The sequence below is a fragment of the Paenibacillus gorillae genome, assembly GCF_000513275.1.
In the GTDB taxonomy this organism is placed as follows: Bacteria; Bacillota; Bacilli; order Paenibacillales; family Paenibacillaceae; genus Pristimantibacillus; species Pristimantibacillus gorillae.
This window is the reverse complement of record NZ_CBVJ010000097.1, coordinates 1-57,671: the sequence shown is the minus strand read 5'-3', so window position 1 is coordinate 57,671 and position 57,671 is coordinate 1. Positions and strand designations below refer to the sequence as shown.

Here is a 57,671-nt window from a genome sequence, read left to right as displayed (position 1 = left end):
TGACGCTGTTTACCTTAGCAGGATCATTGTTGGTAGGGAGGTTGTTCGGATGACACGTCTTTATATTTTGATCGGGTTTATTCTCATGTTCGCCTTAATGCATAGCAGCGGCGACTTGAACAAATATATTAATATGAAATATGCCTATCTCTCTATTAGTGCAATTGTTTTGCTCGCTGTGCTCGCCATGGTGGAGTTCCTTCGTATCTATCAAAAGGAAGGAGCGGAAAAGGCGAGGGCTGAGGCTGCTGTCGCTGCCGCTGCTCATGCTAAGGAGCATGCTGACGGGGCAGGGGGCGGGCATAGCGAGGTCGGGGGAAGAACGCATGACCATGAGCATAGCACGGGTCACGTTCATGTGCATGATCATCATACACATGGTCATGGTGATGACGCACATAGCCTTGATTGTCATACACATAGCCAAGGTGATCACATTCATAGTCATGATCATCATGAACATAGCCATAATCATCATCACCATCACGCGGGGGAAGATAGTCATTTTGGCCATTCGCATGAGCCGACCTCCAAGTGGAAGCGGGCTCTCGGTTATTTTATACTGATTGTTCCTATTCTTACGGGTATTTTCCTTCCGGTGCAAACGCTCGATTCCAGCTTTGTGAAGGCGAAGGGGTTCTCTTTTCCAACCTTTGAGGAGGCGGAAAATAATCCCGGACAGCATCAGTTTCTCAAGCCGGATTCCAGTGTGTTTTACGGTAAGGAAGGGTATGAGAACCTGAAGAAGAAGGAGCTGTCCGAGTTTGCAGGCATGCGGCAGATTGAGCTGACTGACAGTAATTATTTGAAGGGTATGGAGGCGCTGTACAACAATCCGGGGCAGTTTATGGGGGCGTCGATTAGCTTTGATGGTTTTGCCTACAAGGGAGAGCAGGTTGACGGTAATCATTTCTTTGTATTTCGCTTCGGCTTCATTCATTGTGTGGCAGATTCCGGTGTGTTCGGCATGCTGGTCGATTTTCCGAAAAACACGGATTTGAAAGATAATGATTGGATTAACGTAACCGGGAAGCTTACTTGGGAGTTCTATCAGCCCTTTAAACAGACTATTCCAGTGCTGCAGGTGACGTCATGGAAGTCAATCGCTGCACCGAAAGATCCTTATGTTTACCGGTTATAATTATTTTTGAGCAATTGGGTTGCAATTCGTCGGCGTCTAGCCGATAGTAGAGTTATTACTATGAAGGAGTTGACTTACAAGTGCGTATTGGAGCGATTGAAGCAGGCGGGACGAAGTTCGTCTGCGGCATCGGCAATGAAGAAGGCGTAATTGAGGATCGCGTGAGCTTTCCGACGGAAAGTCCGGAGAGCACGATGGCAAATGTTATTGCATATTGCGAAGGCAAGGGAGTCGAGGCAATCGGGATTGGCACGTTTGGCCCGATTGATATTGATAAAGCAAGTCCAACTTACGGTCATGTGACGACGACACCAAAGCCGGGCTGGTCGGGCTTTGATTTTCTGGGAACGATGAAACGCAATTTCGATGTTCCTTTCGGCTGGGATACCGACGTGAATGCTGCAGCTTTTGGCGAAGCGACATGGGGTGCTGCTAAAGGGCTCGACAGCTGCGTTTATTATACGGTTGGGACAGGTGTTGGAGTAGGCGTATATAGTGAAGGTAAACTGGTTCACGGTCTTGTTCATCCAGAAGGCGGTCACGTGCTGACACGCCGCCATGCTGATGACGACTATGAAGGCTTCTGTCCTTATCATGGTGATTGCCTGGAAGGGATGGCGGCAGGGCCAGCACTGGAGAAGCGTTGGAAAGTGAAGGGCAGCGAGCTGGCTGTGGATCACCCGGCTTGGGCGCTGGAAGCATACTATCTTGGACAAGCAGTCAGCAACGTGATTCTGATGCTTTCCCCGAAAAAGGTAATTCTCGGCGGCGGCGTTATGCACCAGTTGCAGCTGTTCCCGATGATTCGCGAAGAAGTTCGCAAGCAGCTTAACGGCTATGTAAGCGCCAAAGAGATCGTCAGCGGTCTCGACAGCTTTATCGTGCCTCCGGGCCTTGGCGACAACGCGGGTCTTAGCGGCTCGCTTGCCCTTGGCTTGGCTGCACTTCAAGGCAAATAAGTAATGGAATAAGAGGCGGTGCAGGGACTAACCCTGCACTGCTTTTTTTGGATAGTGGGAAATGCTTCACACCGGCGGCGTTTGATAAGTGCGGGAGAGCAGGCAAGGATAGTGGATGTGGCTGGTTTTGAGCTTAAGACCCTCGCAGGGTCTTAGCGTGCTTGAATTGATTGAATTTTTAGGTGAATAAGACCTCGAGAGAGTCTTAAGGCAGCTGGACACTCCGTGAAAATGCTCTGGAGAGTATGATTTGAGACAGTTAAGACCTTTGAGGGGCTTAAGGTGAAAATGCGTCACTGAAATTAGATAGATAAGACCCTGCGAGGGTCTTATCAGCAGAAGTCACACGCCCTAAATAATCCGCAGCAAGACACAGCAATGAAAAAAAGACCCTGGAGGGTCTTTTTTTCGTTGCTGTGTCAACAAGACAGCGACAACAAGCATCTATATCAATCTAATATAGAATTATTTAATGTGCTATAGAATAGTATTATAATAGGAATTATAAGATTTAGATTGCTCCTGATAATCAGCCGTGCTAGAATAGTTCAAATTAATGGAAAAGCATAAGGAAACGGAGCTGAGGGTCAAATGAAATTCGCATTGTTCAGCATTATGATGAACGTTCCCAACGCAGTAAGCGGGGAGACACTGACTTCACAGCAAAAATTTCAAAATATATTAAAGCAAGCGGCATTGGCAGAGGAGGTTGGCTTTGAAGCATACGGGGTAGGAGAACGGCATGGTGAGCCGTTTTTATCCTCCTCGCCTCCTGTGGTACTGGCCGCAATAGCTGCACGCACCTCCAAAATTCGCTTGCTGACGACAGTAACGGTACTAAGTGTGCTCGACCCGGTAAGGGTCGCAGAAGATTATGCAACGCTGGACCATCTCTCCGAAGGAAGACTGGAGCTGATTATCGGAAAGGGAAATGATCCCCGCCATTATCCGCTCTTTGGTGTTAAGGAGGAGGAGCAGTGGGAATCGCTTGCCGAACGGTACGCCCTTCTCAAGCAGCTGTGGAATGAGGAGAACGTGACTTGGCAAGGGAAATATCGGCCAGCGCTGGATGGTGTAACGACTTATCCGAGGCCTTATCAGGCTTCCATTCCAGTATGGCACGGAAGCGCTTCGAGCACCAATTCCACCGAGCTGGCGGCAAAATATGGCGAGCCGCTGTTCTCATCGAATACGTTCCACCCGCAAGCAAAGTATAAAGCCCTAATTGATCATTATCGGGAACGCCTTGCTTATTACGGACATGATCCGAGTAAAGCCGTTGTCGGCTCAGGAGCAGGAAACCTTTATCTGGCTAACACACGTGAAGAGGCAATCAGCCGCTTCCGGCCATATTATGATGCATTTCAAGGGACGGGAGCGGCACTGCACAACAATTCGCCATTTACCGGCCTTGAAGACAGTATCGAGAACGGACCAACGCTGGTAGGCAGTCCGGATAGTGTTATCGAGAAAATATTGAATTATCATGAAGCGTTTGGCAATCAAGTGCTTAGCATTTCTGTTGACGGATTGACCGAAGCCGAGCAGCGTGAGCAAGTGCAGCGGTTTGCGGACGAGGTTGCTCCAGTGCTGAGGAAGGAAATTCCGAGCAGCGTATGGGAAAATAGTAAGCCGGCCGCATCCGCATCCGCATCCGTTGCGATAGGCGGAAATTAAGCTTCTAGCACTTGTTTCTCCGCTGTCACACTGTTAACTTCACTGCTGTTGGAGCGGGAACGAACGGATCGGCGGTATGCAATGGTCGTAATGATGACGGCGCCAGCAACGCCTACGGCGCCGATCCAGCTTACGGCATGAAGTGATCCTTGCTCAACGACGATGCCGCCGAGCCCAGCGCCAGCAGCCATACCTAGCTGCAGCACGGAGCTGTTTAAGCTAAGCATGATGCCGGTCGCACCTGGAGCCATGCTAATAAGGTTATACTGCTGTGTTGGACCCGAGGACCATGCTGAGAATGCCCAGAGCATCAGCACGGGGAACATAAGAGCTGCGGACTGGCCGGCGGCTGCAAGCAGCAATAGCGCAACAATATGCAGCGACATACCTCCAATAAGCGTCCTAGGGGCTCCCCAGCGATCTGTGCTAAAACCGCCCAGCTTAGAACCGATCAGGCTGGCGATGCCGAAGGCGAACAGGCCAATGCTGACCCCTTGCTCGCTCATCCCGGTAACCTCTAGAAGAAACGGTGAAATATACGTATAAGCGATGGAATAGCCGCCGATCCAGAAAAAGGTGACAATTAAGGCCGCCGTAATACGCGGCTCTTTAAATAGCTTCAGCTGGTTGCGGAGCGGTATCGGCTCCTCGCCCTTCATTTTCGGAATAAAGAAAGCGATAAGAAGCATGGAAAGCAGCCCCAGTACGCCAATTCCCCCGAAAATCATTTTCCAGTCATAGACCGATGCTATGACCCTTCCCAGAGGCACGCCTACAATGAGTGCGGCGCTAAAGCCCATTACGACTGTAGCGATCGCGCTGCCCTGCTTCTCAGGCGGAGCCAGTACTGAGACGACAGTCAATGAAGTTACGACAAATACGCCTGCGCTAAGCGCCAGAATAATTCGCGATAGGATAAGAAATTCAAATCCGGACAATACCGCAGCGATGCCATTGGCTACAGCGAATATAGCTAGCGAGTAGAGGAGAAGCTTCCTTCGTTCCATCCGGGAAGTGAAGGCAATTAGAAAAGGCGTACCGAATGCGTAAGCAATCGAGAATACGGTAATAAGTTGGCCTGCTGCCGATACGGATACTTGAAGATCTGCGGCAACCCGGTCCAGAATACCTGCGATAATAAACTCAGAGGTACCTACAAGAAAGCTGATGACAGCCAGCAAGTAAATTTTCCACACTTGCGACATAAATGAATTGCTCCTCTCTCCACTCCAACCTTATATTTTTATATTTCTAAATATATAGAAATAACAACGAAAAAAAATTACTCCAGCAAATAAGGGGCATATCTCCGCGCCAGCTCGCGGTTTATGCTGTAGTAGATGTAGGTGCCGTCTTTGCGCGTATTAAGGAGCCCGCATTCCGTCAACTGCTTCAAATGATGAGACAGGGTTGAGCCTGCCACCTTTTCGAGCTTGCTCCCGATATCCGAGCAGCACAAATTTTTCTCATCCATAAGCAGAAGAGCGATATTAATCCGGGTAGGTTCTCCTAGTGCTTTGTAAACTTTTACGGCTTGACGTACTTCCTCGCTAGCTGCTCCCATCGTTCCTCACCTTTTTTGCTGCGTCATTATTTCGATAACTGTGGAAATAAAGATAGCACACCTTTTCAGGATTGTAAATGGCATTTTTTCGATTTCTGGTTTCGGATAAATTTGGCTAATTATGAAACCAATATCTTTTTCCAGCGTCTAATCTTAAATATAAAAATGTTGAAAAACGGAAAGGAAGGGAAGATGCGGAAATATGGATTGGTTCTGTTATTGCTAGTCATAGCTGCTTCATGGGGCGGGAACCTTTGGTATTATAAAATGCAAAAGCTGGAGCAGCCGGTTTTTCTGCAGCACTATTATGAGACGTCGGCATCGTTGTTCCAGCATACAAGCCTATACTATGTGATGAATAAGGATGATCGCAGAGAAGTCGCATATTTTGAGCTGCCAAATGGGCAACTGTTACGGGTAGAGCATACACGAACACGCGATGAGCAAGGACGGCTGCAGTTGAAGGAAGCAATCGTCTCACCTGTCATTAAAGAGGAAATGGAGCAGCTGAAAGAGCCGCTAACGATTGATCAGTTGAAGGTGCACTATACAACTGGCAGAGAGAATGAAACGGTATCGATCGGCAAAATCATCGTGTATCCGGATCGCAGAGAGGAGCAGGCTTTGGAGCAGCAGTCGGTTCATGCCTCATCGGACGGGACCGGATCAGCCAGCTATACAACGACTCGAGATCTAACAATTGCAGCTGTCGATTATAGTTTTCCCGAAATGCTCCAGGGGATACTGGACGTAAAAGCGAATGGAATTGATGCTGCTGACACAGCTGCATTTCCGATTCAACTGAAAAAAGAGCAGGCTTTCATGTAACCTACACTTTTAGCCTGCCAAAAAAGGATGAAAGAAGATTCCAAGCTTTTATCGTCCGAATTAATTATTGGGACGAGAAGGGCGGCTCATTGGGAGATCAAATTTTTTATATGCAGCCACAGCTATATGGAAGCGACCTTCGTTCCTACGTGAAGTCGAGGGAAGGAGGCGACAGCCGTGAGTAGAGCCTTTTACCGGATGAGCTGGGGACTCTTGCTGACAATAGTGGATATTCGTCTCGGCTTTTTCGATATTTCACCTGATTTTATCGGCTATTGCATGATTTGGAGCGGTATTCAGTCGCTAGAGAACTACTATAGCGATTATCGCAAAGCGAAGCCATTTGCAATTATATTGGCAATTGCTTCGTTGAGTGAGCTGCTGCCATTCTGGTCAAGCAACGGTATTCAACTAACCACTAATGAAGTCGTATTTTCACTGCCCAGCTTATTTTATTCGGGGGCAGTCATGCTAGCGTTGCTGCTTATGCTGGACAGCTTCTTATCGAAACTTCATAAGCATGCTTTGCAAGAGGGTAATGTGGGGTTAGCCTACAGCGTTAGAGGCAGGAGACGTTTCTTTACATTCGTATCAGCCGCTGCCTTGATTGTCTTCCCCTTCGGCATGAACGCAACGAATGATGTGCTTCTAGCGATGATACCTCTCACGCTTGTTGGGATGCTAGCGTTAATTATCGTCTTTTTCACCTTAAGGAAGGCGGGAAAAACATTAGTCCCCGCTGGCAGCAGTAGTGATAATAATTTTGTGCTGGAGGGAGAGGTCGATTCCCGGGAGGAGAGCGAGGAATTCGTACCTGCGGATGAGTCCGATGATTCTTCGCTTGCCCCGCCGAATGAGGGGAACGAAAAAACGTAGCTTCGACCGGGTACAGTAATATGCAACGAGTATTGTAAAAGATGGAGCAGCCTCGCGAGGGGCTGCTTTTTTGCTGTGTGAGGATTTGCGGAGTCAACGCGGACTCCTATTGTTGAAATAATAATGGCTTCGCAAATAGCGAAGCTGATATGCACGCTGCCGAACTGGGCGGCCACAGCCGCAAGGGAAGCAGCTTCGCAAATAGCGAAGCCGAGATGTAAGAAAGTCGCTGAACTCGGCGAACTCGGCGCAGTCAGAGCCCGCGAGCGAAGCAGCTTCGCAAAATAGCGAAGCGAATTTCGCTGTGGATGTATCAGCAGTGGAAGATAGTGGCATTTGCGAACTAAAATTCGCTATCCGTGAACCTTGGTTCACGAATAGCGAATTTTAGTTCGTTGTACCTCTACGGCGTGATTAACTGGCAGCTTGCAGCGAAGAAAGGTTCGCTAAATTGCGAACCTGCTTCGCTCGAGTGAGCCTTTCGATACAGAGGTCAGGGACTATGGACTTTAACAGGATAGTCCGATTGTAACGAGTCGCTTTTTGTCGTAAATTGGGTATTTCAGCGCCAGCTTGGCCTTTACAATAACCTATCACTTCTGCCAAAAATATCGTGCTAAACTATTGGCGGAATCAAACTACGTCTATCGAAAATTAGGAGGCATGGGATGAGAGGTCTGGAGTTTTTTAAGAAGAAAGGTGTCAAGCTGGCGATCCTGTTATCACTCGTACTGTCGATTCAATCCGGATTAATCCGCAGCTATGAAACGGTACATGCAGAAGGGCCGGTCGACCCGGCGCCGTATATTGAAGCAAAAGTTGTGAATGGAAATGCAGGCAAAAAAGTGCTGTTCGACAATACGCACGCCCAAACAGCGGGTGCAGCGGACTGGGTGATTGACGGCGGCTTTTCCGACTTTGGACAAGCGCTTGCTGCAGACGGCTACTATGTCAAAGAGCTGCGCAAAGCTTCGCCTTTCAACTTGGATGACTTGAAGGATTATGACGTATTCGTTATCGCTGAACCCAATATACCGTTCAAGCAAAGCGAGCAGGCTGCCATGGAGCAATATGTGCAAGGCGGCGGCAGCATTTTCTTCATCGGCGATCATTATAACGCGGACCGTAACAAAAATCGCTGGGACGGCTCGGAAGCCATCAACGGCTACCGCCGCGGAGCTTGGACCGATCCGGCTAAAGGCATGAGCGCTGAGGAGAGAAACTCTGCAGCTATGCAGGGTGTAGTCAGCTCCGATTGGCTGAGCGACAACTTCGGCGTCCGCTTCCGTTATAACGCGCTGGGAGATATTAATGCGAACAACATCGTAGCACCTAACCAAGCTTTCGGCATTACACAGGGTGTGAACACCGTAGCGATGCACGCCGGATCGACGCTTGCAATCACTGATCCGACGAAAGCCAAAGGCATCGTATACCTCCCGCAAACGAATGCAGCTTGGGGCAGCGCGGTTGACCAAGGCGTCTACAATGGCGGCGGTGTTGCAGAAGGACCTTATGTGGCTGTAGCCAAAAAAGGGCGCAGGCAAGGCCGCTTTTATCGGTGACTCCTCGCCGGTTGAAGATGCAACTCCGAAATATTTGCGCGAAGAGACAGGCGCTAAGAAAACGACATACGACGGTTTTAAAGAACAAAACGACGGAGTTCTGCTCGTTAATGTGATTAACTGGCTCTCGAAGAAAGAGAGCTTTACAAGCTTGGAGCAAGTGGCTGGCTTGCAGCTCGATCAGCCGACAGCGCTGCTTTCGATGGAAACGCCGGCTTTGTCGACAGAGCCACAGGCAGAGCCATGGTCCGCGCCGGCAGCAGGCTACAAATGGTATGACAGTTCAACGTTCAAACCGGGCTCTTATGGCGGTCCGACAGCTAGTGCCCCGGCAGCTTACAGCTTCGTAAACCAGGCGCAGCTTCCGAATGCGCAAGACTTCCAGATTCGGGTTGTTGTAACGAATTTGGCTCCCAATACAACGGTATCAGGCTTTAGCGCAGGTATTTATTTGACCGGCGGTACGCAAGTCGCATTGTTCCAAAAGGATGACGGCACTTGGCCGACGGCATATGGCTACAGCTCAAATTTCAGCGTTACCGCGGATAGCAAGGGACGTGCTGTCAAGGACCTCACGGTACGGATTAAAGCGGGAACGGTCAGTAATACGGCCAGCCTGCGTCTCCGCTTGAACGGAACCAACTTGATCACCAATACAGTGTCTATCGCAAATGTACCAGCAGAACCGCTCCCCGTAGAAGAAGGCCCCATTCCGGCGAAAATTACAGTAGCGGAAGCACGGGGCAAAGCAGAAGGTAAGACGGTTACGGTTGAAGGCGTCGTAACGACAGAGCCGGGCGCATTTGGCGGCCAGGCGTTCTACCTGCAAGACGCTACGGGCGGCATTTATGTCTTCCAATTACAAAGCGGCTTCCACCAAGGTGACGTTGTGAAGGTTACCGCACCGCTCGCGTTGTACAATACTGAACTGGAGCTGGCTGATGTTGCTGCCATTGAGAAGACAGGAACAGCTTCGCTTCCAGCGGCAGCCCAAGTCGGCGCTATTACCGATGGCCTGCAAGGGCAGCTTATTCAACTCACCGATGTGAAAATCAGCAATATTATTACAGCAGCGCCTGCCGGTTCTTTTGAATTTGACGCTGTAAAAGGAAATGTGAGCAACCATGTTCGGGTTGATGTCCGTACAGGATTGACGCTTGCGAACTTCCCTTACGCAGAAGGCGATGTTGTTGATATTACCGGCGTAGCCGCTATTTTCAAAGGCGTATATCAGCTTAAACCTAGAGGCATCAGCGATTTCCATCATCAAGCGGATAACGCCGCTCCGGTGACGACAGCAACGTTGTCGGCTGAACCGGCTTCCGGAGCAAACGGCTGGCATAAGGAAGCAGTGACGGTCACATTGAAGGCAGTTGACGATCAAGCAGGCACTATTAAAACGTACTATACGATTGACGGAGGCAGTGCAGCGCTTTACAATGGTCCAATTGCAATCGGCACCGAAGGTGTTCACACACTTCGCTATTATTCGGTTGATGCGGCTGGCAATGAAGAATCGCCGCATGCTTTGGAAGTGAAGATTGATTTGACAGCACCAACTGCAGTGCTGACACAAAACGGCGGAGCAGTTAGCGATGTAACAGATACGGCTCAGCTGATTTTTGAATTAAAAGGAACAGACGCGCAATCCGGTATTGCTTCCGAGAGCTTGCTGCTTGATGGAAAAGCAATTGGTAGCGGCCAATCACTGAATGCAGCAACTTTGGGCACTGGCACCCATACACTAGCGTATACAGTGACGGATTTTGCCGGGCATTCTGCACAAGGCAATGCATCTTTCAGTATTACGGCTTCAGAAACGCCGAAGGCAACAGGAGCGCCTGCCAAGCCGGTCCTTTCCGACAATAACGGGCAAGCAAGCGGCCTTCGTGGCGGCAGCTATACAGTCACTATGAATGTATGGTGGGGCAACAACGGCTCGGAATTCAAGCTCTATGAGAATGGCGTGCTGATCAGCACGAAGCGCGTGACGGATAACTCCCCGGCAGCGCAAACCGTACAGGCAGACGTTTCCGGCAAAAAGAACGGTACCTACATCTATGTAGCGGAGCTGACTAACCGTTTTGGAACGACGACGAGCGCACCGCATGTTGTTCATGTAACGGATGCTGCACCGGGTAAAGCGGTATTGTCCCACAACAATTGGAGCGGCAGCGGAAGCTACAGCGTGACGATGAATCTGTGGTGGGGAACGAATGCAGCGGAATACCGTCTATACGAAAATGATAAACTGATCGATACGATAAGCCTGAAGGAAGCTACCCCGAATGCGCAAACAGCAGTAACGGCAATTGAAGGCAGAGCACCGGGCCGGTATGTGTACCGCTGCGAGTTAGTCAATGCGGCAGGCTCGACATTTAGCGAGACGATTACGGTACAAGTAAAATAGCAGCATGAAGCGAAAGGACCTCACAACCCGCTGAACAGCGGGGAGTGAGGTCCTTTTTCTAAATCCAATTACGGCCTATTACATTAACCGGCAAGAACGATGTTGAAATCTTTTTTCAAATACTTATGAATTCGCTTGAAGTCATCTGGCGTAAGCTCCTTCAGCCGCTTGTGGCCTGATTCACGGCCGATAATGATGCCGATCGTTTGAGCGGCCGTAGCGGTATTCGGCATAATTCTCGCGCTTCCGTAAGCCTGAATCGATGCACCTACATTTTTACCTGCTACAATGACATTCTCGTAAGCTTTGAGCTGGAATGAACGCATCGGCATGCCATAGCGGTCCGTTAAACCAAAGCCGATTCCTGTCGGTATCCGTTTAGTAGCCTGCAGATCCATTCCATATCCGCCAATGCTCACATTATCCCAAAACATTGTGTTCGTCTTTAGATCGTTTTGCTGAAGAATATGCTCTGTTTCAAAACGGTTATAATCTCTTACGTAGAGGTAGTCCGGAAAGCCGTCGAGCTCGGCTTTGGCAAAGCCGGGAATGTTCTGACGTAAAAATTTCAAAATATGCGGAGCCTCTGCCGTCCCTTTGGCAATAGCCGCTTTAACCGATTCCGGATTGGACGGGTCCACGTCAAAAATAAGCAGCGCATTCATAATGGCATAACCGTTCTTCTGATTGAGCGTATTCATTCCTCTTAGCACTAATTGCGAATCAGTAGTTTTGTACTGATTGATTAAATTTCCGAAGCCGGTCGCAATCATCCAGTCGACATAGGTGTTCGGACCGTACTTCTTCTGAACGTTCGTCAGCGGATAATCCTTCAGAATCGTCTTATGAAGCTTGGACCAGTCCACGTTTTTGAACTTGATCATCAACGTTGCGGACATATATTCTGGCGTAGAATCCTTCTTAGAGACAAGGCTTTCCATTCCCGGTATCCGCTTAAGATCAAGCAGGCCTGTAAGGGCGTTGAAATCTGTATTTTCGACCCAGTAGTTCGCTTGCACTTTACGCGTTACGCCGTCTTTCGTTTTGTAGGTTACTGATTTCAGAGACTTTTCTTTGCCTAATGGCACCGTTTCGATTGTCTGAATCTTAATGCCCTTCTCAATAGGAATTCCCCGGATTAAGTGATTGAAATATTGATTGAATTCATGTGATTTGCGAATGGTTCCCGACTTATAAGCGTCAAATAGATATTTAATTTCTCCCTGCACGATACTTTTGTTCTCCCGGTCATTAGGGATATCCAGAAACTGCATCTGTCCTTGAATGAGCTCGCCTCCAGTTTGAGTGCGAGGATCAAGAATAAGAACGCTTTTGCGTGCTTTGTGAACTTCTTTCGCCAATAGAACGCCTTGAATTTCGCTGCCGATGACGATTACGTCATAGTAGCTGCAATCTTTGCCGCAGGACGCTTCTGCTTGCAAATGCGGTTCGAATGAGCCTGGTGCAACGAGTTGAAAAATAATCGATAGCATGACGACAACCATAATGATACGAGCGGCTTTAGAACTTTTTAATCGATTAAACAAAGCTGTTTATCTCTCCCCTGGAACAATAATGGATGGAAATATAATATTTTCCATAAAGAAATATAACAACCTTGAGGTTAACATAGAATGGCGAATCTATCAAATCCAAATTTCAATAGAATAGGGAGGCCTTCTAGGAACTGAAACTGCAAGCTCAGCTCGAAGAAGGCGCATTATGGTAGGGGATAAACGAGGTTATTAGACTAGACTAGACGTTTGCGGATCAAGCCGGAGATCGCATCGATCGCGGTAATCATAACGATGATGCCGAGCAAAATAATGCCGACGCGGTCCCAATTGCGTGTGCTCAGCGCGAAGATCAGCGGGGTTCCGATGCCGCCGGCCCCGATAACGCCGAGAATGGTGGCGGAGCGCACATTAATCTCGAATCGGTACAGCGTATAGGACAGGAAGCCCGGCAGCACCTGCGGAATAACGGCGAACCATAGCAATTGGAGACGATTCGCTCCTGCTGCGGTCAGCGCTTCTAACGGGCCGCGGTCAATATTTTCAATTTCATCGGCAAACAGCTTGCCAAGCATCCCGACGGAATGAAGGCCAAGCGCCAGCACCCCGGCGAAGGAGCCTGGACCAACGGCTTTTATAAATAAAATAGCCATGACGATCTCAGGGAACGTGCGGATGATGCTCAGCAGCAGCTTGCCTGAACCCGATATCGCGCCGGAGCGGCTCATATTGGTTGCCGACCAGAAAGCGAACGGAATGCAGATTAGCGTAGACAGAAAAGTGCCGCCAATCGAAATGGCGAGCGTATCCAGCAAGCCGCGCAGCAAGTCCTCGCCGTCAGGCAAATAGACATAATCCCAGTCGGGGGAGAAAATGCCGCTAATAATCGCTTTTGTAATTTGAGCAGCCGTTTCTTTAAAGCCGGTGAACGGAATGCCGGCAAGCGCCCAAGCATAGACGGCTATAAGCGCAACAAGAATGAGCCAGCGATAGCGGTTTTTGCGCGGTTTGGGAACGAGGGTATCCCATGACTTGCCCGCTCGAACTGTAGGAATCGTCTTGTTTGTTGGATTCGAATTTGTCCTCATAGCAGCTTCTCCCGCAGCTTCGTGCTTGCAAAATCGATAATGAGCACGATAGCCAATGTGAAAATAATGATGGTGCTTGTTTTGTCGTATTCGAGGAAACCAAGCGTCACTTCATAATAATGTCCGATACCGCCGGCTCCGACGAGGCCGAGAATCGCTGCGGCACGGATATTAATCTCGAACGTGTACAGCGTGTAGGACATGAAATGAGCCTGAATTTGCGGAATCACGGCGAAAATAATCTTTTGCAGCCGGTTCGCTCCAACGGATGTCATCGCTTCAAGCGGCCCGTGATCGATCGTCTCCAGCGCTTCATATGTGAGCTTGGCAATAAGGCCGATGGAGAACACGGTCAGGGCGAAGATGCCGGGCACTGGCCCAAGGCCAAAGATCGCGACAAACAAAGCTGCAAGCAGCAGGTCAGGTATCGTTCTAATGAGATTCAGCAGCAGCCGGACCGGGTAGAAAATCCATGCGCTGCCTACCATATTGCTTGCGCACAGCAGCGCTATCGGCACAGCGAGAATCGCACCAGCCGTCGTTCCGATGAGCGCCATGCGGATCGTCTCCAGCATCGCATCTGTGATTTTTTCAAAGTAGCTCCACTTTGGCGGGAACATTTCCCGCAGCAAATCCATCATATTGGGCAATCCGCTGATCAGCTCGCCGAAGTTGGCCTCCGTCTGAATAAAGCTGCCCCACAGCAGAAGGATAAGCAGTGCTCCGGTCATATAAAGCTTCAGTCTTCCCGGCGGCTTAGGCCGTTTCAGTTCGGTGTTCGCTTTCATCCCTCAAGCTCCCCTAGCAGCTCGTCCCGCTTGATTGGACGACCGTAGATTTCGGCGAATTTCTCATCCGTAGCTTCTTCCACCGGCCCATCGAATACAACCTGGCCCGCGCGCAGCCCGATAATTCTCGTCGCATATTCCCGCGCAAGGTCGATAAAATGCAAATTGACGATCGTCGTGATGCCCAGCTCTTGATTGATGTTTTTCAAATCGTCCATGACCTGCTTCGTCGTGAGCGGGTCAAGTGAGGCAACGGGCTCGTCGGCTAGTATGATTTTGGCTTCTTGCGCGAGCACGCGGGCGATTGCGACCCTCTGCTGCTGGCCGCCGGACAGCTCGTCTGCACGGGCATACGCTTTTTCCACAATGTTCACGCGATCAAGCGCCTGGAAGGCAAGCTCGGTATCGCTTTTCGGAAACAAACCCAGCAGCGTCCGCCAAGTGGAACGGTAGCCGACCCGTCCGGCAAGCACATTCCGCAGAACGGAGGAGCGTTTGACCAGATTAAAGCTTTGGAAGATCATGCCGATATCGCGGCGGATAAAACGCAGCTTTTTCCCGGAGGCTTTCGTAATGGAAGCGCCATTAATTAGAATTTCTCCTTCGCTTATGTCATGCAGCCGGTTGATTGAGCGGAGGAGGGTTGATTTTCCGGCCCCCGACAAGCCGACAATGGCGATGAATTCCCCTTTATTAATCGTCAGATTAATATGGTTCAAGCCTTTGGTCGCATTGGGATAAACTTTGGATACGTTGCGGATTTCGATCATTTTCATAGGGGGATCCTTCCTTTTCGCTTCATAAAAAGTACAGCCAGCACGGGCTGCGCCCACACTGGCTAAATGCCTAGCTGATTATGCGATTGAATCCGTCATCGGTTGGCGTCTATAGCGTCCTTATAAATAACTGTCTACTCGGTTTTTACTTTTTCGCCGTATTCGCGGACGATGTTGAAGATGCTGTCATCGGATTTAACATAGCCTTCGTGCGAGTAGATTTCTTTGATGATGGCGTGGCCGTCCGGATCATTGCCGATATCGATGAAAGCTTGCTGCAGCTTAGCGATCCACTCTGCACTCATGTCGGAACGAACGGAAATTGTATCGTTAGGGATAGGCTCCGTGAACGTAAGTACGCGAGTATCTTCGAATACCTTCGGATAGTCTTTACTTACAACGTTGCGTGCATCTTGGAAAATCGCTGCCGCATCGACATCGCCGTTTAATACAGCGATAACACCTTGGTCATGCCCTTTAACCGTTACAGGTACAACGTCCTTCAGCGGATCAATGCCGTTCTCCAGCAATTTGCCTGCCGGCCATACGTAGCCTGCGGAAGAAGTAACGTTTTGGTAAGCGATCTTTTTGCCTTTCAGATCGGCAACGGTTTTAATTGGCGAATCTTTTTTAACGATAATCATCGATTTGTAGAAGTCGACCAGATCTTCCGTTGGAGCGCCAGTCTCGTCTTGTACGCCGAAACGCTGCGCTTGAAGGATAACTTCAGCTGCGCCTTTTTGCTTAGCCAATACATATGCGGATGGAGGAAGGAAGCCGACGTCGATTTTTTTCGAAGCCATTGCCTCGATAATCGTGTTGTAGTCGGTCGAGATGCTTACTTTGACGTCAATGCCAAGCTTGTCGCTGAGCAGCTTCTCAAGCGGCTTCGCTTTTGCTTCGAGCGTGTCGGCGTTTTGCGAAGGTACGAATTGTACCGTCAACGTTGTTGGCGCATAGCCTTCCGGTTTCGGAGCTTCAGTGGCCTCAGGTGTATTTGTCGCTCCGCCATTTGCAGCGTTGTTAGCCGGGGAATCGTTTTTTGCGCCGCAAGCGCTCAACAGGGACACGGATACTAACAGTGATAATACGACTGCCGTCATTTTTTTCAATTCCAAAACCCTCCAGAAATAGTTTGTTTTTTGGTTGCTTGTTCACTATAGGGAAAGTTTATTAGCTGTCCGTAAACGGTGGTATAAGTATTTGTAAATGTAGGGGACAGGCGTTAAAAAATAGGAGGCGTCCTGTTAAACTAACGTTGCGTCCCTGATGGACATTAAGCTGGAGTTGGGAGAGGGTGCGGAAAATGAATAGGACAATGACAGACAGCGGCTTGTATCGTTTTACGATTCTGGCGACGAGCGATGTACACGGACAGATCGTTCCTATAGATTATAGGACGGGTACACATAGAATGGCTTCGCTTGCAACTCTGGGTACTATGATTAGAAAAGAAAGGGAAGCTGCGCCGGAACTGCTGCTCATCGACAACGGCGATGCGCTGCAAGGAACGCCTCTGGCCCATTATGTGTCCAGGCTGAGTAGTGAGGCTCAGATTCATCCCATCGTTGCGGCGATGAATGAGCTTCAATATGATGCGGCGGTACTTGGCAATCATGAGTTTAATTTCGGAAGAGAGCTTCTGGATAAAGCGATTGGCCAATCAGCCTTTCCGTGGTTCTCCGCAGGCATCGCAGATCAGACAACAGGTGAACCGGCTTTCGGCAAACCTTATCTGATTAAAATGCTGAACGGCGGCTCCATTAAAGCCGCGCTGCTGGGCGTGACGACGCATTACATTCCGAACTGGGAAAACCCGGAGCATATATCCGGCCTTGTTTTTCATGATGCATTAGATTCGCTGCTGAGCTGGGCAACTCGCATTCGGGAAGAGGAGCAGCCTGATGTGATCATCGCTGCCTATCACGGCGGGTTGGAGCGGGATTTGGCGAGCGGCGAGCCGACTGAACGATTGACGGGAGAAAATCAAGGCTACGCGATGTGCCAGGCGGCGAAGGAAGCTGGAATTGACGTGCTCATTACCGGCCATCAGCATCGGCTTATTGCAACTGAAATAGCAGGAGTGACTGTCGTCCAGCCTGGTACGGGCGGGCAAGCGTTGGGGAAAGTAGAAATTGTTTTTGAGCTGGAGCATGGAAAATGGATCGTAAAGGAGAAGCAAAGTGAACTGCTGCTTCCGGATGAGCGGACGATTCCTGACGCCCGGGTAATGGAAGGGATGGAGAAGGCGGAGGCAGGTACGCAGATTTGGCTTGATCAGCCGCTTGGCTATGTGACTGGAGATATGTCAGTTGGCGATCCGCTGACGTGCCGGCTTGCGGATCATCCGTTTCTATCCTTTATTCATCGGGTGCAGTTGGAGGCTTCGGGCGCCCAGCTGTCGGTTGCGGCGCTGCTTAGCGAGCAGCCCTCAGGCTTTGGCGCAAACGTGACGATGCGGGAGGTGCTGGCGAACTTTATGTTCCCCAATACGCTGATTGTGCTGCGTCTGTCTGGACGCGATATCCGAGCGGCGCTTGAGCGGACCGCTGATTATTTCCGGCTCGCAGGGGATGGCAGCCCGATCGTGAACCCGGCCTATATAGAGCCGAAGCCCCAGCATTACAATTACGATATGTGGGCCGGGATTGCCTACGAGCTGGACATTAGGCGTCCCGTAGGGGAGCGGGTCGTCAAGCTGGAGTGTGGTGGAGAACCAGTTGCGGATGAGGACAGCTTCGGCGTTGTCATGAACAACTATCGGGCGAGCGGTGGCGGCGACTACGAAATGTTCCAGGGCAAACCTGTCGTGAAGGAAATTATGGCGGAATCGGCTGAGCTGGTTGCCGATTATTTCCGCCGATACGGCACGATAGCGGCTGAGTGCGATAACGGCTGGCGGGTTATCTATTAGTTAGATGCTTATTGTGATTCTGCAGTCTTTGTATGCAGAATCTTTTTTTTACTTACTAGCAATCATTCGCACGCAGCAGCTAGAGTCGCTTTCTTGCATGCATTTCTTGCATGGATTTCTTGCAGCAAGCGTCATTTATTACTAGGATAGAATGTAGAGTAGACCTTGGATTGCAGCTGCAGACTGTACACTGCATCAAGTATAGGGAGTGTGTTCGGATGGATAAACAAAGAACGGGTGTAGGTGCAACTGAAGCACATAGCTGGCTGCTGGCGGGCAGCTTCAAGAAATGGACGGGCAAAGAGCTGGTGCCATCGCTAGAGGGGGAAGGCAGCTTGTCCGAAGCGCTGTTTGAGGCGCCATTTGTCATATTGTCTCACGGAACGGAAGCCGATCCGGTATTGAATTATGGAAATGCGGCGGCGCTCCAGTTGTGGGAGATAACCTGGGAGGAGCTTACTTCAACCCCGTCCCGTCTGACGGCGGAACCGATGGAGCGGGCCGAGCGCGACCGTTTCTTCGAACAGGTGACGGCTAACGGATTCGTAGACAATTATACGGGCATCCGGATATCCCAGTCAGGCCGGAGATTTTACATCGTGAATGCGATCGTCTGGAATTTGATTGACGATGCGGGCGTGTACAGGGGACAGGCGGCTGCTTTTACTGAGTATAAGTATTTGGATTAAAATGAGTTCAGGTCAGGTCGGGTAGATGTGAGCCAATCTCCGGTACTATAAAAGTTAGAACTGCAAAATTTCCCTATACAGCTATTGCGACATTGGCGCTGCTTCGAAGGCAGACCTAAGCGTGAAGAAGCAAGGGGAAGCTACACCAACGGACGCAAGTTATGAGGAGAGCTTTACGGCTCCGTGAAATAGCAATCAGGTTCGCTGTGGCGGAGAAAACTCGGCTAATGGGGAAGTACAAGTAACTTGAAGTTAGTAGTGGGGACGAATTTTGGAGTCCTACGGGTACGAAGTCGAAAATAGCGAAGCTGGTTCGCAAAAGAGTGAACCGAATTTCGCTAGTTCTAAGGTACAGTGAGTGGAACTGCCCCGCAGCGAACCAAATTTCGCAATTGGAGAACCAAGGTTCACGAATAGTGAAGTTTGGTTCGTTGTAGCATAGCGCGTCCTGTTGATGGAGTTCTACAAGAAACCTGGGTTCGTTAAATAGCGAATCAGGTTCGCTGTGGCAGAGATGGCTCGGCGAGATGGGTACGTACAAGTAACTTGAAGTTAGTGGTGGGATGGGGTTGGAGATCTAGTGGTACGATTTCGAAAATATCGAGGCTGGCTCATTAAAGGGCAGTATGATAACAGGCAAGCTAGCGAAATGCCCCACAAAAACCAATTCCAAAAAGGGTTGAACACTTCTGAAAAGAGTGTTAGTATTAATCATACAATTCCGCTTGGAATAATTTAATTAAGAGTGTGGCCGGATAACCGGAGGTTTCTTCGCTGCAGAGCAGCACGAGGCCTTTTTCTGTTTTTTGCCGTCTATGAACACCACTAATAATCATGATTTTTACCGGACGGCCAGAGAGGGCGCATCATGCGACCTCTCCGGCTGTTTGCTATTGTAAAGCGCATCGGTTTAGCCGCTTCCAAAAGCGTGGCAGCCGCATACGCTTTAAGCGCAGCTGGATGGCGAACAATAAAAGCCAGCGCTGCGCCATAAAAGGAGGCAGAGCGAACATGGCAATTACATCCGAACAGTCGCAGCAACACCATGAACCGGAAAACGAAGCGTCTGCGTTCCCGGGAGCCGCATATGCGAAAGCGGTGCTTCAGCCCGCTTACGATAATGCGAAGCAGCATTTGCTAGAGCCGATGCTGGCTATTCATAAAGCGCATCTCATTATGCTGAGGGAGCAAGGGCTCATCAGAAAAGGGGATGCTGAGCTGACGGCAAAGGCGCTGCTCCAGTTAGATACAGATAAGCTGCGAACGGGTACGTACAGCGGAAAATTCGAAGATCTTTTTTTCGAGGTAGAGCACCTGCTGCTGGAATTGTCGGAGGAAGCATCAGGCAATCTCCATTTGGCACGGAGCCGCAACGATATGGGCATCGCAATATACCGAATCGTACTCCGGGAAAAGCTGGCATCCGCAATAACCGAAGCGCAAGCGCTCCATGAAGCGCTTCATAGCTTTGCGGTCCGGCATGCGGAGACGATCATGATTGCACATACGCACACGCAGCAGGCGCAGCCGACGACAGTTGGCCACTATATTGCGGCAGTGATAGATTCGCTCTCCCGTGATCTCCGCAGACTGAAGGCGGCATACGAGGGATGCAATCATAGCAGCCTGGGAGCTGCGGCGCTAACAACATCGGGATTCCCGATAAGTCGGGAGCGGGTCGCTGAACTGCTTGCCTTCGACGGACTGATCGAGAACAGCTACGATGCGGTCAGCGGTGCCGACTATGTTGGTGAAGCGGCAGCGGCTGTTCAACTGGCAGCTATTAATTTAGGACGCTTCGCTCAAGAGCTGCTGCTGTGGTGCATGCAGGAATTCGCCATTGCCCGCGTAGCGGCACCTTATGTGCAGATCAGCTCCATCATGCCGCAAAAACGAAATCCCGTGTCGATCGAGCACGTACGCTCGCTTTTGTCCAGCGCCGCTGGCGATGCGCAGACGGTACTCACGATGATTCATAACACGCCGTTTGGCGACATCGTGGATACGGAGGATGACTTGCAGCCCTATGCATGGCGCAGTCTTGGAACGCTTGAATCGGTGTACCGGCTGCTGAGTAAAGTGATCGCAACGCTGGAAATCAATGAAGAGGTGCTCCGCCAACGTGCGGCGAACAGCTTCGCCACTGTAACAGAGCTGGCGGATACGCTGGTCAGAGAGGAGGGGCTCAGCTTCCGTTCGTCCCATTCTATAGTTAGCAAGCTCGTCACTTCAGCTGTGAAGCGGGGAGCAGGCGTAGGTGATTTAAATCTTGTCAGCCTCAACGAAGCGGCCGCCGCCGCAGGCGAGCACAAGCCGCTTAAGCTTTCTGCCGAGTCGTTGCGTAAAGCGCTTGATCCGGAGAATTTTGTCCGGGTCCGTACTCTTCAGGGAGGGCCAGCGCCAAGTGAGCTGCGACGTGCGCTTGAAGCACAAAATTCACGGCAAACTGAGCTTAAGCGCTGGCTTGAGGACAATGATCAGAAGCGGAAAAAGTCACTCAAGCACTTGGACATTATTTTGAACGAATGGCTGGCTGAAGCAAGCAACCCCCAATAGGAGAGGAGGCTGCGCCATTGGTTCTATGGTAGTTCCGCTATATCAGGCAGGAGAGAAAGATACGAGCGAAGACCGGAAAAAGCTGCTATGGAATGAAACGCCAGCCGGAAGTGAAGCTTCAATTCAAACACTAATAAATGCGAAAGAACATAAAGTTGGCATCAACGACTTTTATACAGATGACTCCAACGTTTTCAAAACAGCTCGTGCAGCGATTAATGTCGGCGGCTCTTATCGGCTCGGTTCGCTTAAGGAGGCCGCCTATTGCATTGCGACGACAGGGCTAAAGTGAAGTGATGTATAGGGGAAAAAGAAAGCGGCATCCGGTTAGTGAGCAGATTACTTCTGCTTGGCCGGAGGCCGCTTTCCGCGTTTCAGATCCGCGATCGAATAACCGAAGTCCATTTGGAGATGCGGGTAATCGCGGAAGTTTTTCCAGTCCCCGCCCCAAGTGAAGCCTAGCTTTTTGGCAATTGCTACGACTTCCATCCAATCCGCCTTGCCGTTACCGTTGCCGTCGTATTCCATGTCCCAGACAACGCTGTTGTCCTCGACCGTCCTCAGCGCAAAATCGATAGCGAGTCCGTAATTATGATACGACTCCCCTCCCCGAACGTTTGTTACGATCGGTCCGCTCTTGCTGCGGCCTTGCTCATAAAGGCGATCCTGCTCCTCACTTGTCCGCATTCCGTCCGTAATAAGAATCGTAATGCCGATTTTTGCCGTCTGCGCGACAAGCTCATCCTTCTTGGCGGCGACAATAGGATGCAGCTTTGGAATTTCGCCGGCGGGAGCCGTTTCCGATTCCGGTATGGTGTCTGGATTGGACAGCAGCCGTTCAAGCACATCCATACCGCTAATGCTGCTCCATAGAAGCGCTGCGATCATAGCGAGGATGGCGGCGGTCATGAACCGGTTTCGTTTCGGTTTACGTCTCGCTAAAGGCTGGCCATGTCCGATAGCATGCTCATTTGGCGACCATTGATTTTGAGGTGTCATATTCTAGTAATCTCCTAAAGTTGTCTCTATCATACTAGGGCGTATCTGAAAACCGTTCAGTGGCATCTTTCACTGCCTTTCCGCCCCCTGCTTCGTTCCGTTTGCTTGACGTACCCCCGGGTACGCCTTCACAAACGTGCCTTGCTTGGAACGAAAATTCGGCAAAATTTGCTGCCCTCAGCGTTCTCAGACACACCCTAGTGTAGCATAGAAGTTTCCTCGTCACCCCCGACCTGAGTTGGGGGTGGCCAGTTGGGAGAGACAGAATGTGAGGCCGATTATTTCGGCAGGCTGCTGTCTTTGCTGCCTACACGGGCTTTAGCGGTGCGGGCATATTCGGATGGTGACATGCCCGTCGATTTCTTGAAATCGCGGGAGAAATAGTGAATGCTGCCATAGCCAAGCGCAGCCGCTATTTCCGTATAATTAAGCGTGTGCTCGCGGATCAGCGTTTTAGCTTCTTCGATTTTTAACAGCTTGAAATATTCAATGGCACCTGTTCCGGTCTGGGAGTGAAAGATTTCTTTCAGACGGCTTTTACCCAGATGCGTTTCCTTGCACAGCTGCTCCAGCGTCAATTGTCCGGAAAGCCTCGATTTCATGAAATCGATGATGCTCTGTACGGTGCGCTGCTCGGCTTTTTCCGTCTGAATCGATGAAGGCCGGCGCGTTGCCACCCGGTTCTGTTCCACGTTCCTATCATCATCCATGCCGCGTACCAGCCGGATAAGGAGCGCCTCCAAGTAGCCCTTCATCGCTTGCTCGCTGGCAAAAGGCGCATCGGGATTGCGGATTAGCTCATGAACGGAAGGATTATCGTAGGGAGGAAGGAAGGAATGAAAGCCCTCCTGCAGCAGCAGCGACAGCAAATTGCGCTCCGGCGTCCCAAGCGGCAGCAACAAGCTGGCAAAGCGGTCCATGAAAGCGGAGCGGCATTCGAAGGCCAGCACGATTAAGTTCGGCGGCTTATGCCCGTCGCCAACACGTACAGTATGAAACTCGCCGGGCTTGTGGAAAATGATCATCCCTTGCGTCAGCTCGCAAATCCGGTCATCCGCACGTACTTCAACCGCGCCTTTATCCACATAGAGCAGCTCCCAGAAATCATGCTGCTCCCCCTCGAACACATACCCTCTTGTATATTCAAAATAATGAAATGAAATCAGTTTGTTAACGGTGATTACTTCTTGCAGTGTCAGCCGGTTGAAATCCATCAAGAGACATCCTTTCCCCGGCATCTGCCGGTTATAAGATTACGCTTGCAAGTTTATCATACTTCCATCCCGCATTGTGCAAAACGTCCGGCTGATTGGCTAAAGTCGAAGAGCCCGCTGTCCCTCTATAATAGGCTTACAGTTGAACGAGGAGGGCTTGCAAATGGCGTTGAAAAAAGGAATTAATGCATGGTCGTTTCCTGCGGACCTTAGCGTACGGGAGAGCATCCTGCTGGCTGCAGATGCAGGATTTGACGGTATCGAGCTGTCGCTTAATGCGACCGGCGAGCTTAGTCTGGAAAGCACAGAGGAGCAGCTTCGTGAAATCCGCAGCATTGCGGATGATGAAGGCATAGCGCTGACGAGCCTCGCAAGCGGGCTTTTCTGGGATTATCCGTTGACGAGTACGAATGCCGAGACCCGGCAAAGAGCGAAGGATGCAGCGAAAAAGCAGCTTGAATCGGCAGCGATTCTTGGCGTGGATACAATTCTTATCGTGCCCGGCGCGGTTGGCGTTGACTTCATACCGGGGTCTGAGGTTGTGCCCTATGACCAAGCCTATGATAATGCCCTGGAAGGCTTCAAGTCGCTTGCTCCCCTTGCCGAAGCGGTCAAGGTTGCGATCGGGATTGAAAATGTGTGGAACAAATTTCTGCTATCCCCTCTTGAGATGCGGAGCTTTATAGATGCTGTAGATTCGGAATATGTCGGTTCGTATTTTGACGTAGGCAACGTGGTCTATGCGGGTTACCCAGAGCACTGGATTTCGATACTGAACAAGCGGATTAAAAAGGTGCATTTCAAAGACTACCGCAGACAAGCTGGCGGGCTGCACGGTTTCGTTGATCTGCTTGCCGGTGACGTCAATTTCCCGGAAGTAGTGAAGGCACTGGGCGATATTGGTTATGATGATTATGTCATTGCAGAGATGATTCCGCCATATACGCATCATACGAAGCAAATCATTTACAATACATCGGCGGCAATGGACGCCATTTTGGGAAGGACGGAACGCTAATGCTGCGAATCGGATTGATCGGACTAGGTTTTATGGGCAGATCGCACTTGGAAAATTATCTTCGCCTCGAACGGGAGGGCGCGCAAATTGAAGTCGTGGCGTTATGCGATATGGACGCAAGCAAGCTGGCTGGCGGCAGTGCGGGCGGCAATATCGATACTTCCTCTTCGAATGTAATCGACTTTAACCGGTTCAGCAAATATGCTTCGGTCAAGGACATGCTGGACAACGAACAGCTTGACGCCGTAGACATTACGCTGCCGACTTTCTTGCACCGGGAGGTAGCCGTTCAATGCTTGAACGCTGGCCTGCATGTATTGTGCGAGAAGCCGATGGCTATGAATGCCGAAGATTGCGATGCGATGATTGAGGCTGCCGAGTTTAACAGCAAGCAACTGATGATCGGCCATTGTTTGCGATTCTGGCCGGCATACGTTTATTTGAAGGAAGTTGTAACGAGCGGCGAGTTTGGCAAGGCAACAAGCGGCGTCTTTTACCGCGGCGGCGGCACGCCGACTTGGGGACCTTGGGTGCTGCAGAAGGAAAAGGGCGGCGGCGCTCTGCTCGACATGCATGTGCATGACACGGATGCCATCCACTGGTTGTTCGGCAAGCCGGAAGCCGTATCCTGCTGCGGCAAGAACACGATTGCCGGAAGCGGCTACGATATTGTATCGACCAACTATCGCTACGAGGACGGTAAGGTCGTTAATGCCTGCGTAGACTGGACGCTGAACGGGGATTTTGGCTTCGAAATGGGCTTCAGAGTTAATTTTGAAGGTGGCAACATTCAATTCAATGGTGATCGCGTCAAAGTGAATCCGAATGACGGCGAAGGCTTCGAGCCGCAGCTGTCGCCAGATCAAGGCTACTATTTTCAGCTGAAATATTTTGTTGAGACCCTCGCAAGCGGCGGTCAAATTGCGGAAGCAACTTCTATGAGTGCGAAAGGCAGCATTCAAATTATCGAAGCTGAGCGTGAATCGGCCGATAACCGCGGGGAATGGGTCGCTGTAAAATAAAGCAACGAACAGAACCTCTCCTGTACAGGGGAGGTTCTTCGGTATCTAATATTCAGCTTCCTATCAACTGAATTAGGCGCTATTTTCCAACTGTTGCGATATAATAGGAAAGGCTGTTGATATCGATCGTTAGAAGGGAGCTCGGACGATGCGTTATGTATGCAGGAAAGTAGAAGGGCCGATTGAATCGGTGAAATGGGATGGGCTGGAGGCTGTTTCCCTCGTTCAAGTAGTGAACGGTGAGGCAGCGAGACTGCAAACCTCCGTTAAGGTATGCTGGTCCGAGGACGCCCTCATGGTTCGTTTCGATTGCGAGGATGACCACCGTGTAGCGACGATGACAGAGCGGGACGCTCCGCTTTATCAGGAGGATGTCGTTGAAATTTTTCTGGACGCTGCCGGCGAAGGCCGCCAGTACCGGGAGTTTGTCATCAGTCCGCGCAACATCGTATATGATGCATCGATCGGCAATGACGGAGAAGGCAATATTGATATAAATGTCGGTTGGAACGCGGAGGGCCTGCGAACTTCGATTATTGAAGAGGAAGCTGGAGCCTGGGCTTGCGAGCTGTACATCCCGTTCATCAACTTCGACGCTGCGCCAGCTGCTGGTACCGAGTGGCGCTCCAACATGTACCGGATTGATGATGACAAGGAAGGCAACCGCCATTTTTGGTCATGGTCGCCGATAGGTTCGGTTCACTTTCATCTACCTAAGCATTTTGGCACGCTAGTTTTTGCGGAATAATAAAATAAGCTGATTTTTAAGTGAGTTTTAAGGTGAAAAGAACCTTCGGTTCCACGTTAATAGTGGTTTTGAAGGTTCTTTTTCCTATTATCGAATTTTCTCACCAAGGTTTACCCTTTGGGACAGCCCCATACTTTACGTATTGTTAGCGAAGCTCGTTCGCTTTTTAGCGAACTTAATTTCGCAAATGCCTCTCTCGTTGCTGGTCAATCTCCCATTAGCGAAAAGTTTTTCGCTGTCCGTGAACCTATGTTCACGAATAGCGAAATTTGCTTCGCAGTTTTCTGAGGAGTATCCAGGTACACCCTCCTACAGCGAAACTGACTTCGCTATTTTGCGAACCTGCTTCGCTCTAGCACTCGCATCAACGCGTGAATGTATGTGAGACAAGGATCAGTGCGGTCACCTGAACATCAGCATCAAGGTTCTATAGAACTTAGAACTAACGCTTTTTTTTGTGATTTCTTATAATGGGATCAACGGTACTAGGGCGTGTCTGAAAACCCGTTTAGTGGCACCTTTCACCGCCTTTTCGCCCCCTGCTTCGTTCCGTTTGCTTGACATACCCCCGGGTACGCCTTCACAAACGCGCCTTGCATGGAACGAAAATTCGGCTAAATTTGCTGCCCTCAGAGTTCTCAGACACACCCTAGAGATAGCCTTGGTTCGGGGGAATGTTATGCTTACTCATAAAATGGCAACCGCATACGTTACTGTAATGACGATTGTTTTGTTTTTTGCGTGGCAATATAACGGTCTGTGGACGGAGGAGTGGTGGGCGGCATCTGAGTTCATAGGATGGTCTATTGTCATTTCACTCTACGCGTTTCCCGCTGTTTTCCTATATGGCATTGTGGTTTCTGTATGCATTGAAATTACCCTGGCAAAGCTCACTATTCATATTGCGGTCAAATGGGCGGTTTCAGCGATTTTGCACCTGAGTTTCGGCTTCTTATGCTCGCTCCCTTTTCAATCTGTTTTTTTCGGTTTCATTGGAGCAGGGGCTGCCTTGTTTTTTATCATAGCGGAACAATTGGTTATTTGGTGTATTCGCAGGTTGAATCGTCGTACTCGCTTAACTCTGCTCGCTGTCCCATTGTTCTTATTTGTTTTTAGCTATGCTGTGCTGTTAATCGCCTCATCTCCAAAACCGTATATACCGCCCTTTTCTTCCGAAGAAGCTGTTCAATTCGCAACATCAGGCAGCGGTTCAACCATCGATAATTTTCCTAAGGAGACCGGTACTATAAAGCTTGAAATTCAGGGCTACACGGTGGAGCGGGAGACAGCTGTTACACGGGCGGGGGCGAAGGAGCAGTACCGGGTTGCATTCATTGAAAGATGGATGAAAGGGAGCGAAAGCGGTGAACACCGCATGTACTATACAGTTACTAGAGGTTCAATGGAGGCTGCTGGAAGTGACGGGCCGCGGCCGCCCTATCGTTAGGTTTATAGAATAGTGTAAGTTTAAGAACTAGTCCTTTTACCAATAACTAAGCAATGCCGCAGCTCTCGGCCTTTGTTACGATATAGAGATTGCAACTCTTCCAATCTAGCGGATCAGATCGATCAACCGGAAGGATAGAAGAGAAGGAGGATCTCGATGTCTCGGAAAATTGGGAAATGGGCTGTCGTGCTTTTTGCTCTCACTCTTGTTTTTCATATAATGGAACCGCGCTTGTCGGCGGCCGAACTGATGACAGCATTGACGGGGGAAAAGGATAAAAAGCCGTTCGACGATATTGCTGGAAGCTTTGCGGAGGCAGCTATCATTCGGCTCAATGAAAAGAAGATACTACAAGGCACAGCGGAGCGAACCTTTTCTCCTAAAAATCCGGTTACGCGCGCTGAATTTATAACGATTGCAGACCGGGTGTTAGGGCTGGAGAAGGTGCTAAGCCCTATTCAGCCGTTTTCGGATGTAGCAGCGAATGCTTGGTATACTGGATATATTCAAGCCGCGGTGCAGCTTGGTTTAGCCGATGGTACGGGACCGCGAACCTTTGAACCGTCAAAGCCGGTAACGAGACAAGAAGCGGCGGCGCTGCTCGTACGAGTATTTAAGCTGACTGCGGCTAGCCACGGAACGTCTCCTGCCTTTATTGATGCTAATCGCATTGCGGAATGGGCAAGAAGCGCCGTTACGATTGCGCAGGATGTTGGCTTAATGAAAGGCGACGATAACGGCAAGTTTCGCCCAGATGCGCCTCTTAGCCGGGAAGAGACAGCCGCGATCCTGTACCGCGCGCTGCAGAATAAGGAGTGGGCCGCCGACTTGACGGCTAAGCCGAAGGCGAAAATCCAGCTCGGCTGGCAGTATGCACAAACGACAGAACAATTCGAGCAGTCGGTGCTGCGTTCGAAGGCGGTCAATACGTTGTCGCCGCGTTGGTATTTCACCGATAAAGCGGGCAATCTAACGGATACTACAGACTCATCGCTTGTGACGTGGGCTTCCCGTAATGGAAAGGCAATCTGGGCAATGGTCGGCAATCGCTCTAACATGGAAGCGACCCATCAATTGTTATCTAACGCCACCACTAGAAATAAGCTGGCGACGAATCTTGCGAATGTTGTCCAGAAAAATAAACTTGCCGGGCTCAACGTCGATTTCGAAAATGTTGATCCTCAGGATCGGGTTAATTTTACCGCATTTATAACCTTATTAGGCAATAAGCTGCATGCAATCAACGCAGTTCTTTCTGTCAACGTATCCCCCGATTTAGGTACGGATTGGACGGAAGCTTTCGATTACAAGGCGCTTGGGATGCAGGCTGACTATATTGTAATGATGGGTTATGACGAGCATTGGGAAGGCGGCTCTGTGGCAGGCTCCGTTGCTTCTTTGCCTTATGTGGAGCAAGCCGTGACGGTACTGTTGAAGGCCGTTTCTCCGGAAAAAGTCATTCTTGCGCTGCCGTTCTATAACCGTGATTGGGCGATGAATAATAATGGAAGTGCCGCTTCATCGGCGGTGCTGTCGCTTGGTGAACAGAATACACTGGTATCCAAACGGTCCATTAAGCCGCTGTGGAACAGCTCCGTTGGCCAGTACACAGGCGGTTACCTTCTGCAAAACGTCCAGCATCGCATATGGCTGGAGGACGGACGCTCGCTTTCAGCCAAATATAAATGGGCAGTGGACGAGGAATTGGCAGGATTGGCTTACTGGTATGTCGGTGGAGAAACATCGGATATATGGAGTAGTTTGCGCAATGCCGACCGATTTTATGGGATGAGTCTAGGGTTAACTACTCCTTAGTTAATGACATTAGTTAATGGCATGAATTAGTCACGACAAGTCCATATACGGCAGCTGGTCCAGTGGCCTTTGCTGCGTTAGAACCACGAGACGTTTCAAAAACGGCTGTCGTGGTTCTTTTTTTGCCGCTCCAAATGTGACATGATAGAGCAAGGAGGTGATGGGGTGTACGCTGATATTAAAATTGCAGACGACCGGCCGGTATATATACAGGTCAAGGATTATATGAAGAGGCTTATCCGGAGAGGCGCTCTGCAAGGCGATCAGAAGCTCCCGTCTACCCGAGAATTAAGCGCATTAATGAAAATCAGCCGGAACACTGTTGTCACAGCTTACAATGAGCTGGAGGAAGAAGGCTATATATACGCCGTGCAAGGCAAGGGCAACTTTGTTGCTTCCGGGGCTGCGGGAAACGTCAGCGAGCTCACCTATGCTGAAGGAGAGTCTGGGCCCGGGGACGATGGCGGGCATATCGACTGGCGTCAGCGCTTAAGCCATTATGCCAGCGAGGCGGAGCGGCTTGATCTTATGAAGCGAGGCATTCGAGCGGAAAAGGGCTCGATTTCTTTTACAAGCATCGCGCCTGATGAGAAGCTGTTCGATCTTCACAATGTGAAGCGGGCGTTCATGGACCGGATGTCCATTGAAGGTGAAGTACTTCTCAATTACGGCTATGCCAAAGGCTATAAACCGCTGATCGATTTTTTGCTTCGTTATATGGAGAACAAGGGCGTTGATCTGACGGGCAAGGATATTTTGATCACGAACGGATTTACTGAAGGCTTTGATATTGTGTTATCTGCATTCGGTAAAAGCAGCGGCAGAGCGATTTGCGAGAATCCGACGCATAATACGGCGCTCAAAAATATGAAGCTGCACGGCTATGCCATCACCGGCGTCGATATGGAAGCAGACGGTATTGACCTGAGGAGACTTGAGACGGAGCTCGATTCCGGAGAATTCGACCTCGCTTACCTGGTTCCATCCTATCATAATCCAACGGGTATCGTCATGTCGCCGGAGAAACGAATGGAAGCGATGAGATTGCTGAGCAGCCGCGGAATTCCAATTATTGAAGATGGCTTTAATGAGGAGCTGCGTTATTCAGGCTCGCATGTCGCGCCATTGATCGCATCGGCAGGACGAAGCAATAACGTTATTTACTTAGGCAGCTATTCGAAAATTTTGTTCCCGGGCCTGCGCGTAGGCTGGGTACTGGCGGACAAAGAGCTGATCGGCTATCTGGAGAGCATCAAGCGGTCACGGACGATTCATACTTCAACGCTGGATCAGTCTTTGCTGTATCAGTATTTGCATAACGGCAATTTCGAAAAATATTTGAAGCGGGCCAAAGCGGAGTACAAACGGAAATATGAGCTCGCTATTGAAAGCTGCAAAACCTATCTTCCGCTGCGGAAGCTGTCGGGCGACGGAGGTCTTCATTTGTTCATCGAATTTGATGAAACGCTGCCGACGAGAGTATTGCTTGAAGCCTGCACGCGTAAGGGAGTCGTGTTCACGCCCGGCGATAACTTTTATGTGGAGGAAGGGCAAGGGCGGCATACGATGCGGCTCGGATTCTCACGGGTAGCAGATGAACAGATCGTACAGGGAATACGAATTATTGGAGATACCGCAAGAGAATTGATAGGCTAAGTTACAACCGCAATGGGAAAGGCAATCGGAATTCACATACATGGGGAGTGTGCGAGAATGAAAGTCGGAGTTATTATGGGCGGCGTATCGTCGGAGAGAGAAGTATCGCTGTTGACGGGTAAGGAAATGATCGCGAATTTGGATCGTAACAAATACGAGGTTGTACCGGTCGTACTCGACAGCAAGCGTGATCTGATCGAAAAATCGGCAGGCATCGACATCGCCCTGCTTGCGCTGCACGGCAAATACGGGGAGGACGGTACCGTTCAAGGTACGCTGGAATCGCTTGGTATTCCTTACACGGGCTGCGGCGTGCTTTCGAGCAGTGTGAGTATGGATAAGGACTTGTCCAAAAAATTGCTCCGTTTCGAGAACGTGCCAACAGGCAATTGGATCCAGGTGGAAAGTTTGGAGGAGCTGTCGGCGGTCGATGTAGAAGCCCGGTTGGGGCTTCCAGTCGTTGTGAAGCCGAATTCAGGCGGCTCCAGTATCGGGACGAAGCTGGTGAAGTCGAAGGAAGCGATCGCGGAAGCGGTGCAGGAAGCATTGGAGTGGGATCGCTCCGTTATGATCGAGCAGTTTATCGGCGGACAGGAAATTACTTGTGCCATATTGAATGGGAAGCTGCTGCCGATCGTGGCGATTAAGGCGAATGCCGAGTTTTTCGATTACACATCCAAATATGAGGACGGCGGCGCCGATGAGCAAATTATTGAGCTGCCGGCAGAGGTTCAAGCGCGTGTCGAGGCCGCAGCGCTGGCGTGTTACCGGGCATTGAAATGCAGCGTGTACGCCCGTATCGATATGATTATTACCGAGGAAGGCATGCCATTTGTTCTGGAGGCCAATACGCTTCCTGGACTTACAAAAAATAGCTTGCTGCCGAAAAGCGCGAGTGCGGCGGGCATTTCTTTTAGCGAGTTGCTGGACAGCATTATTGAATATTCATTGATTGAAAGAAAACGTGAAAATAAGGAGTAGAGTGATATGAGAACGGTAAGCGAGTACTTGTCGTCGGTTGTGAGGGAGATTCCGCCATCCGGCATTCGAAAGTTTTTCAATGCGGCGGAAGCGGGCCGCGACATTATTTCGCTGGGAGTAGGCGAGCCTGATTTCACGACGCCAAAAGTGGCTCGGGATGCGGCTGCGCGTGCACTCGACCGGGGTTATACGAAGTATACCGAAAATGCGGGGATGCTGGAGCTGCGGGAAGAAATCTCGGCATACTTGGACCGTGGTTTCGGTACCCGATATGACCCTGCCAGCGAGGTACTCGTTACTGTGGGTGGAAGCGAAGCGATCGATCTTGCGCTGCGGGTGCTTCTCTCTCCTGGCGATGAGCTGCTCGTTCCCGTTCCAAACTATATCGCGTATTCACCGATTACGAAGCTGAACGGCGGCGTAGCGGTGGAAGTAGAGACATTTGCTTCGGATGGCTTTAAGCTGACAGCAGAGGCATTGCGTAAGCAGTTGACACCGCGCTCGAAGCTGCTGCTGGTCAGCTACCCGAACAATCCAACCGGGGCTGTTATGACCTATGAAGATTGGCTGCCGATCGCCAAGCTGGTGGAGGAGCATGACCTGATCGTATTGTCCGATGAGATTTATGCGGAACTGACCTACGGGCGGACGCATGTCAGCTTCGCCTCCTTACCGGGGATGAAGGACAGAACGATCGTCATCAGCGGTTTCTCGAAGGCGTTCGCAATGACCGGCTGGCGTATGGGTTATGCTTGTGGTCATTCTGATCTGATCGGCGCGATGTGCCGCGTCCATCAATACACGCTGCTGAGCGCGCCAACGCTTGCGCAGATTGCGGCAATTGAATCGCTCCGGCATGGGCTGGGCGATAAGGACGAGATGATCATGTCCTACAACAACCGGCGCAAAATGTTCGTGCAGGGACTGCGGGATCTCGGCTTGTCCTGTCATGAGCCGGAGGGAGCCTTTTACGTATTCCCGTCGATTGCGTCGACGGGGCTAAGCTCGCAGGCGTTCGCCGAGCGTCTGCTGCAAGAGGGCCGCGTCGCGGCGGTGCCGGGCGACGTGTTTGGCCCGGGCGGCGAAGGCTTCATCCGCTGCTCGTACGCCGCTTCGGAAGCCAACCTGCTCGGCGCGCTTGAGCGCATGGACAACTGGCTGCGCACGTTGAACCGCGTCGGCGTATAGCCGGCGCGAAGGAGCCGCGGGGATTATGTCCCCGCGGCTTTTTTCGTTTTAGAGGCTGCGGCGGGCAGGGCCGCAAGCGGCTTTTTGACTCTGCGTAGCGGCTATTGTAGGCGGTTGCCGCAAGCTGCTTTTGCCCTGGGCAGGGGCTATTGTAGGCGGTTGCTGCAAGCTGCTTTTGCTCTGAGCAGGGGCTATAGTAGGCGGTTGCCGCAAGCTGCTTTTTGCTCTGAGCAGGGAATATTGTAGGCGGGTGCCACAAGCTGCTTTTGCTCTGAGCAGGGGCTATTGTAGCGGCTGCTTCGGCTTTTGCTCCGGGGCGCGGGGTTCCGAAGGCGCGCCTAGGCTATTAGTGAACCGTTTTCGCTAATAGCGAAAACAAGTAACAAGTTCGCTGCACGAGCGTGAACAGAACAAATCGGACTTGCAGCGAACCAGGTTCGCTAAATAACGAAGCTAACTTCGCTGCGCGGGGAGCAGAAGGAGATAGTCCGGCCTACAGCGAACTTAATTTCGCTATTCGTGAACCTAAGTTCATGAGTAGCGAAGCTAGGTTCGTTCCAGCCGAGAGAGTGCATGAAACAAGCTGAAATCACTAGAAACAGCGAAGTGAAGTTCGCAGAAAAGCGAATCAGGTTCGCTGCGAGGAGTTGGACTGGTGAACAACGGGTATGCCTAGGAAATTAACGAACCGTTTTCGCAAATAGAGAAAATAAGTTCGCTGTGCGGAGTTTGGATGAAGCGTGAAGGTGCAGCTCAAAAAATTAGCGAACCGTTTTCGCAAAATAGCGAAAATAGGTTCGCTGCGTAGGTGTGAAGGGCGAAAATTAACCCTGCAGCGAACCAGATTCGCTAAACAACGAAGCCAATTTCGCTGCACGGGAATCAGAAGGAGATAGTCCGGCCTACAGCGAACTTAATTTCGCTATTCGTGAACCTAGGTTCACGAATAGCGAAGCTAGGTTCGTTCCAGCGGAGAGAGTGCACGAACCAGGCTGAATTCACTAGAAACAGCGAAATCAAGTTCGCAAAATAGCGAATCAGGTTCGCTCGAGCTTGGAAACGGGAGTGGATGGCTAGGGAAATGGCAGGGATGCTGAATGATTGTTAAAGTGTGCAAATGTGCCGTAGTAGATCCACGAACAGCTAGTTCAAAGTAACCTAATCTTAGGCGTATTCACTATTCTCCAGCTAACCTAATAATATTCGAGTGTACACTCCTCAGCAGTGGGATCAGAGCGGGTTTATGCCGTGCGATAAGTGAAAGAGAGCTTGAAGTTAGTTGGGATCATAGTTAGTTGAACTTGGTCAGGGCGGGTTTATACCGTGCGATAAAGTGAAAGAGAGCTTGAAGTTAGTTGGGATCATAGTTAGTTGAACTTGGTCAGGGCGGGTTTATGCCGTGCGATAGAGTGAAAGAGAGCTTGAAGTTAGTTGGGATCATAGTAAGTTGAACTTGGGCAGGGCGGGTTTATGCCGTGCGATAAATGAAAGAGAGCTTGAAGTATGTTGGGATCATAGTTAGTTGAACTTGGGCAGGGCGGGTTTATGCCGTGCGATAAGTGAAAGAGAGCTTGAAGTTAGTTGGGATCATAGTTAGTTGAACTTGGTCGGAGCGAGTTTATGCCGCGCGTCTGTGTGAGGTTTTACTGACAGTGAATGGGTTGGCCGCTGCGTACTGTACTGTTGTCGCAAGCGATAGCGTGCAGCGGCGGTGTAGCGTTACATGAACGAGAGAAGTAATGGCTGCGTTACAGTTAGGTCGCGGCTCCCACAGGAGTACATTGGCGCTTGAATAGGTGAACGGCATCCGGTTACGTGCTATAATGATTCCAGCGTTATACAGAGTAGATCGTCTTCTGTCAGAAGGCGGTCTATTTTCACTTCATAGACCGCTCGAAGAAGGAGAACAACATGACTACAATTATTGCCAAACCGTTTAATGAAGAAATGCAAGCTCAGCTGGGGGAGCTGGATTCCGGCTATCATGCCGGGGAGCTGAGCCAGAAGGCGCAGGCAGAATTGCCGGAAGAAATCTACATCATCGAAGCCGAGGAAGAGATGGTCGGCTATGCTGTCATATGGGAATACGCAAATGAGAAGGCCCTAATCCACAAGGCAGAACGGGATTATTTCCATATCGATGAGAAGTATCTCGAAAGAGATTTCTATATCGATATCAAGAACGAAAGAAATTTCATTTTTATTGAAGCACTGGACGTGCTTAAGGACCATGAGGGCAAGGGCTATGCCGCTTTCTTCATCAATTGGCTGAAGGCGAAGTACCCGAACAAGAAAATGTACGTTTACTCGCTCGATAAATCACGCAACTTCTGGTTCAAGATGAATTTCGAGCCAGTGGGTGATACGGTGTGGATGTCCTTTAATTAAACGTCCGCACCAATCCTGCCCGTTCAGTCTCCCGACTTATGAAGCTGAGTGAGCTTCTGCATCTTATACTCCTTGGCGCTGATGCCGCATAGTTTGCTGAAGTAGGCGGAGAAATATTTGTAATCCTTGTAGCCTACGAGCTCTGCGATCTCATAGTATTTGAGATCGCTGTTCAGGATGAGCTCCTTCGCCTTGTCGATACGAATCCGGTTTAGCCATTCTTTAAAGGAATAACCGGTTTCGTGTTTGAAAATCCGGCTCAAATAGCCGGTTGACAGGTAGGCGGCTTTGGCGACATCAGCGAGCTTGAGATCCTCGTTATAATTCCGGTTGATATAATCCAGCGCGGCAGCAAAATGCACATTTTTGGACTCGCCTTCCTTCACAGGTTTGGCCAAGCTTAGCACCAGCTCGATAATTTCTTCAGGTGTCTCGGTCTCCGCAATAATATCGATCGTCTTATGAGACTCCGACTGCCGGTCCATAACCGCCTCCATTAGGACGGCGATACGATTGACCGACTCAAGGAAACGCGAACGCGAGACCGAATTCTCCTGCATGAATGTAAAATAGTTCAGAAGCGCCTGCTCCATTTGAGCAGGGTTTTTGGACAAAACGGCGGAGATGACCTTGCTCTCGCAAAACTGCGCTTGCCCAGGCTCGCTGCTGGTGAAAGTGTCATGTAGTGACACTTTCGTATATTCCCTCTCCGAATGCCAGAAGCAGCCGTCCAGCGCTTTGTCCAGCATCGCATAGCAATCGACGAAGCTATCAAGCGCATCGATCCGGTTCATCACAACCAGACTGTTGCCGAAAATATGCGGTTTAAGCCCCGGAAACGCCTTGTCCATTCGATCGCCCTGCAGTCCCTCAGGCCCGGCATTCAAGACAGCGACAAGCCTCGTTCGGTCGATAAAAAATACAAACGGCTGGAATTCCTCAAATGCCCGTATAAATAGGTTGTGAACGATCCAGTTGTCGTTCGTCTGGCAGCTGGCAACCAGCAGCGAGTAGGAGGGACCTGGCAGCGGAATGTCGAGCTTCTCGGCTCTCTTCCGAAACTTGTCCAGCGGAACCTCGCCCTTCAAAAATTTCGCGAACAAGTCGGATTTGATCAGCTGCTGGTTTTCATTGTAGATGGTTTGAATGAGCGCATTTTGCCCCTGCGCCTCATACTCCGCCAGGATGCTCTCCTTTACCCGCAGCGCGGACTCCAATATTTTACCCGAATCGGCATTTTTGAGTACGAAGGAGCTCACCTTGACCTCAATAGCACTAGTAAAGTTTTCTGTGTTGCCATAGGCAGACAGGATGATGACCTTGGTGCGCGGCAAATATTCATTTAATTTACGGGCCAGCTCGATTCCGTTCATAACCGGCATTTGAATATCTGTAAATACGATGTCTGGAGCCAATTGGATGGCCAGCTTCAAGCCATCCTCTCCGTTAGCCGCTTCTCCAACGATTTCCATGCCATGCTCTTCCCACGGAATCGTATGGCGGATTCCTTGACGGATAAAGGCTTCGTCGTCAACCAGCAAGATTTTGATCATGATGTCCCCGCCCCCTTATTCATCTTTGCCTCCGGCACCATCCGGCACCGGCAGTCCCTCCTCCAAGCCATCTGTATCCTTCCTTAGCTTCTGTGTAATTTGGAAGACGGTAATTCCGTCGCGCACATAGCAATCCAGATGAAAGCCATGACCGTTCTTCAGCGCAATACGTTCTCTAATATTCCGCAGTGCGAAGCCGCGAATGCCGCCGCCATCCTCATCCAGCAGCCGCTTAATCTCGGCGACGTCCGCAGGCGTTCCGTCATTCATAACCTCATAAATAAGCGTATCCTCGACCGGGTAAATCTTCACCTTCACCATTCCGCTCGTGCTGTCCTTCAAGCCGTGCACCAGCGCATTCTCAACAAGCGGCTGAAGCAGCAGGCGAAGCACATAGCAGGACATCAAATCTTCCGGGCAATTGATCTCAAACAAGAACTGATCGCCATAGCGAATGCGCTGAATATTGATATAGCTGCTGAGATGCTCCAGCTCTTCAGACAGCTGCACCATATCGCGGTTGTTGGGTGAAAGCGTCAGCCGCATCATTTTCGACATATTGGAAACCATCAGGCTCACGTTCCGGGTGTCACCCATCTCGGACATCCAATAAATCGTATCCAGCGTGTTATATAGAAAATGGGGATTAATCTGCGCCTGCAGAGCATGAAGCTGTGCTTGCTGCAAATTCAGACGGCTCATATATACCTCTTTATATAGAAAATCGAGCCGCTCCGCCATCCGATTGAAATTGTTGGCCAGCACAGATATTTCATCATTGCGCTTCACATCGATCCGTACGGAAAAATCCTCGTTCGTAATCGACTTCATCCGCTTGCCCAGCTTGACGAGCGGGGCCGTGATGATCTGGGAGAACGTGACGGATAATAGAAGCGCAAATATAAACACCAGCAGCGCCGTTAAGGACAGGCCTTTAATAAGGGTTTCCTTAATGATTGTGAGAATATTCGGCTTCACGACACTGTACAGAATAAACGGTGTTCGTTCTATTTTATAGGCCGAAATATAGTAGTGTCCGCTGATCTGAGTGGAGATGGCCTCCCTGTCCGACAGCTGCAGCAGATTGTCATAGGAGGTTTCTGGACCCAGATTGGAATAGCCTGCGTTTCCATTCGTATCGACGAGCGCTTTATTCTGTTCATCAACAATGAAGTAGGCGATATCATGATCAATCTGATCCGACAATATCGTCTCCACCAGCAGCTGTCTGCTCATCGCGATTTTGATATAGCCGATTTCTTCAGATAAATTGCTCGGATTTTTTAACAGCCGGGTGACGAAAATATGGTTAAAAGCGTCTTGCTGTGCATCCTCCAGCCCGGAGACGTCATGATATTCCCAATAAGGTCTCGATTTTAACGCTTGGGCAGCTTCGATTTCATCCTTGGTCAAATTAAGATTAATGCCGGCATTAATCGGAATCTGGTTACGGGATAGCAGCGATACCCCTCGTATGCCGTTGGAAAAGCCGTAAGGCATAGACATCAGAATGTTGTTGGCATTGCTGATGAGCTGAAAATGGTTGTCGCTCTCCTCCGGCATGCTTAAAAACGCTTTCAAATTTGTTTCCATAAGAGGATAGGTCGTCAGATCAAGCGCATCTGTAAAAAAACGCTCGACGTTTTTCCCGACCCCATGAATGTTGTTGGAGAAACGCAGTTGCAGATCGGTTTTTGTATTGTCATAGAAGATGCTGATGGCCACGGAATAGATCGTAATAATCGGGATGGCGACAAGAAAGATAAAAAACAGCATAATCTTTTTGCGCATGCTCACAGGCTCGCGACCTCCCTTGATGTTATGCAATCATTCTGTCATTGCGAGATGTGCGTGTCAAATAGGTTCCGCGAAATCGGCAAAGAGGACATTTTTTTCAGATAAAAAGCAAATTATAAGGATAAAAATCAAATCCCGGTTCGTCAGATAACCGTCAAATCGTCCAAAAAGGACAAATTAAAGGGATAACGAGGTAATGAAAGCGGATTCAAAAAGAGGGTGCTCAGCGTGTAATATTGATTTCAGAAAGGCAAATACATTTTTGGGGGGACAACATGAAGACGAACAAACGGCTTACCGTCATCTCATTATTATTGGTTTTGTCCATTATGCTTGCTGCTTGTGGAAGCGGTAACAATGGCCCGAAAGAAACGAACGGGTCGAGCGGCTCTAACGGTTCAGGCAAAAAGGTGGAATTAACGTTCTCGCATTACTATTTGGAAGAAGAGCGTCCTACAAGCGCTGAAATGGACAGCTACATGACGCTCGTAGAGAAATGGGAGAAGGATAATCCCAATGTGAAGCTGACGCAATCGGTCATGTCGCAAGCCGATTATTCGACGAAAATCCAAGCACAAGCGGCAGTGAACGAAATGCCGGATATCTTTTTCCTGAAAGGCTCATGGGTAGGCAACTTCGCAAGCAATGATCTGCTGATGCCAATCAACGATGAGCTGGACAAGTACGAGTTCAAAGACAAGTTCCGCAAGGGTGCGTTTGATGCAGCTACGCAGGACGGTCAAATCTACGGTCTGCCTAACCAGCTTTCCATAACTTCAATCGTCTATTACAACGCAAAGCTGTGGAAGGATATCGGCTACGACAGCTTCCCGGACAATTGGGATGACATTAATAAAGCAGCAGCCAAATTTAATGAAAAGGGCATTGCGGCGATCTCTCTTGGCAATAAGGATAAATGGCCGGCGGAATCGACGATTCTCTCCACGATGGGCGACCGTTTCACAGGTGCGGATTGGACAAACTCCATTATCAGCCGTGATGGCAAGGCGAAGTTCACGGATCCGGAGTTCGTCAATGCGCTGGATATGATGCAGAAGAGCACAGCAGCGAAAATTTTCAATCCCGATTTCAACGTCATCTCCAATGCACAAGCCGAAGAGTATTATGCGCAAGGCAAAGCGGCGGCTACGATCGATGGCCACTGGGCAATCAGCTACTTGCTTAATAATGCATCCGAAGATGTGCTGAAAGAGACGAAAGTAGCGATCCTTCCTCCGGTTGACGGTGGAAAAGGTGAGGCAAACACGATTTCCGGCGGAGCCGGCTGGTATGTAGCCATCAACAAAAACCTGACAGGTGAAAAGCGCGATGCCGCTATGGACTTCTTGTTCAAAACAGCAGGCTACGATTTCTCCAAAGTTTATATGGAGAAATACGGAATGGCAGGACCAAGCCTTGTTGATGGCGTGGATATGACCAAATTCCCGCAGCTTACGCAGGATTTCGCTAGTCTGACTAGCAAAGTAACGTTCACACCAATCTATGACATGCTAATGCCAGGCGGCATTATTGAAACAATGAATACAGGCTTGCAGGAAGTGCTCAACGGTACAAAAACCGGCAAAGCGCTGGCCGAGCAGCTTCAGTCCGCTCAGGATAAACTGTAGAAGCCTAAGGATTGGATAGCCGGCACCAACGGCGTGCCGGTTGTCCGATTACGTATTCGGATGGAGGAGGAACTATGAACCAAGCTATGCGTCCGTCCAGGAAGTCATTCGCTATGTACATGCTGCCAGGGTTTTTCTTATATACCTTTATCGTGTTCGTCCCGATTGTGCTTGCCTTCTATTACGGATTTTTCGATTGGTCGGGCGGAACCAAGATGACCTTTATCGGTTTCGACAACTTTACTGCGCTGCTGAAGGATAGTGTCTTCATCCAGTCCTTCTACAACAACATTTATTTGACGGCGCTTTGTGTCATCGGCCAGGTTGGTATCGCTTTTGTGCTTGCGCTGATGCTGCATTCAAAGCGGGTCAAGCTCAAGTCGCTGCACCGCACGATGTCTTATTTTCCATCCGTTCTGTCAGCAGTCGTTATCGGCTTTATCTGGACCATGCTCTATGACTATAACTACGGTCTTATTAATATCATTCTTAAGCAAATCGGCTGGGGACAATGGGCACAGCCTTGGCTGAACAATGAAAGTCTTTCGCTCACTTTGGTAGCGATTCCTTTGATCTGGCAGTATATCGGCTACTACATGATTATTATTCTGTCGGCGTTGTCCGCAGTCGATCAGCAGGTGCTGGAGATGGCCGAGATCGATGGTGCCAACAGCTGGAAGAAAGCCGTTCATATTACACTGCCACTGATTAAAAATACGCTGGCCGTATGCGTCACGCTTTCCATCGCAGGTACGATGAAGGTGTTCGATCACATTTATGTAATGACTGGCGGAGGCCCGGGCACGTCAAGCAACGTAATGGCGTTAAACGCCTATAAGACTTCTTTTCTCACTTATAAAATGGGGTATGGCAGCGCGATGTCGATCGGCGTCTTGATTTTAAGCTTAGTTGTAATCGTTGGAACACGCTGGATTATGGGAAGCTTCACGAAGGAAAGGGAGGTGCGCTAATGGCAAGAGCCTACGCAAGAGGGCGGTTTATGTCCGGACTGGCGCCTAACCTGATTTTGCTCCTATTTTCGATTTCATGCATTTTTCCTGCAGTATGGCTGTTCTACTCATCGCTGAAAGGCAAGTCCGAGTTTTACGCCAATCCGATTTCGCTGCCGCATAGTCCAAGCTTTGATCAGTATGTGGCGATTTTTACGAAAAGCAAAATTTTGCTCTGGATGTGGAATACGACACGGAATAGTGTGCTTTCACTGCTGATCATTCTCGTTCTTGGCTTTATCATCGGTTATTTTCTGTCGAGATTCCGGTTTAAAGGACGCAATGCGCTCTACAATTATTATCTCTTAGGCATGCTGGTTCCGATCCATGCGCTCATGGTTCCGATGTATGTGCAATTCACGCAAACCGGAATGAGCGACAAGTGGTTTACGCTTATATTGCCCTATGCAGCCTTTGGGTTGCCCATTGCAATTTTTCTGGTAGACAGCTATGTACGAAGCATTCCGATTGAGGTGGAGGAAGCCGCTTGCATCGACGGGTGCAGCTTCCACCGGACCTTGTTCAGCATCGTACTTCCGATATGCCGTCCCATTCTTTTCACCGTCGGTATTATTCAGTTTTTCGTCGTCTGGAATGAATTTACGTTCGCCCTTATTTTGAACAGCAAGGATACGCTCATGACCATTCCTGTCGGCATCACCTTGTTCAAAGGACAATTTGTGACGGACTATCCGAAAATGATGGCTTCGATGCTGATAGCGATTTTTCCCGCGATGATTTTGTATTTCGCATTTTCCAAACAGATTATTAAAGGCATGGTTGCCGGCTCAGTCAAAGGCTAAGTTAAGGTTAGGGTTAGGTTAGAGTTAGGACGGGATTTTATTCTAACAGAAGGAAGTGTATAGGGATGAAAATAGTTGGATTGAACGAAGCATGGCAGGTTCACGAGGCGCCTCTGCATTGGGGCAGAGAAAGCTTGGCAGCGGTAAAAGCGCTGAAGGAAGGCTGGTACGCGTGCACGCTTCCTTCCGATGTTCGTATTCCGCTGATTGAGAACGGAATCATTAAAGATCCGGTCCTATCCGATTATGCGCTGGAGAGCGAATGGATCGAGCAGCGTTCATGGTGGTATATGAAGGAATTTGACGGCTCCGGCCTCGATTTCGACAGCGATATTATCGAGCTGGTCATCGAAACGATAGATTCGCATAGCGATATCTTTGTCAACGATCAGCATGTAGGCAGCCATTATAACGTTCATTATCCGTTTGTACGCAATGTGAAGGATCAGCTGACACCAGGCAAAAATACGATTGCCGTTCGTGTAACGACCGGCTTGGAAAGCGTCTCCGAGAGCAACCTGTCGGAGCTAAACTGGGCGACTTGCCGGGAGTATGACAATGGCGGCAAGGACCGCGGCGACTATCGCCGTTCCTTCGTAAGACGGCCGCAATATACGGTGGGCTGGGATTGGGGCCCGCGCGTCGTAACCTGCGGATTGAACGGCAACGCCTATCTTCGCTCCGAGAAAAACATCGCTATTCGGGAAGCAAGCGTGGTCACCGTTGGCATTGCTCCGACTGCCAAGCTCAAGGCAACGGTCAACATCGAGAACCTTAATATTGTCGGCACTGCTAGCGGCGATTTACTCGTCGAGATTTCTTATGACGGCAGTGTTCTTGCTTCGAAAAAGCTGGACAACCTGCTGTTGACCTCCGGGATCAACTACTTTGATCTCGACTTTGAAATTGAGAACCCGCAGCTTTGGTGGCCGGCAGGCTATGGCGAGCATCCGCTGTACGATGTAAAGGTAGAGGCGGTATCCGGAGATGTTACGACGGAATTCCCTTCCTTCCAATTCGGCATCCGGACCATCGAGCTGGATACGACGGTACTGCAAGGCGAAGACCGGAACTTCCGGCTGGTCGTCAACGGGATGCCGATTTTCAGTAAGGGCGGCAACTGGATTCCGAATGACTTTATCTACTCGCGTGTTCCTGAGGAGAAATATGTAACGCTGATCCGCGAGGCTGTGGAAGCGAATTTCAACATGCTGCGCATTTGGGGCGGCGGGCTGTTCGAGCGGGACATTTTCTACCAGCTGTGCGACCAGAACGGGCTGCTGATCTGGCATGACTTCATGCTGGCATGCTCTACCTACCCGGATCACAGAAGAGAATTTATGGACGAGATGCATGACGAGATGGACTACCAGACCAAGCGTCTGCGCAACCATGCTTCAATCGCTTTGTTTTGCGGCACGAATGAAGTGCACTGGATTTTCAATAAAACGGACAACCCAAGATGGAATATCGAATTCAAGCACGAGAAGCAATATGGCTTGTATATCGCCAATGTGCTTGCTAAAAAAGTGCTTCATAACAACTGTCCGCATATTCCATACTGGAACAGCTCGCCGTATGGAGGAGCACTCCCGAATGCCGATACGGTTGGTGACGTTCACCGCTGGCATAATGCCTTTATGAGTCTCAATCTGGACGAGCGGATCGAGCCGATGGACTTCGATAACATGGATTCCAAATTCGTCAGCGAATACGGCTATGTCGGGCCTTGCAATCTGGAGAGCACAAAGGCGTATTTGGACGGCGGGGAAATCGATTTTGACAGCAGCGTATGGGAAATGCACTGCAACGTATTTGAGAAAGGTACGGTAGCGGAGGGGATTTGGAAAAGCTATCTCGACCGGTCGGACAAGCTGTCGGTTGACGATTATTTGCTCTATGGCGGTATGGTTCATTCCTTGATGCTCGAATACTCGCTAGAGGCAATGCGCTTTAAGCCGGACTGCTCCGGAGCGCTGTTCTGGATGTACAACGATGCTTGGGGCGAAGTGGGCTGGACGATCATTGACTACTACTTGCGCCGCAAAATTTCGTATTACGGCGTGAAGCGGGCGCTTGCCCACACCAAGCTGACGCTGCGTACCGTGGACGGTAAGGTCGTGCTGCAAGGAATCAATGATACCGCGGAGACTGTATCATTCCAAGCGGAATTCGGCTACATTTCCTTCGGCGGCGCTGTACGGGAGACCAAAACGGTGAACCTGACACTTGCGCCGCACAGCCGCAGCTATTTGCTTAGCGAAGTGCTGCCGGACCGGGATTATACGAAGGGTACGATTATGGTCATCCCTGCAACGGATGCGGTGGATACGGCATCGCTGCGGACTGGCGATATGAAGACGCTTCGGTTCGAGCGTTCGCCGATTGAGGTTGTTCGCGACGAGCAGACTGGCGCAGACCGCAGCGTTACCCTGCGCAGCACCGGGTATGCTCACGGTGTACACGTATCTGGCGGCTATGACTGCTCCGACCTGTACTTCGATCTGCTTCCGGGCGAGACAAAGACGATTACCGTGTATTCTGCCAGCAGCGAGAAGCTGGCGTTTACCTCGGTCAGATAGTGGATGGCAAGAAAGTAATAGAAGAAGAGGGAGGCAGTCTCCGTGAGAATAGAAGACTATCAGCATTTTAAACCGCTTATCTTAGATTACTATGATAAGGCACAGATCGCTTTGACCGAGCAGGAGAAACAGAACTTAGAGCTGGCTGATTTCGGGCTGAACGAATTTGCAGGGATCGGGCTTTCTCTCGTCACTTTCATTAATACAGAGCGCTGCTGCGCGAAGGAAATGGTGCTTTTGCCGGGACAAACCTGTCCCGAGCACCGGCATCCTGTCATCCCTGAGCTGGACTATCCGGGTAAAGAGGAGACCTTCCGCTGCCGGACTGGCATGGTATACTTGTACGTAGAAGGGGAGCCAGCCGCTGAGATTAGCGGCACGCTCCCGGAATCCGGCAAGGACTATTACTCGGTATTTCATCAAATCGTATTGAGAGAAGGGGAGCAGTACACCATTCAGCCCAATACGAAGCATTGGTTTCAAGGGGGGCCCGAGGGTGCTGTCGTGTCAGAGTTCAGCACAAAAAGTCTGGATGAGTATGACATCTTTACCGATCCCCGCATCGATCGGATTCCTCGTATCGAAGAATGATCATCTGAAAAATAGCGGATTATTGGAGGCGTTTGCGTTGATCAATCGAGCAGCATTTATGACGGGTCTTAACCAGCTTGAAATTCGCGAGGTTCCGGTACCGGAACCTAAGGCGTCGGAGGTGCTGGTCAAGCTTGATTATGTCGGGATTTGCGGGTCGGACGTGCATTACCTGGAGCATGGCAAAATCGGCGATTTCGTTGTGAACGGTGATTTCATACTCGGCCATGAGTGCGCAGGCATCATAGTCGCTGTCGGCTCCGATGTGAAGCAGCTGAAGGCTGGCGATCGCGTGGCGCTGGAGCCAGGGGCTACCTGCGGCAAATGCGAGTTTTGCATCAGCGGCCGCTATAATCTGTGCCCGGACGTAGAGTTTCTGGCAACGCCGCCCTACCACGGCTGCTTCGCCAATTACATTGCCTTCCCGGCTCATCTGGCATTCAAGCTCCCTGACAGCATCAGTAATAAGGAAGGCGCACTGATTGAGCCGCTATCGGTCGGCATGCATGCTGCCAAGCAGGGCAGCGTTACACTCGGCAGCTCGGTCGTCATCCTCGGCGCAGGCTGCATCGGACTGACGGCGCTGCTGGCGTCTAAAGCGTTTGGCGCGCTGGACATTACGGTAGTCGATGTCATTCAGAAGCGGCTGGACAAGGCGCTGGAGCTGGGAGCTACGAGAGTAATTAATGCGGCACAGGAGGATGTGCTGGAGCGAATCAGCGAGCTGACCAGCGGTGAAGGCGTGGACATCGTGATGGAGACGGCGGGGGCTGTTAGAACGACGCAGCAGACGCCGCATCTTGTGAAACGCGGAGGGACGATTGTGCTCGTCGGCATGCCGCCGCAGGACATTATCGAATTCAATTTCGCCAAGCTGCTGAGCAAGGAAGCGGAGATCAAGACGGTATTCCGCTACCGCAACATTTATCCGCAAGCGATTAAGGCGATAGCGGAAGGTGTTATTGATGTGTCCGGCATTGTCACCCATGAATATGCATTCGAGGATATTGCCGAGGCATTCGACGTCAACATCAACCGGAAAAACGAGGTTGTCAAAATCGTCGTCAAAATCGACTGAGTTCTAAAAAATAAAGGAGCGCTAACCCGGCCATAGGCCAGAGCTGGCGCTCCTTTATATTTATTTCAGCCGCCAGCCAAAAATCTTTACATGGACAAGCAGCTTCGTCATCCAGTGTATGGCGATATATAGAATGATGAGGACGATTACGAGCGGTCTGAACAGAAACCAGGCTAGTATCCAGCCTATGAGAAGCTGCCAAGGCTTGAGACGCTTCAGCAGCTTGGATGGACCAAGAATAATCTGGTACAGCTTGGAGTTTTTTTGCAGCGCCTCTAAATATTCATCACGTATTTGCTTCTGATCCGGCTGGAGCCGAATCGCGCTGCTAAGCAGCTCCAGCTGCTGGCTATGATCTCCGCGCTCCGAGGCAGCCCAAGCTAGATACACAAACACATACTCGGATTCGGCTTCAAGGCGCAAAGCCTGACCTTCCAGCTCCTTCGAAATGCGGTAATGCTGCAGCAAAGCTTCGATGTAGCTCATTAGCGCCAAATAAAGCGCGTTGTCCGCGTCCAGCTCCAGCGCTTGCAGCAGCTGCTCCTTTGCTTCCTGATACCGGCCTCTTTTGTTGGACATATTGGCTTGAAGATAGTAATAGAACGGCTCATAGGGATCGACGCGCATCGCATCCACAAGAGAGGAAGTAAGCTCCTTCCATTTCTCTTGATCATAGTAGACACCGCAGGTGATAAACCAAGCCAGATGGTTCTCAGGGTCCCGTCTCAGCGCTTCCCCGCACCAATGATGAGCTTCCGTATACTTTTCCAGTTTCCAGCAAACCTGAGCGAGCATGGCGTAGGCGTCCGCATCCTCCGGCTCCTCGCGAATGAGCGCCATCGCTTCCTCGGAGGCTTCCTTGTATCTTTGCCATTTGAGCAAATGTTCAATTCTTTCATAGCGTGTGGAATAAGAATCCAGTTGAATGGACATAGCGTTACCTCAATCCGTGGGTTTTCATATATTCCAGTACGTTCTGGTAGTCTTGATTCACGTCGCTGAAGGTCGCGTAGTTTTTAGCGGTGGCGAACCAGTCCAGCGTTGTTGCTTTGCGGCCCTTTGCCGCTTTTTTCAGATCATCCTGTGTAATGGGCTCGATGTTTCCGCTTTTGAGCATCCGCTCCAGTGCAAACTCCACGGAATCTCTGACGATCTGCTCCAGATCGGCACCGGAGAACATCCGCGTATCCTTTGCAATCCGCTCCAGCTCCACCTTGCCCATCGGTTTGCCCGCGAGCTTCAAGCCAAGAATCGTCTCGCGTTCCGCTTCTTCTGGAGGCGGTACGAAGATCAGATGGTTGAACCGTCCAGGTCTTCTGAGGGCCGAGTCGAGGTACCATGGCGTATTGGTGGCCGCGATGACGAATACTTGATCGTTGAAGCTCTGCAGGCCGTCCAGCTCCAGCAGCAGCTGATTCACGAGCATCCGCTCATGATGCTGCCGCATCTGATTGCGGCTCCCGCCAAGCGCGTCCAGCTCATCGATAAAGATGACGCATGGCTTGTTCTCGCGCGCTTTTTCAAACACATCATGCAAGTTATGCTCGCTTTCGCCGACATACATGGACAATATCGCTTGCAGCTCGATGTGCATGAAATTGGCGTTAATTTCGCCTGCGACGGCTCGTGCAAGAAACGTTTTGCCGCAGCCGGGAGGGCCGTACAGCAGCAGGCTGCCGCCAGCTTCCCGCCCATAAGCGGCGAACACCTCCGGCTGCTGAAGCGGCAGGATAAAGTTGAGGCGGATTTTTTTTCTTCACTTCTTCTAAGCCGCCGACATCGGCGAAGGTTTCTTTGGGCTTATCGGTCTCGACGAGCTTGTTATCGTCTTTGTCAAACCGGATAACCTTAAGCTTGTTGCGGCGATGCTGATCCAGATCGTTGCGGTCGGACACGGGGCACTTCCTTTCATCCCTATTCTATTGCTAAATTATATCAAATGAGGAAGCATTCGTCCTCACAGGTTTGTTATCTAGTTTGTTATATATTTTCGTTCGGCTTGAAGTCCTCCCAGACTATTTAGTATAACTGGTATAACGTAAGTAAGAACGGAGGCAGTCAAAATGGGCATACATATCGGATTGGCGGGCTGGGGTGATCAGGACCGGCTGTACGGCCCCGGAATAAAGGCGAAGGACAGGCTGCGGGAATATGCCAATCATTTTCCGCTCGTTGAGGTTGATAGTACGTTTTATGCAATCCAATCGAAAGAGCGTTTTGCCAAATGGACAGAGGAGACGCCGGAAACGCTTCATTTCATCGTAAAAGCTTACCAGGGCATGACCGGCCACCAGCGCGGCCCTGCGGCGAAAGACAATGATCCCGCCGCGATGTTTGGCGCGTTCCGTGAATCACTGGAGCCTGTGATCGAAGCGGGACGGCTGCAAGCTGCATTATTCCAATACCCGCCCTGGTTCGATTGTACGCGGGAAAATGTCCGGATATTGTGCGAGGCGCGGCTGCGGATGGCAGGTATTCCATGCGCCTTGGAGTTTCGGCATCAAAGCTGGTTTGCGCCGGAATACCGGGAGAAGACACTTGCTTTCATGGAGGCGGAGGAATGGTACCATAGCGTCTGCGACGAGCCGCAGGCAGGAGTTGGCTCCGTACCGACGGTGCTTCGGGCAACGCATCCGGAGGTGACCGTCGTTCGTTTTCACGGACGCCATACCGCCGGATGGAATCAGAGCAGCGCGCCGAACTGGCGGGATGTCCGCTACTTGTACCGCTACAGCAGCGAGGAGCTGCGGGAGTGGGCAGACATGCTGAGACAGCTTGAAGAGCAAAGCAAGCAGGTATGTGTCATCTTCAACAACAATTCCGGTGGAGATGCGGCGGACAATGCCAAGGAAATGATGGCGATGCTCGGCTTGCTTCGTCCTGACGGCCGTGATCCGCAAGAGCCGAAGGAAGAGCCAAAGCCGCCTGAATATGAGCAGTTGGATTTGTTTTGACGATAACACGGTGATTTAGTGTATCCATCTGGAAGGGAATGAGCGTCCAATCCAGAATAAAAGTTAGATAGGTTACTGTGTTTATAGAAAGCAAGGAGGCGAATAATGCCGGATTCGAAAATCATTATGGACGGAGCAAGCGGATCGCTCTGGGAGCCGATGTGGCAGCTTCATACGGGGCTGGCTCCGGTCGAACAGCAGCTGCTGCAGTCCAGTTGGGTAAGGAGGCTGCATCTGATCCATCATTGCGGTCCAATGTATTTGAATTCTCAATTGAATTACAGCCGCTTGCAGCACACGCTGGGCGTTTTTGCAACGATCGCCTATTTCCATCCCGAGGATGCCGAACTGAGAGCCGCTGCGCTGCTGCATGATATCGGTCATGTGCCGTTTAGTCATACGCTGGAGAGGATCGAAGGGATTGATCATCACGCGATTACGCTGGACCGGATTCAATCGGCGGAAATCACGGGCATATTGGCTGCTCACGGTCTGGATCAAGTTCGCTTGCTTAATTTAATAACAGGAGAGACGGCAAGCTTGCTCCGAAATCGGAACCATACGCTTCAATTGGACCATTTGGATTCTTGGGTGAGAAGCGCTTATTTCAGCGGCCGGCTGCCGGTAATGCCGCGTGCATTATTGTCCCGTTTGGAAGAGGATGACGGTTATTTGTACGGTGATATTGAGACCGTTAAGCTCGTTCAGCGCCTTATTGTGGAGGAAGCAGGCATTCACGCCTCAGTAGCGGATATTGGGCCGAGTGCTTTGGTTTTGCATTTGGTGCAAATATTAATCGACCATGGACAATTGTCGCAAACCGAGCTAAGCGGGATGACGGATGACATGATTGAGCAACTGCTACGCAATAGCGAATGGACAAAAACTGATTTTTCCCGATTCATTAACCGGCCATGGGAATTGAAGGTGAGCCGCAGTGAGAGTGGCACGCTTAGCTCCGAAAGCTATGAATGGACAGTCAAAAAGCTGTATTTGTCGATGCCGCTGACTAAGGATAGTGCGAAGGATAGCTTTTACGCAGAAACAGAGGAAGCCTATCGGCTGCTGCAACCGCTGATCGGCACCTATTGGGCATATTGGTCCGATGAATACTAATGCTAACTCGTTAATTTCATGTAAAGCTAGAGAAAAGGGCCTCGGGTACGATAAAATGGGGTGGAGTGCAATTGAAAAGTGCAGGGAGTGTTAGGAATGGTGTTGAAATGGGACGGGCATACACATACCCGTTATTGCTATCACGGCAGCGATGCTGCCGAAGAGCAGTATTTGGACAGGGCAATTGAACTTGGTTTCGAGCGTTATACGATAAGCGAGCATCCGCCGCTCCCGGCGGGTTTAATAGAAGATGCGGCACTGTTCCGCGAACTGGCTATGCCGACTGAGGAATTGCCGCTTTATATGGAATATGCCAAGCAAATGAAGCAGCAATATGAAGGACGCATCGAGGTTACCGTCGGTCTGGAGCTGGATTATTTGCCGGGCCAGCTTGATTTTACGCAGCGGATTGTCGATCAGTGGGGACGTGATTTGGAGGACGTCGTCTATTCCGTTCACTACTTGCCGGGTATCGGCGGTACGCGCTGCATCGATTTTACAGCAGACTATTCCAGAGAGTATTTGCTCGGTTATTACGGCACGATGGAAAAGCTTGTGGACGCCTATTACGATCATGTCGAGGCGGCGATCGCTTTCGCGGCGGGGCTTCCGATGCGCAAGCGGATCGGCCATATTAATCTGATCGAGAAGTTTGCCAAAGCGCTTCCTCCGATTGAAGAAGCTCAAATTCGGGCAAGGCTTGAGGGCATTCTTCCGCTGCTCGCCAAATCAAACGTAGGCATTGACGTCAATACTGCCGGACTGCGGGTGGAAACCTGCGGCAAGCCCTACGTGCCGGAATGGTTCATTGCGGATTGTCTAAAGCAAGGCGTTGAGTGCGTCTATGGTTCGGATTCTCATAAACCGGAGCATGTTGGCACAGGCTGGGACTGGTTTGCAGCGCAGATGCAAGGATAAGCGCAGCGTAAGTGGATAGCAGCAGGGGAAGATGGAACGATTGACGGGAGAGGAAGGAGCCGATACGCTGATTTAGCGTTTCAGGCTTCTTTTCTTCATGACCTTACAAATACCCCTCTGTAACGAATTGAGGAGACCTCATATTTGGGTTCGTTATATAGTCATGAATATGAGAATATCTCATCGAATAAGAAAAAATATGTTGGTCAAATCGTATCTGTGTACTACTACCGACACCAATACTTTCGGGGGATTTATGATGAAGACGCAACTACAACAAATCACAAATGCTAACAAAGAACAATTTGTAAACCTATTTAATTATTATCTCTATGAGCTTTCAGCTTACTCACAGGAGGAGATTGGAACAGAAGGTACATTCGAAATGGAAGATATCTCGCCATATTACAAGGATGACCGACTGCATCCTTACTTCATCAAGGTTAATGAAAAAATCGTCGGGTTTATCCTAGTTACTTCCCCTCCGTATGTTGCAGAAGATGTGGACTATTCAGTGCAGGAGCTATTTGTATTACCCAAATATAGAGGCACGAATATTGCCAAAGATGCTGTCATGCAAATTTTTAAACTTTTTTCGGGTCGATACGATGTGGGTATGTTCAAATCGAATGCAAAAGCAGTTAAGTTCTGGACAAAGCTGATATCATCACTTGATCTTCCTGTTGTTGTAGAAGAAGGCTTTACTAAGATTCAAGGAAATGTAATGCCGACGTTAGGTATGAAATTTACGGTATCCTGCTAGGTAGTTAACTATAAGTAAAATCGAGTAAGGGACAGTATTTTTGCAGTCAATAACAAACGGGAAACGATATTTTAATGAACCGCCTTTTTACCAAGGCGGTTTTCTTATGGTTAGATATCAGCATTAGAATGAAACATAGTTTTTCTATGCAGAAACATTAAGTCGATATTATCCGTTATAAAATCAGGGATTTTTAACCAGAATGGATAGGAGCATCTGTTGAAATTAAAGAATGGCGTAGTGAAGTTGTAGCTGCTGTGAGCAGAAAGGGAAGAGGGTCGTAGAATGAGAAATCAGATGTTGAAAAGGATCATTTGTGCAGCCGCTATTATGCTTTTACTTGCAGGCTGTGGACGCACGGCCGCCCAGCGGACGATGATCGATTCGAGCGGAACAGCGAAAGAGACGCTGGAGGCAGCGGCTCAAACGGCGGATAGCCCCATGCTGCAGCACCTGACGCTGGAGAGCAGAGCGCTGGGCAAAGCGATGAAGGTAAATGTATATTTGCCGGAAGATTACGCGGACGGCGCAGGCGGTCCTTACCCGGTTCTGTATGCGCTTCATGGCAAAAACGGCAATGAGAACAGCTTTTTCTCTGGCGGCTTGAACATTGGTGAACGTGCCGCTAAGCTAGTCAACGAAGGAAAGATCGCTCCATTCATTATCGTATCTCCACAGCTCGACAACAGCTATGGCGTCAACTCTTCCGAAAAGCTGGACAAGCGGCATGAATATGAGCTTGGCAGATACGAGGATTATTTGCTAAAGGATCTCATTCCGGCAATTGACGCGAACTATAATACGGCGGCTAACCGTGAAGGCCGCTATATCGGAGGCATTTCAATGGGCGGCTATGCAGCGCTGCATCTGGCTTTTACACATCCGGATATGTTCAGCAAGGTCGGCGGTCATAGTGCGGCTGTATGGAAAGAAACGCCGGATTACCTGGCTTGGCTATACCAGGGCGGTCAGCCTCAAGAAGAAGTGGACCCGGTAATGCTCGTCGGCAAAGGGGCGGCCAGCAGCCTGGCGATTTACCTCGATCATGGCGATAAGGAGCATGAGACGATAGCCGAAGGCAATCAGGCATTGATGAATGCGCTGGATCAAGCAGGCGTGGGCTACGAGTACCATTCAAGCCCGGGTGGACATAACGACAAATACTGGGCCGCACATATGGACGAGTATTTGCAGTTTTACGGGAATAAGGGCGGGGGGAGCAAGAAGTAGCGGGAGTGGTTCTGGAATAGAAGAGAGGATTACAGGAAGTTGTCAATGGCAGGCAACAGTTCGATGTGAAAGTGAACGGACAGAATTGATATAGATAGTGAGGGCGGCTCTATTAGGTAGGCTTGCCGTTCGGAATGGGAACTGTCGGGCAGACGGTTCCTTTTTTGCATTGTGCTGGACTTGCCGTACAGCTGCCGTTCCGGTAGAGAATGGGCCTGCTTATGATATAGAAGGACGTGCTAGGAAAGGAGCGCTGTGATCGATGCAAGTAAGAAGCGGAGGCAACGCGCAAGGTATTGATGTTTCACGATATCAAGGAACGATAGATTGGAAAAAAACAGCGGCAGACGGCATTTCCTTTGCATTCGCAAAGGCGAGTGAAGGACAATCCTACCGGGACGCTTATTTTGCAGCTAACGTGTCGGGAGCCCGGGCGGCCGGCGTGTTGATCGGAGCCTATCATTTTCTCAATGCGGTTTCAACGGATGCAGCGAAGAAGGAAGCAGCAAACTTCGCGAATGCCATAGCGACGGTAGGCGGGATAGGACAGCTCGATCTTCCTCCCGTAATGGATTACGAGAACAATCCGAACAACCTGAGCAAAAGCGCGATCAACGCGGTTGCTAAAGCCTTTTTGACAGAGCTGGAGCGGCTTGTCGGGGTGAAACCGATTATCTATACCGGAAACAGTTTTGCTGCAAATTTTGACGCCTCGCTTGGAAGCTATGAGCTGTGGATTGCCAGGTACAGCACGCAGCCGCCTTCGAACGTTACGGCGTGGAGCAAATGGACTTTTTGGCAGTATAGCGACGGATCTGCAGGAGGGAGCAGGCCAGGCGGCGGTCGCAAGGTAGCCGGTATCGGCGGACCGGTGGATCTCAACGAATACGCCGGAACAGTTGATGAGCTTCGGGCCAAATATATCAATCAGGAGGATGAGCCGATGACAGAAGCGGAAAAACAAGCTTTTAATGAGCTGCAGACGAAAGTAGCCAACTTGGAAAAGTATGTGAACATATCGGGCAATCAGACGCCGCCCGCGTGGACGAAGCCTGCGCTAGACGCTGCGATGGCAGCTGGAGTAATTACCTCAACGAGTGACAAAGGGCAGCCGGAGTTTGTATCGATTCAGATGCTGTACAATGCAGGGCTGTTGAACAGCGAGCTGATTGCCTTTTTCAAGGCTTTTAACGCGAAGACAAGGGCAGCAATTGAGCAGCTTGAGAAAAAGGGCGGGAAGTAGTCGCTGCTGACTAAGCCAGCCGATGAATTTTCCATGATCGTAATGTAAAAGTACAGGTTGAAGCGGCTCTGCCCGCCCAATATCAACGTCAAGATGCAAAAGTGCATTTGAATTATCGCCGAAATGGGCTGATTTTGGCTAATCAAACTGCACTTTTTTATTTTGAATGGATAAAAGCAACAGGGTCACTGCCTTCTGATAAATTGGTATTTGCCTGCTCCAGAACATGCTGATAACATGATATGGAGTGTCCTAGTTGGGCCGTGAGTTCCAACGTTTTCTCATGTTGTTAGCTGAGCTTGTGGCTGATAAAGTTCTGTTCTTTATAAATATGTAGATGGGGTGTACATAGATGGCGGGTAAAAAATCGTTGGTTGATCTACCGAAAATTCCGGGAGAATTGCAGTCTTTGGAATTAGAGCTTGAGGTTATGGAGCAGGATTCTGAATTTGTTGATCGCATCGTTCAAGATTGTGAACTGTATGGAGAAGCACCTTATAAGGCTTGCTTTGACCGGATGAAGTTTACGAATGTGACGATGCGGGGAGCGCGGATGCGCAAATCGGAATTTACCGATGTTATTTTTGAACGCTGTGATTTGTCGAATGCAGATTTTCAGGATGCGATCTTTCACCGGGTTGTGTTCAAGGATTGCAAGCTGATCGGAATGGATTTAAGCAGCGGCATGCTTCGCAATGCCAGCTTTATTGATTGTCATGCCGAATATGCCGTTTTTCGCATGATTAATGCCAAGCGAGTCAGGCTGCATGGCGGCACGTTCGCATACGGAGATTTCTTTAACTCCAATTTGACCGAATTTTATTTGGAGGAGACCAGGCTGGATCAGGCACAGTTCTCACAGACGAAGCTCTCCGGCATCGATTTGAGCAGCTGCGAGTTTGATAGCCTGGGCGCAACGCTGCCTGAGCTGCGCGGATGCATCATTTCACCGCTTCAGGCTGCTGCATTTGCTGGGCAGCTTGGCATGGTTGTGAAACGCTGAGAAGGGCGGCTGCCTCGGAGCGCCGTTCCCCCTTTTTCTATGATTCTATCCTTTGGCGAGTACCAATCTATCAATTCCGCATAGCATAGAAGTAGAATACATCACGCTATGGGAGGCGACCGGATGGGTTCGAAAGCAAAGGGCAATTTAGTTAGGGAAAATCAGGTTTATTCAAATCGGGTAGTACGCTCGGAGTTTGACCGGCATTGGGTGACCCGAATCGCCAATTCGGGCTATGTCATTTACACAGCTAAAGCGAACGGGGCAAAGGTTGTTGTACTGCTGACGAACGGGCAGAGCAAGCTCATTGCTTTTCCGAAAGGCGGGCAAGTTTTTGTTGGAGGCGGGGGGACGAGTCATTACAGCAAGCCTCATTTTGTGAAAAACGTATAGCACGCGCGTAAAATTGCCGGCATCAGGGAACCAATAGTAGGGAATCGACTACAATTGGGGGAAGTTGGCGAACTTGGCAATGGAGCAAAACAATTGCGATTTTTCACCGCTTAAACAGCAGATCAAGCAGGAGCTGCTGTTAATGAAACAATCATTCATCGATTTATTCCATCGATTGGATGAGGAGAACAATGATTGCATGCTGAATGAATTCGAGCAAATTAAGAACAAGGTCGTGGAGCTGGAATCGCTTGCCGCAGCCTATTACTTGAGATGCTTTTTGTCCAACTATACAAACAAATTCGTGGAGCTGTCGACGACAGTTCGTCATTTGTCCCAGCGGCGTCACGGAGCGCTGCTTGTCGTGCAGCGGCGAGATCCGGTGCTTCCCCTTATTACAAAAGGGGTTCATCTGAATGCCGAGCTCACACCATCGTTGCTTGAGACGATTTTTGTACCGGGCGGGCCCCTGCATGACGGAGCGGTATATGTAAGCGAAGATCGGATTGTATCGGCAGGCAATGTATTGCCTCTGGCAGTTGTGGAGACGGGCGAGCGTAAGCTGGGCACGCGTCATCGGGCGGCGATGGGGCTAACAGAGCGAAGCGATGCCCTTGTACTGGTCGTATCGGAGGAGACGGGGCAATCGTCATTCAGCGTGGAGGGCAAGCTGTATCCGTTCGCTGCGTATTAGGCAGGCAATAAGACAGGTCGGCAGGTTCGGCGAAAGCCGGTGCTTGCCGGCCTTTTTATGTTGTCCGATAGGGGGAGGGAGTTAGGTGTATGTCACAGCTCGTTTGCTGAATTCGCACATCAACTGAACGCGTAACGGAAATGCCGCCAAACTAACTAATGACCTTACGGGTGAGGCGCTCCACTTCGCAATTTGTTAACGTGGAACGAAGCAGGTTCGCAAATTCCCAGTGAACGAAGCAGGTTCGCAGATTAGCGAACCTAATTGCGCTGTCCAGGTTCTGCGCTGTGCGTCCTCCTGCTGGAGCGAACCAAATTTCGTTACTCGTGAACTGAGGTTCACGGATAGCGAAAATTGGTTCGCTGTGGCTCGTGCCCCGCCAGTTTCGGCGTGAAAGAGCGAAATTAGGTTCGCTCTTTAGCGAATCAGCTTCGTTGGAGTGTGTTCACTGGCTAGCTGATGCAAGTTGTGCCCTTTGTTCTATTAGTTTTTTA

46 protein-coding genes and 2 pseudogenes (1 of these 48 running past the window's edge) are annotated in these 57,671 nt (G+C 50.2%); 35 read left to right on the top strand and 13 right to left on the bottom strand.

Going from position 1 to position 57,671, the window contains the following annotated elements:
* The 4 genes from TY10_RS17950 to TY10_RS17935 form a co-directional block, all read left to right on the top strand.
* On the top strand, positions 1-53 hold the end of the coding sequence (locus tag TY10_RS17950) for a permease (protein WP_042166362.1). The gene continues 880 nt to the left of window position 1, outside the view; the window shows 53 of its 933 coding nt (coding positions 881-933); its start codon lies off the left edge, out of view; its stop codon occupies positions 51-53.
* A complete protein-coding gene (locus TY10_RS17945; protein WP_042166359.1) occupies positions 50-1,141 on the top strand; it encodes a TIGR03943 family putative permease subunit in 1,092 nt (363 codons plus the stop codon). The genes TY10_RS17950 and TY10_RS17945 overlap by 4 nt, the downstream gene beginning before the upstream one ends.
* Before the next feature lie 80 nt (positions 1,142-1,221).
* The gene (locus TY10_RS17940; protein ID WP_042166357.1) at positions 1,222-2,100 is read left to right on the top strand and encodes an ROK family protein; all 879 of its coding nucleotides are present in this window, start codon (positions 1,222-1,224) and stop codon (positions 2,098-2,100) included.
* Positions 2,101-2,691: 591 nt separating this feature from the next.
* On the top strand, positions 2,692-3,777 hold the full coding sequence (locus TY10_RS17935) for an LLM class flavin-dependent oxidoreductase (protein WP_042166355.1): 1,086 nt from the start codon (positions 2,692-2,694) through the stop codon (positions 3,775-3,777).
* On the opposite strand, the gene TY10_RS17930 is transcribed toward TY10_RS17935, so the two are convergent.
* Positions 3,774-4,982 (bottom strand): MFS transporter, encoded by a 1,209-nt coding sequence (locus tag TY10_RS17930; RefSeq protein ID WP_042166354.1) that lies wholly within the window; start codon positions 4,980-4,982, stop codon positions 3,774-3,776. The two genes, TY10_RS17935 and TY10_RS17930, sit on opposite strands and share 4 nt — an antisense overlap.
* A 77-nt stretch (positions 4,983-5,059) precedes the next feature.
* Positions 5,060-5,341 carry an ArsR/SmtB family transcription factor gene (locus tag TY10_RS17925; RefSeq protein WP_042166351.1) on the bottom strand — a complete coding sequence of 94 codons (282 nt, stop codon included), beginning with the start codon at positions 5,339-5,341 and terminating at the stop codon, positions 5,060-5,062.
* A 192-nt stretch (positions 5,342-5,533) separates the two neighbouring features.
* Here TY10_RS17925 and TY10_RS17920 point away from each other — a divergent pair, with 192 nt between their 5' ends.
* The 3 genes and pseudogenes from TY10_RS17920 (at position 5,534) to TY10_RS17910 (ending at position 11,020) form a co-directional block, all read left to right on the top strand.
* Positions 5,534-6,169, top strand: coding sequence for a hypothetical protein (locus tag TY10_RS17920; protein ID WP_042166349.1), 636 nt, complete (start codon positions 5,534-5,536; stop codon positions 6,167-6,169).
* Positions 6,170-6,346: 177 nt separating this feature from the next.
* On the top strand, positions 6,347-7,045 hold the full coding sequence (locus TY10_RS29005) for a hypothetical protein (protein ID WP_155985936.1): 699 nt from the start codon (positions 6,347-6,349) through the stop codon (positions 7,043-7,045).
* A gap of 668 nt (positions 7,046-7,713) precedes the next feature.
* A pseudogene (locus tag TY10_RS17910) lies at positions 7,714-11,020 on the top strand (OmpL47-type beta-barrel domain-containing protein).
* A gap of 83 nt (positions 11,021-11,103) precedes the next feature.
* Here the strand turns inward: TY10_RS17910 and TY10_RS17905 are convergent.
* The 5 genes from TY10_RS17905 to TY10_RS17885 form a co-directional block, all read right to left on the bottom strand.
* Positions 11,104-12,567: an FAD-dependent oxidoreductase gene (locus TY10_RS17905; protein WP_238327760.1), complete on the bottom strand. Its 1,464-nt coding sequence runs from the start codon at positions 12,565-12,567 to the stop codon at positions 11,104-11,106.
* Between the two features lie 203 nt (positions 12,568-12,770).
* Positions 12,771-13,622, bottom strand: a complete 852-nt coding sequence (phnE, locus tag TY10_RS17900; RefSeq protein ID WP_081735349.1) for a phosphonate ABC transporter, permease protein PhnE — start codon at positions 13,620-13,622, stop codon at positions 12,771-12,773.
* Positions 13,619-14,410 (bottom strand): phosphonate ABC transporter, permease protein PhnE, encoded by a 792-nt coding sequence (gene phnE, locus TY10_RS17895; protein ID WP_042166347.1) that lies wholly within the window; start codon positions 14,408-14,410, stop codon positions 13,619-13,621. The genes phnE (TY10_RS17900) and phnE (TY10_RS17895) overlap by 4 nt, the downstream gene beginning before the upstream one ends.
* Positions 14,407-15,180 (bottom strand): phosphonate ABC transporter ATP-binding protein, encoded by a 774-nt coding sequence (gene phnC, locus TY10_RS17890; protein ID WP_042166446.1) that lies wholly within the window; start codon positions 15,178-15,180, stop codon positions 14,407-14,409. Before phnC ends, phnE (TY10_RS17895) begins: the two co-directional genes overlap by 4 nt.
* 140 nt (positions 15,181-15,320) lie before the next feature.
* The gene (locus TY10_RS17885) at positions 15,321-16,298 is read right to left on the bottom strand and encodes a phosphate/phosphite/phosphonate ABC transporter substrate-binding protein (protein ID WP_420329418.1); all 978 of its coding nucleotides are present in this window, start codon (positions 16,296-16,298) and stop codon (positions 15,321-15,323) included.
* 194 nt (positions 16,299-16,492) lie between these two features.
* Between TY10_RS17885 and TY10_RS17880 the strand changes: the two genes are divergently transcribed.
* The 4 genes from TY10_RS17880 (at position 16,493) to TY10_RS17865 (ending at position 21,637) form a co-directional block, all read left to right on the top strand.
* A complete protein-coding gene (locus tag TY10_RS17880; RefSeq protein ID WP_042166344.1) occupies positions 16,493-18,100 on the top strand; it encodes a bifunctional metallophosphatase/5'-nucleotidase in 1,608 nt (535 codons plus the stop codon).
* 218 nt (positions 18,101-18,318) lie between these two features.
* Positions 18,319-18,789, top strand: a complete 471-nt coding sequence (locus tag TY10_RS17875; protein ID WP_042166342.1) for an MEKHLA domain-containing protein — start codon at positions 18,319-18,321, stop codon at positions 18,787-18,789.
* A 1,011-nt stretch (positions 18,790-19,800) separates the two neighbouring features.
* A complete protein-coding gene (argH, locus tag TY10_RS17870; RefSeq protein WP_042166340.1) occupies positions 19,801-21,345 on the top strand; it encodes an argininosuccinate lyase in 1,545 nt (514 codons plus the stop codon).
* Between the two features lie 25 nt (positions 21,346-21,370).
* A complete protein-coding gene (locus TY10_RS17865; protein WP_042166337.1) occupies positions 21,371-21,637 on the top strand; it encodes a hypothetical protein in 267 nt (88 codons plus the stop codon).
* Between the two features lie 47 nt (positions 21,638-21,684).
* Here TY10_RS17865 and TY10_RS32115 read toward each other — a convergent pair whose 3' ends face one another.
* Positions 21,685-22,344, bottom strand: coding sequence for a M15 family metallopeptidase (locus tag TY10_RS32115; protein ID WP_272945308.1), 660 nt, complete (start codon positions 22,342-22,344; stop codon positions 21,685-21,687).
* A gap of 278 nt (positions 22,345-22,622) precedes the next feature.
* Entirely contained in the window at positions 22,623-23,558 is a 936-nt protein-coding gene (locus TY10_RS17855) for a helix-turn-helix domain-containing protein (RefSeq protein WP_042166335.1), read from the bottom strand.
* A gap of 169 nt (positions 23,559-23,727) precedes the next feature.
* Here TY10_RS17855 and TY10_RS17850 point away from each other — a divergent pair, with 169 nt between their 5' ends.
* The 9 genes from TY10_RS17850 to TY10_RS17810 all read left to right on the top strand — a co-directional run bounded on the left by TY10_RS17850 (position 23,728) and on the right by TY10_RS17810 (position 35,821).
* The gene (locus TY10_RS17850; protein ID WP_042166439.1) at positions 23,728-24,576 is read left to right on the top strand and encodes a sugar phosphate isomerase/epimerase family protein; all 849 of its coding nucleotides are present in this window, start codon (positions 23,728-23,730) and stop codon (positions 24,574-24,576) included.
* A complete protein-coding gene (locus TY10_RS17845; RefSeq protein WP_042166333.1) occupies positions 24,576-25,598 on the top strand; it encodes a Gfo/Idh/MocA family protein in 1,023 nt (340 codons plus the stop codon). Before TY10_RS17850 ends, TY10_RS17845 begins: the two co-directional genes overlap by 1 nt.
* Positions 25,599-25,746: 148 nt before the next feature.
* Positions 25,747-26,346, top strand: a complete 600-nt coding sequence (locus TY10_RS17840; protein WP_042166331.1) for a carbohydrate-binding family 9-like protein — start codon at positions 25,747-25,749, stop codon at positions 26,344-26,346.
* A gap of 718 nt (positions 26,347-27,064) precedes the next feature.
* On the top strand, positions 27,065-27,793 hold the full coding sequence (locus TY10_RS17835; RefSeq protein ID WP_155985934.1) for a hypothetical protein: 729 nt from the start codon (positions 27,065-27,067) through the stop codon (positions 27,791-27,793).
* Between the two features lie 156 nt (positions 27,794-27,949).
* Positions 27,950-29,608: an S-layer homology domain-containing protein gene (locus tag TY10_RS17830; RefSeq protein WP_238327759.1), complete on the top strand. Its 1,659-nt coding sequence runs from the start codon at positions 27,950-27,952 to the stop codon at positions 29,606-29,608.
* A gap of 165 nt (positions 29,609-29,773) precedes the next feature.
* Positions 29,774-31,264 (top strand): MocR-like pyridoxine biosynthesis transcription factor PdxR, encoded by a 1,491-nt coding sequence (gene pdxR, locus TY10_RS17825; protein ID WP_042166326.1) that lies wholly within the window; start codon positions 29,774-29,776, stop codon positions 31,262-31,264.
* 57 nt (positions 31,265-31,321) lie between these two features.
* Positions 31,322-32,245, top strand: a complete 924-nt coding sequence (locus TY10_RS31070; RefSeq protein WP_042166323.1) for a D-alanine--D-alanine ligase — start codon at positions 31,322-31,324, stop codon at positions 32,243-32,245.
* Between the two features lie 6 nt (positions 32,246-32,251).
* Positions 32,252-33,433: an aminotransferase class I/II-fold pyridoxal phosphate-dependent enzyme gene (locus tag TY10_RS31065; RefSeq protein WP_042166321.1), complete on the top strand. Its 1,182-nt coding sequence runs from the start codon at positions 32,252-32,254 to the stop codon at positions 33,431-33,433.
* Positions 33,434-35,344: 1,911 nt separating this feature from the next.
* Positions 35,345-35,821: a GNAT family N-acetyltransferase gene (locus TY10_RS17810; protein ID WP_042166319.1), complete on the top strand. Its 477-nt coding sequence runs from the start codon at positions 35,345-35,347 to the stop codon at positions 35,819-35,821.
* Positions 35,822-35,844: 23 nt separating this feature from the next.
* On the opposite strand, the gene TY10_RS17805 is transcribed toward TY10_RS17810, so the two are convergent.
* Together TY10_RS17805 and TY10_RS17800 are read right to left on the bottom strand one after the other, a co-directional pair.
* A complete protein-coding gene (locus tag TY10_RS17805; RefSeq protein ID WP_042166317.1) occupies positions 35,845-37,374 on the bottom strand; it encodes a response regulator transcription factor in 1,530 nt (509 codons plus the stop codon).
* Positions 37,375-37,389: 15 nt separating this feature from the next.
* Positions 37,390-39,165 (bottom strand): cache domain-containing sensor histidine kinase, encoded by a 1,776-nt coding sequence (locus tag TY10_RS17800; protein WP_238327771.1) that lies wholly within the window; start codon positions 39,163-39,165, stop codon positions 37,390-37,392.
* 281 nt (positions 39,166-39,446) lie between these two features.
* Here TY10_RS17800 and TY10_RS17795 point away from each other — a divergent pair, with 281 nt between their 5' ends.
* From TY10_RS17795 to TY10_RS17770, 6 genes are all read left to right on the top strand, one after another.
* Positions 39,447-40,799, top strand: a complete 1,353-nt coding sequence (locus TY10_RS17795; RefSeq protein WP_052350624.1) for an ABC transporter substrate-binding protein — start codon at positions 39,447-39,449, stop codon at positions 40,797-40,799.
* A 74-nt stretch (positions 40,800-40,873) separates the two neighbouring features.
* Positions 40,874-41,770, top strand: a complete 897-nt coding sequence (locus tag TY10_RS17790; RefSeq protein ID WP_042166314.1) for a carbohydrate ABC transporter permease — start codon at positions 40,874-40,876, stop codon at positions 41,768-41,770.
* Positions 41,770-42,612, top strand: coding sequence for a carbohydrate ABC transporter permease (locus tag TY10_RS17785; RefSeq protein ID WP_042166313.1), 843 nt, complete (start codon positions 41,770-41,772; stop codon positions 42,610-42,612). Before TY10_RS17790 ends, TY10_RS17785 begins: the two co-directional genes overlap by 1 nt.
* Before the next feature lie 65 nt (positions 42,613-42,677).
* Positions 42,678-45,194, top strand: coding sequence for a glycoside hydrolase family 2 protein (locus TY10_RS17780; protein ID WP_042166311.1), 2,517 nt, complete (start codon positions 42,678-42,680; stop codon positions 45,192-45,194).
* A 48-nt stretch (positions 45,195-45,242) separates the two neighbouring features.
* A complete protein-coding gene (locus TY10_RS17775; protein WP_420329419.1) occupies positions 45,243-45,785 on the top strand; it encodes a cupin domain-containing protein in 543 nt (180 codons plus the stop codon).
* Between the two features lie 37 nt (positions 45,786-45,822).
* The gene (locus TY10_RS17770) at positions 45,823-46,863 is read left to right on the top strand and encodes an NAD(P)-dependent alcohol dehydrogenase (RefSeq protein WP_042166306.1); all 1,041 of its coding nucleotides are present in this window, start codon (positions 45,823-45,825) and stop codon (positions 46,861-46,863) included.
* 60 nt (positions 46,864-46,923) lie between these two features.
* Here TY10_RS17770 and TY10_RS17765 read toward each other — a convergent pair whose 3' ends face one another.
* Together TY10_RS17765 and TY10_RS17760 are read right to left on the bottom strand one after the other, a co-directional pair.
* Positions 46,924-47,796 carry a tetratricopeptide repeat protein gene (locus tag TY10_RS17765; protein WP_042166304.1) on the bottom strand — a complete coding sequence of 291 codons (873 nt, stop codon included), beginning with the start codon at positions 47,794-47,796 and terminating at the stop codon, positions 46,924-46,926.
* A 4-nt stretch (positions 47,797-47,800) separates the two neighbouring features.
* Positions 47,801-48,758, bottom strand: a pseudogene (locus TY10_RS17760) (ATP-binding protein).
* A 168-nt stretch (positions 48,759-48,926) separates the two neighbouring features.
* On the opposite strand from TY10_RS17760, the gene TY10_RS17755 reads away from it, so the two are divergent.
* The 9 genes from TY10_RS17755 to cdaS all read left to right on the top strand — a co-directional run bounded on the left by TY10_RS17755 (position 48,927) and on the right by cdaS (position 57,177).
* The gene (locus TY10_RS17755) at positions 48,927-49,817 is read left to right on the top strand and encodes a DUF72 domain-containing protein (RefSeq protein WP_042166301.1); all 891 of its coding nucleotides are present in this window, start codon (positions 48,927-48,929) and stop codon (positions 49,815-49,817) included.
* 105 nt (positions 49,818-49,922) lie between these two features.
* Positions 49,923-50,933, top strand: a complete 1,011-nt coding sequence (locus TY10_RS29000) for an HD domain-containing protein (protein WP_052350623.1) — start codon at positions 49,923-49,925, stop codon at positions 50,931-50,933.
* A gap of 96 nt (positions 50,934-51,029) precedes the next feature.
* Positions 51,030-51,851 carry a histidinol-phosphatase HisJ gene (gene hisJ, locus TY10_RS17745; RefSeq protein ID WP_042166299.1) on the top strand — a complete coding sequence of 274 codons (822 nt, stop codon included), beginning with the start codon at positions 51,030-51,032 and terminating at the stop codon, positions 51,849-51,851.
* Positions 51,852-52,107: 256 nt separating this feature from the next.
* On the top strand, positions 52,108-52,614 hold the full coding sequence (locus TY10_RS17740) for a GNAT family N-acetyltransferase (RefSeq protein WP_238327757.1): 507 nt from the start codon (positions 52,108-52,110) through the stop codon (positions 52,612-52,614).
* 285 nt (positions 52,615-52,899) lie between these two features.
* Positions 52,900-53,844 (top strand): alpha/beta hydrolase, encoded by a 945-nt coding sequence (locus TY10_RS17735; RefSeq protein WP_052350621.1) that lies wholly within the window; start codon positions 52,900-52,902, stop codon positions 53,842-53,844.
* A 262-nt stretch (positions 53,845-54,106) separates the two neighbouring features.
* The gene (locus TY10_RS17730; protein ID WP_042166297.1) at positions 54,107-55,087 is read left to right on the top strand and encodes a glycoside hydrolase family 25 protein; all 981 of its coding nucleotides are present in this window, start codon (positions 54,107-54,109) and stop codon (positions 55,085-55,087) included.
* Positions 55,088-55,496: 409 nt separating this feature from the next.
* Complete coding sequence (locus TY10_RS17725) at positions 55,497-56,090, top strand: pentapeptide repeat-containing protein (protein WP_162160625.1); 594 nt, start codon at positions 55,497-55,499, stop codon at positions 56,088-56,090.
* A 123-nt stretch (positions 56,091-56,213) separates the two neighbouring features.
* A complete protein-coding gene (locus TY10_RS17720) occupies positions 56,214-56,483 on the top strand; it encodes a hypothetical protein (RefSeq protein WP_042166291.1) in 270 nt (89 codons plus the stop codon).
* A gap of 79 nt (positions 56,484-56,562) precedes the next feature.
* The gene (cdaS, locus tag TY10_RS17715) at positions 56,563-57,177 is read left to right on the top strand and encodes a sporulation-specific diadenylate cyclase CdaS (RefSeq protein ID WP_042166426.1); all 615 of its coding nucleotides are present in this window, start codon (positions 56,563-56,565) and stop codon (positions 57,175-57,177) included.
* Positions 57,178-57,671: the final 494 nt, after the last annotated feature.

Excerpts from the sequence above, each read along its gene's own strand:
- TY10_RS17920 (WP_042166349.1), top strand. The coding sequence starts at position 5,534 with ATGCGGAAATATGGATTGGTTCTGTTATTGCTAGTCATAGCTGCTTCA.
- hisJ (WP_042166299.1), top strand. The coding sequence starts at position 51,030 with ATGGTGTTGAAATGGGACGGGCATACACATACCCGTTATTGCTATCAC.
- cdaS (WP_042166426.1), top strand. The coding sequence starts at position 56,563 with ATGGAGCAAAACAATTGCGATTTTTCACCGCTTAAACAGCAGATCAAG.
- argH (WP_042166340.1), top strand. The coding sequence starts at position 19,801 with ATGGCAATTACATCCGAACAGTCGCAGCAACACCATGAACCGGAAAAC.
- TY10_RS17790 (WP_042166314.1), top strand. The coding sequence starts at position 40,874 with ATGAACCAAGCTATGCGTCCGTCCAGGAAGTCATTCGCTATGTACATG.
- TY10_RS17785 (WP_042166313.1), top strand. The coding sequence starts at position 41,770 with ATGGCAAGAGCCTACGCAAGAGGGCGGTTTATGTCCGGACTGGCGCCT.
- TY10_RS17795 (WP_052350624.1), top strand. The coding sequence starts at position 39,447 with ATGAAGACGAACAAACGGCTTACCGTCATCTCATTATTATTGGTTTTG.
- TY10_RS17925 (WP_042166351.1), bottom strand. The coding sequence starts at position 5,341 with ATGGGAGCAGCTAGCGAGGAAGTACGTCAAGCCGTAAAAGTTTACAAA.
- TY10_RS17805 (WP_042166317.1), bottom strand. The coding sequence starts at position 37,374 with ATGATCAAAATCTTGCTGGTTGACGACGAAGCCTTTATCCGTCAAGGA.
- TY10_RS17875 (WP_042166342.1), top strand. The coding sequence starts at position 18,319 with ATGGATAAACAAAGAACGGGTGTAGGTGCAACTGAAGCACATAGCTGG.
- TY10_RS17740 (WP_238327757.1), top strand. The coding sequence starts at position 52,108 with ATGATGAAGACGCAACTACAACAAATCACAAATGCTAACAAAGAACAA.
- TY10_RS29000 (WP_052350623.1), top strand. The coding sequence starts at position 49,923 with ATGCCGGATTCGAAAATCATTATGGACGGAGCAAGCGGATCGCTCTGG.
- TY10_RS17755 (WP_042166301.1), top strand. The coding sequence starts at position 48,927 with ATGGGCATACATATCGGATTGGCGGGCTGGGGTGATCAGGACCGGCTG.
- TY10_RS17835 (WP_155985934.1), top strand. The coding sequence starts at position 27,065 with ATGACGATTGTTTTGTTTTTTGCGTGGCAATATAACGGTCTGTGGACG.
- TY10_RS17730 (WP_042166297.1), top strand. The coding sequence starts at position 54,107 with ATGCAAGTAAGAAGCGGAGGCAACGCGCAAGGTATTGATGTTTCACGA.
- TY10_RS17935 (WP_042166355.1), top strand. The coding sequence starts at position 2,692 with ATGAAATTCGCATTGTTCAGCATTATGATGAACGTTCCCAACGCAGTA.
- phnE (WP_081735349.1), bottom strand. The coding sequence starts at position 13,622 with ATGAGGACAAATTCGAATCCAACAAACAAGACGATTCCTACAGTTCGA.
- TY10_RS17735 (WP_052350621.1), top strand. The coding sequence starts at position 52,900 with ATGAGAAATCAGATGTTGAAAAGGATCATTTGTGCAGCCGCTATTATG.
- TY10_RS17765 (WP_042166304.1), bottom strand. The coding sequence starts at position 47,796 with ATGTCCATTCAACTGGATTCTTATTCCACACGCTATGAAAGAATTGAA.
- phnC (WP_042166446.1), bottom strand. The coding sequence starts at position 15,180 with ATGATCGAAATCCGCAACGTATCCAAAGTTTATCCCAATGCGACCAAA.
- TY10_RS31065 (WP_042166321.1), top strand. The coding sequence starts at position 32,252 with ATGAGAACGGTAAGCGAGTACTTGTCGTCGGTTGTGAGGGAGATTCCG.
- TY10_RS32115 (WP_272945308.1), bottom strand. The coding sequence starts at position 22,344 with ATGACACCTCAAAATCAATGGTCGCCAAATGAGCATGCTATCGGACAT.
- TY10_RS17780 (WP_042166311.1), top strand. The coding sequence starts at position 42,678 with ATGAAAATAGTTGGATTGAACGAAGCATGGCAGGTTCACGAGGCGCCT.
- TY10_RS17930 (WP_042166354.1), bottom strand. The coding sequence starts at position 4,982 with ATGTCGCAAGTGTGGAAAATTTACTTGCTGGCTGTCATCAGCTTTCTT.
- TY10_RS31070 (WP_042166323.1), top strand. The coding sequence starts at position 31,322 with ATGAAAGTCGGAGTTATTATGGGCGGCGTATCGTCGGAGAGAGAAGTA.
- TY10_RS17830 (WP_238327759.1), top strand. The coding sequence starts at position 27,950 with ATGTCTCGGAAAATTGGGAAATGGGCTGTCGTGCTTTTTGCTCTCACT.
- TY10_RS17855 (WP_042166335.1), bottom strand. The coding sequence starts at position 23,558 with ATGGATTTCAACCGGCTGACACTGCAAGAAGTAATCACCGTTAACAAA.
- TY10_RS17880 (WP_042166344.1), top strand. The coding sequence starts at position 16,493 with ATGAATAGGACAATGACAGACAGCGGCTTGTATCGTTTTACGATTCTG.
- TY10_RS17840 (WP_042166331.1), top strand. The coding sequence starts at position 25,747 with ATGCGTTATGTATGCAGGAAAGTAGAAGGGCCGATTGAATCGGTGAAA.
- TY10_RS17810 (WP_042166319.1), top strand. The coding sequence starts at position 35,345 with ATGACTACAATTATTGCCAAACCGTTTAATGAAGAAATGCAAGCTCAG.
- TY10_RS17720 (WP_042166291.1), top strand. The coding sequence starts at position 56,214 with ATGGGTTCGAAAGCAAAGGGCAATTTAGTTAGGGAAAATCAGGTTTAT.
- TY10_RS17945 (WP_042166359.1), top strand. The coding sequence starts at position 50 with ATGACACGTCTTTATATTTTGATCGGGTTTATTCTCATGTTCGCCTTA.
- TY10_RS17800 (WP_238327771.1), bottom strand. The coding sequence starts at position 39,165 with ATGCGCAAAAAGATTATGCTGTTTTTTATCTTTCTTGTCGCCATCCCG.
- TY10_RS17845 (WP_042166333.1), top strand. The coding sequence starts at position 24,576 with ATGCTGCGAATCGGATTGATCGGACTAGGTTTTATGGGCAGATCGCAC.
- phnE (WP_042166347.1), bottom strand. The coding sequence starts at position 14,410 with ATGAAAGCGAACACCGAACTGAAACGGCCTAAGCCGCCGGGAAGACTG.
- TY10_RS17865 (WP_042166337.1), top strand. The coding sequence starts at position 21,371 with ATGGTAGTTCCGCTATATCAGGCAGGAGAGAAAGATACGAGCGAAGAC.